Consider the following 57,671-nt stretch of genomic DNA (forward strand, 5'->3'; position numbering starts at 1 on the left):
CGGAACCGTCATTGAATATTGCACATTCAATGGAACGGGAATCAGCGGCGCCAATAGCGCGGACAGCTTTATCGATGTCAAAGGCGTCAACACTGTCGTTCGCTACAACCAAGGCTATCGGAACGGAAACGCCAATATCGCCGACGCGTTCCAGGTTCGGACCCACGGCACGTTATACCCGACGGGGACGAACAATTCATTTCATCACAATACGGTGAATCTGGACGACTCGGCCGGATATGTAGTATATGCGACCAGTGCGGCAACAGGGACGACAGCCCATGACGATGTCCGGATCGGCGGCGGCAACCTGTATAACAAGAATGTCAACAAATAATGAAGTAGTGAGTATGGACACAAGCTTCCCGTATAAGGGGAGCTTGTTTTCCTATCTATCCCAACGGTTTGAGTCCGCTCCATTCCAGACTCCGCTCGTAAAGCTTTTCCTGCTGCCGGTTATCGTAAGAAAACGGCCCTGTTTGCTTCGGCTCCTTTTTATGGAAGTATTGGCCCGATACCCCTTCAAGCGATGAATCGGCCGCTAATCTCAGCGACGGTTCCGCTCCTTTTTCCGGATTGGACATAAATAACTTTAAGAGAGGCCGGAAGAAGGAGGGTGCAAATCGCGCCGATTGAGGCGTGTAGATGACTCCGGGATGCACCGCATTAACGGTCACAGATGTGCCGGACAGCCGGCGAGCAAGCGTATAAGTGAACATGACGACAGCCAATTTCGAAGCGCCGTATGCTTTCATCGAATTGTATGGAACAGGTTCGGGCAATTGATCGATATTCAGGCTTTTGGCCTGCACTCTCGAGGCCACATTGACGATCCGGGCCGGCGCGCTTGCCTTGAGTGTGTCCAGCAAAAGATGGGTCAACAGAAACGGAGCGTAATAGTTCAAGGCAAAAGTCATTTCCATGCCTTCCGCATTTTTTTGATATTGTTGAAATAAGCCGCCGGCGTTGTTGATCAGCACATGCAATTGTTTGTGACGGCTTAGATATTGCTCTGCCAAAGATCGGATGCCATCGCCGGTTGACATATCCGCAAGCAACAATTCGACGTTCCGGTTTCCGCTTCGCTCTATAATATCCGCTTTTGCTTCTTCCCCTCGCTTTACATCTCTTGCTGCCATAACAACATGCGCCCCGGCCTTTGCCAATCCCAACGCCGTTTCCTTGCCGATTCCCGAATTGGCGCCTGTAATCAGGCACAACTTTCCGTTCATGTCCGTTGTCATGAATTTACAGCCATCCTTTCTCATCGGCAATATTGACGGCTTGCTGCCTCGATTCGGCTTCCAGCTTCTGAATCGCCGAGGATAAATAGTTCCGTACGGTCCCCTTCGTCAGGAAGAGGGCCTTGCTGATCTCGTCGGTCGACATGCCTTTCTTGGTCAATCGCAGCATTTCGGCCTCCCTTTCGCTGAGCGGGTTTTCCTCTTTCATGAAGAGGGCCGCCGCCAAATCCGTGCTAATGACCCGTTCGCCGTTCATCACTCGGCGGATCGATTCGATGAGGAAATCGATCGGTTCGTCTTTCAATAAATAGGCGTCGACTTGGGCATCGATCGATTTCTGCAAGTAACCGGGTCGGGCAAACGTGGTGACAATCACGATTTTGCAGGGCATGCCGGCGTTTCTGATCCGTTCGGCCAACTCCAGGCCGCTGACGAGCGGCATTTCGATATCCAGCACGCACACATCGGGCCGATGCCGCCGGATCGCTTCCCAGGCTTGATTCCCGTCCGGCGCCTCCGCGACCACCTCGATATCGGATTCGAATTTCAACAACGAGGCGAAGGCGCCGCGCAGCATTTGCTGATCTTCCGCTATGACGACTCGAATCATGATGCAGAATTCTCCTTTCCTTGCCGGCGAAGCGGAAGTTTCATGGCAATGGCCGTTCCTCCGCCCGGCGCATGATTTACCGCAAGAGTTCCGTGCAGTGCTTGCATCCGCTCGTTCATCGATGCAATTCCGTTTCCGCTTGCCTGCTCCGCCGGCCCGACTCCGTTATCCGTTATATCGATACAATAGCAACGGTCCACGGTCTCCAATTTGATCGTACATTGCGATGCCCGACTGTGCTTGACGATATTCGTCACCGCTTCCCGCACGGAGAGCGCGATCATCGTCTCCTCCACGCTGGATAACAGCGGAGGCTTCCCGTTCTCCACGATATCAAGTTCAATGCCCGCCGTATGCAGCAGCTTGCGGGATTGTTCCAGCTCACCGGCCAGGGAGGCGAACTTCATATCCGAAACCAGCTCCCTCACTTGCTTCAAGGCGATTCTCGACGTAGCCAGTATATCTTGCAGTTCCGCCTTGGCTTCCCGGGGATCCTTATCCACCCATTTCGCGGCGAGCTCGCTTTTTAACTTGATCATCGTCAAGGTTTGGCCGAGCGTATCGTGAAGATCCCTCGCAATCCGCTTTCTTTCCTCTTGTTGAATGAGCTGTTTATTTGCTGCGTCCAATTCGCCCTGCAAGTCTCTCGTTTTCACGTTGATATAAATGACGATAGGAAGCATCATTTGAACGATCATAATCGGGAGCAGAATCGGCAGTTCCCGTTGGAACAACAGATCCGCTCTTTGCCAAGAAACGAAGAGAAACATGATACCGATGGCCGCAATGCCAAGACCAATGTTCCACTTGGATTTGGATCTTCCGAGCAGGTCGGCAAAAATAAATCCAAAAAGCAGGATGTTCGGGCCGGCATGCACCGCAAGTATTGCCAATGCGGCCAACCCGAGTACAATGGCCGCCAGTTGCAGCCAATCCCGCCGCCAAAGCGCGATATAAAATGAAGCCATAAACAAGAGCAACAGCAGAAGGCTGCCCAGGAGCCCAAGAGCGGACCTTGCGCTGAGAACGAAATAGAATAAAAATACGACCGAGAAGACATCCAGGAGCAGATAGTATTTGATTTGATCTCTCGGGTAAATTTTGTGAATCATCCGCTACAGCCTCCGGATCGGCTATCTGGATTCGAACAGTCCTACCGCGCGCCTGCGGACCGATTCCATCGGCCCGAGTTTGAAGAAGCGAAGCCATACGGTTGCAAACCATAATTGGAATACGGACATGCCGAACCAGACCGCTATGATTGTCAAGGAATTAAGCTTTCCGCCGAGAGCGAAGCCCCAGCCGTAGAAAATGACGGAGCAGATCGCATTTTGGATGATATAACAGCTTAACGACATTTTCCCGGCATGTTCAAGCAGGCGCCAAAGCCCATTCCACTTCGTATATTGTACCATGTTTCCAATGATTGCTATATAGCCCAGGGACAGCAATGGAGCGAATAAATAGCGGACAGGCAAGTCGAATGCTCCGCCAGGAATGAAGACAAGCAGATTTAAAGGCAACCCTACATAAAGTCCGAGCTTCAAAAGCTTGCTGCGCCGTCTTCGGCCGTTCTCGTCCTGAGCGAACACCCCTGAGCGCATAAGACGGACGCCAAGCAGAAATAAAAACACATTCATCGGAATGACGAGGATCGTTTCCAATCGCAGCAAGAGGAAATGAGACAGCCGATATTGAATTTGCTGCAGCCAAGTGCCGTCTCGATATAGAGCGATAATATCGGCAAAGCTGCCCAATGAAATATTGGCATCAATCAGGCCAAGCAGCAGAATGCCTAGAATGAAGGTCGCATGAATGCTGCCGATCGCTTTCATCGTGACGGATATAACGCGGTCGCCGCCTTTAACGATGAAGGCGACAATGATGGCGGTCACCCCATAGCTCATTAAGATGTCATATTCCATGACCAGGGTAAAATGAAGCAAGCCTTCCAAGAACAAGATCAGAGACACCCATATATAGGTTCCCGGCCAAGCTTTTCCTTGGCGCATCGCTTGCCGGTATTTCATCTCCAGTCCGACGCCGAACATGATCGTGAGCAGCCCGAGCAGCTTCCCGTTCACAAGGAATAATACGATCATCCTGACGAGGTCGTTCGCTCCCCACCAACCGGAATGATCGAACGTTGTAATATAAGATAGATCTCCCAAATTCGCGAATATCCAAATGTTTGTCCCGAGCGTTCCCAGGATGGCGAATCCCCGTAAAATATCAAGCAGGCGGATTCTTTCTTTGCGTTGTTCCATAGCGTTCACTCTCTTCTTGTCATAATTAGCGTAATTCCATTGTAACGACGGGAAGACGGACAGAACATTCACATCTGTAAAGAGATGTTGATGACAGGTGTCATATGGCTGCATAAACGAGCGTTTGCTTTGACGGTACAACATCGCAATTCTAAAGAAATGAACGCTACGCCAAACTTATGGTTCGATTCGCAAGCGGAAGAGGAGGCGCAATTTTACACCTCGATCTTCGGAAATTCCGGAATCGGAAGGATAACTTACTATGGCAAGGACAATCGCGATGTGCGCAGGACGCCTGAGGGAACGGTTATGACTGAGGAGTTTCAACTGGAAGGACAGCAATTCGTCGCTTGAAACGGCGGTCCGCCTTTTACACCAAAATCGATATCGAAACGTTACGGAAGGCATACGAGGGAGAGCAATAAGATGCTTGCATAACGAACATAAGGCCATCCCGCATAGGAACCGAGAACGCTTGATAGCAACTGCAAAAATCCATTAATTTAGCGGGAAAAACCATTTTTGGAGCGTAGTACTGCAAAAATCCATTTATTCAGGATCGTTTCTCGCATTTTCCGTTCAATTGGGCAGAAATACTGGAGATTTGCAGCTGCGCGGCCGAAAATCGCCCGAATCCGCTTTTGTAAATGGAAAATTGCAGTTACATGAGTCAATTACATCATACCACTGGCGGCTGACGATCCGTCGGGCGGGCTAACGAAACGGATGCACGCTAATCGCCTGTAAATCACCTTGCTGCTCGTGTAACGAAACTGAAACACGCTAATGAGGGGAGAAAGGCCGTAAAACCGCCGATTTTCAATGAATAACGATGCGTACTTTCGTTAGGATGGGAACGTCTTCATTTTGAGCCGAATAAGGATTGCCAGTTTCGTTAGCGCCAAATGCGCAATAAAGCCAGTACCATCAACGGTGGCCACTTATGACATTGACTTACGTAACAGGGCGAACGCTGCTCAAATCTGTACGCAACCAAAAAAACGGTCGGGACGAGCGCCCCTGGCGGTTTTCCTTGTGAAATATTGGAATCATTTGCTATGATTGGCTTGACGGCAGCTTCTTTTCCTCTCTTGACAGGCCGTACGTTTAGTAGTAACCAAGGAGGCAAATCGATGAATGAACAAGGGCGAGTTCGCCTCAACCAAGTCAGTCCGATCAAAAACAAAGTAGGGAGCATTTTCATCCCGGTACGGAATCTAGAAAAGTCCCGCCGTTGGTATTGCCAAGTTCTAGGGCTGAAAGAAGCCGACTGCGAAATGATGAACGGCCATTTGTGCCCGCTGCCGATGGAGGGAACCGGGCTCGTTCTGGACACGATGCCGAAGTGGGGAGGCGATCGGCCGGATGGAGCCCCTCCCATCGAAACTCCCGCTTTTACGTTCCTGACGGTAGATTTGGAAGGTTCGCTTGCCTATATGAAACAACCGGGCGTGGAACTCGTAACGGAAATCGAACATGATCATTGGTTCGTTGTAAAGGATCCGGACGGCAACAAGTTGATGATTTGCCGCGAATAACGTCAGTCGGCGAAAGATTCTTTTTCGATAGTTGCTTGATGATATCTAATGTTTCCTCCCAGTTCTTATCCGAATGTTCATACATAGTCAAAATCGCAAAGTTGCTTTGTTTTAATTTCAAGACTGTGGCATTAGATCTCGGATATCATGACCAAACCCATCTGATTAAAGCTTTCAAGTCAGTCATTGGAATGACTCCCGATGAATTCCGCAAAAGAAGAGCATCCGGCGGCGAATCGTTGCCGGTAGAAGGAGTATAAGCAGCACCGCTTATTCCTTCCATGCGCGATAGATCTTTTCCGTATACTTGGTGACAGCCTCATCATAATCGGGATATGGATATCCAAGGCTCACTGCCGCGGATTTGGAATATGTTCTGAATAACTCGTAACAAGTGAATAAAGACTGCCACATATTCGGGTAACCGTTCCCGGAATAAGTGGATAGCAAGGCGTCCCAAGTTTCCTTGGGAAGATAACGATCGATAAATTTATAATTTTTCCCCACGCTGAAGGAAAAGCCTTGCTCTGCTCCGATCTGCCATGACATCATTCTTAGCAGATTAGGGCGGGCAATTTCGTTTAAATGGTCAATGGCAAAGAGGATTTCTTGTCTCGCCAATCCTTTGACGACGTAAGTGGAGACCATCCAAAATTCGTTGCAGCAATCGTCAAATGCTCTTGCGGTCGGCTTTTGAATCCAGTATTGGCGGTCGCTTGCGATGACTTCGGTTTTGACGAGAGCATCCTTATCCAGCAGGACTTCCACCAAGCCGTCGCTATTCGCAAAGTAATCTTCGGCTTCGTTTGCCGGAATCAGCGTCAAATCCAATTTATTGCCGTCTTCAAATAGAATGATATAAGAGAACCAATTCCCGAGTTCCGCCGGGAAGAGCTCCATATCCTCGGGCTTTTGCATAATCGCGCGCTTGCCGAACCGATCCAGCCAACGATCGTTTTCTTTAAAAGAATCCATATCGGTCACAAAATAAGAAATATCGTAATCCTGAAACGAATCGCGGGGGATATTTCGGTTCGTGCGCGATCCTTCCAACGTTGCCAGCCGAATTCTATCATCCTTCATAGCAAAATCAACAAACATGCGCATCATTTCTTGCTCGCTTCTCATTTCCAACGTCCTCCAGTCTTAGCCATTTTATTGTAACATTACAAATAGAACCGCTGCAAAGTAGTCCAAAGCTCGAACAGTATAGAGAAAGGGTCATCCCGCCAAGGATGGCCCTTTAAGATTTGCCACCGTTTGCTTCGGTGCTTCGGAATGACATACACACAATTATGTATACGCTTACAAATCGGTTAACGTTTTGTTATGGATGTTAAATCTAGGTTATATATTGGGAAAGTTTTATGTTTTATAATTTTTTTGAAAATATTGCAAATATGACGATAAGGGGGTAACGAAATGAAAAAGAGATGGCTGGGAACAAGTCTGACCGTTCTTCTCTCCCTAAGTATGCTGGCCGGTTGCGGCGGAACGGCGCCCGGGGCGTCCGAATCTCCGGAACCTTCGAATACGCCGGCGGCAAACGAGACGCCGAAGCAAGACAAACCGTTCGCGGGACAAAGCTTGTCGATTGTGACGGCGAACCATCCGTGGGGAGAAGCGATCGTGCCGCTCATTCCCGAATTTGAAGAGGCTACGGGGATGAAGGTGAAAGTCGAAAGCTACTTCGAAGACCAGCTTACCCAGAAGCTGACGGTGCAGTTTACAGCGAGTTCGGCAACGCCGGACGTATTCATGTACCGCCCTCTTCAGGAAGGCAGACTGTTCTTCAAGAACGGTTGGGTTTCACCCTTGGACGAATACGTCAATCGCAACGCGGATTACGACTTTGACGACATCTCGAAAGCGGCGTTAGGTACGACGACGGTCGCCGGCAAGATCGCCGGCATTCCCATTATTACGGAGCAGGAAGTGCTCTATTATCGGAAAGACTTATTGGAAAAAGCGAACATCCAAGTTCCGAAGACGATGGACGAACTGGTGGCCGCCGCGAAGCAGCTGCACGATCCGAAGAATGAAATGTACGGCTTCGTATCCAGAGGCCAGCGTTCGCCGCTTGTTACCCAACTCTCTTCCTTCATTTACTCGGAAGGCGGAGACTTTATGGACGGCGAGAAAGCGACGATCAATTCGCCCGCAGCGATCAAAGCGATGACAACATACGGGACTTTATTGAAGGATTACGGTCCCCCGGGCGTGTTGAATATGTCATGGCCGCAAGCGTTCGGGATTTTCGCGCAAGGCAAAGTGGCCTTCTTGACCGATGCGAACTCCTTATACACGAACTTGACCGATCCTGAGAAATCGACGGTTAGCGAGCATGTCGGCTTTGCGGCATTCCCTGCAGGCGATGCGGGCTCGAAACCGTATAACGTGACGGCATGGGGTTTGGCGATCAACGCCAATTCCAAGAACAAGGAAGCAGCCTGGGCATTCATCGAATGGGCGACCGGCAAAGAAATCGTATTGAAACAGCAGCAAAAAGGAAACCCGGGCGCCCGGGGCTCGGTGTGGAACGATCCGGAGGCGACCAAATCCTATCCTCCGCAGCTTGTCGAAGTAACGAAAGAAGCGATGGCGGGCGGCGTGGACCATGACCGTCCGGTCGTCATCAGCGTAGGGGAAGCGCGCGATGCGGTAGGCGAAATCGTCATGAAAATAATGACGGGCGAGCAAGATATTCAGGCTGCCGCGGACAAAGCGAATGAAACGCTGCAAGCGATAATCGACAAGGATTTCAAGAAGTAGAACATAGGATTGACGGTCAAAGGGTCATGCGGTTGGAATGGCCCTTTGATCGCATCGGAAAGGATGGGAGCGCATGGGTTATAATTGGTTGAACCGCAACTTGAAATGGATTTACATCATGCCTGCGTTGCTATTCGTACTGCTCATGATGCTGTTTCCGATTACCTATACGGTTTGGATAAGCTTTTACGAATGGAGCATGTCCGCGGTAACGCCGCCCCGTTTCGTCGGATTGGCGAACTATGTGGAATTGTTTGAGGACGAACGGTTTCTGGATTCGGTGATCAATACGTTTTATTTCACATTCGTCGCGCTCGTGATTGAAGTTGTGCTGGGCATCGCGATCGCCGTATTATTGAACCGGAATTTCACAGGCAAGAATGTGACCAAAACATTGTTCCTCCTGCCGATGGTGGCGACTCCGGTCGCCATGGGTCTCGTATGGATGCTTATATACGAGCCTTCCATTGGCGCAGCCAATTCATTATTGAAGGCGTTAGGCCTTCAGCCGCAGTTATGGCTGGCTTCCATGACGCAAGTCATACCGTCCCTGATCGTTGTCGACGTGTGGCAATGGACGCCCATGGTGGCGCTGATCCTCATGGCCGGCTTATCCACGTTGCCGGGCGATCCTTACGAAGCGGCCGCCGTTGACGGCGCTTCGTTCCGGCAGAAGTTCGTCCACATTACGCTGCCCTTGTTAAAACCGACGATTATTATCGCTGCGATGCTGCGGCTGATCGATGTGCTCAAAACATTCGATATCATCTACGCTACGACGCAAGGCGGCCCCAACTTCAAATCGGAGACGCTCAACATATACGGATACGTGCTTGGATTCCAATATTTTAAGCTGGGATCGGCTTCGGCGCTGCTCGTGATCTTTTTCATCATTGTATTGGCGTTCACGTTATTGCTGATCTGGTTGAGGAAGCGATTGGGGGTCGGGCAATGAAACCGAAAAAAAGCGCCAGCATCCTATTGTCCCTGCTGACCGTAATTGTGCTCGTTATTTTCGTTTTTCCATTCGTCTGGATGCTGCTCGCTTCCTTCAAGACGCAGGCGCAGATCATGTCGACAAGTCAAACGTTTATTTTTCAGCCCACCGCCAGCAATTACGTCAACGTATTTCAGCAGTACGATTTTTTAAAGTATATCCTGAACAGCATGATTGTGGCCGTCGGCTCTACGATCTTATCGCTGGCGCTCGGCTTGCCGGCAGCATACGCGATTGCCAAATACAAACTGCAGGGCTTCGGTCTCGTCATTTTGGTCGCGCGGATTGTTCCCGGAATCTCGTTTCTGATTCCGTGGTATATTCTCTTTTCCCAGATGCATCTGGTAGACAGCTTTACCTCGCTTATTCTCAGTCATATGCTGGTGGGGCTTCCGTTCATCGTCTGGATTATGATCTCTTTCTTTGAAGCGTTGCCTCACGAGGTGGAAGAGTCGGCGCTCATTGACGGATGCACGCCGCACGGCGTATTCAGGCGCATCGTGCTGCCGATGTCCGGCGCGGGTATTGTGACGTCGTCGCTGCTTTCCTTTATTTTCTCCTGGAACAATTTCATGTTCTCGATTATTCTGGCCGGGGATAAGACCAAGACGTTGCCGATTGCCGTTTTCAACTTTATGTCTTATGCTGAAATTAACTGGGGCGCGTTAATGGCTGCCGCTTGCATCATTACGCTTCCGGTGCTGGTTATCGCATTAATTGCGCAACGTTATGTCGTGGACGGTTTGGCGGCGGGAGCGGTGAAAGGATAAAGGAACGAAATATTGTAATTTTTTCGTAGCCTCTGCAATGGGGCTATTTTCATCTTGAACGACTCGACCGGGCATCGAGTGATCGGAAGCGCACAAAGGAGAGGGCGGCATGTTCAAGTCTAACATTTTCCGTAAAATTGTACTCATGATCTTTCTATTCCTCGTTCCGATCATCATTTTATACAGCATTTCGACGAGCATTAGTACGGAGGTAGTCAAGGAACAAATTCAAACTTCCAACTTGAATCAGTTGACGTTTCTATTGAAACAATTGGATACCAATATCGAGCAGTTGTCAATGTTTCCGATTTTGCTCAGCTACGACCCTTATATTCGGGAATTTATCGATCGAAGGCCGGAACGATTGTTTGACGCGCTCAATGCGGAATATCGCATGATAGAGAAGTTGAGCCTGCAAAGCGTATCGAACGCATGGCAGAACGATCTGGCCGTCATCTTGCCGCGGGAAGGCAAATCGATTTCGTCGAATGTGTTTCAGACCCATCTCAATCAGCAGACGGCAGGCCCGGTATATGTCCAATGGACCTATGCGAAGGAAGGCGCCGGCAAAAGCCAAAGAAATTATTTCGTCCGCGAGATTGGCGAACCGGCAACGGAGTCCTGGCGGCAATCGGCGAAAGCGATATTCCGTGTCAGATTCGACAGCCGCAATCTAACGATGATGCTGGACAGTTACAAGGACGGCAAGGATAACGATCCTTTCCTGTACCATCCTCAGGAGCAGCCGATTTTGAACAGCACATCTTCGGCGGACATGACGAACGAACTGATCTCGCAGCTTGGCGATGAGCAATTAAACGGCATGGAGTCCGGGCAGGAGCTTGTCGTGCTGGACGGCCATCAATACTTGGTAAGCTTTGTGAAATCGAAGCAATTGGATTGGTATCTGATCGACTATGTGCCGTACCAAAGTGTAATCGCACCCATTACCAAAAGCAGAAACTTTTTCTACATTATTCTCGGTCTGCTGCTTATATTAGTCGTTACGGCTTCGTTCTCGCTTTACCGGAATGTGCAGCGGCCGCTGCGCCAGCTTATTCTGAACTTCCAGCGGATGAAGCGGGGCGATTTCTCCGCGCGGATTCGTTATCGGGCGAGGAATGAATTCGACTTCCTTATTTTCCGTTTTAATGAGATGGCCGATCAGATTCAGATTTTGATCGAAAAGGTTTACGCGGAAAAAATTCAATCGCGCGAAGCGACGTTGAAGCAACTGCAATCGCAGATCAATCCGCACTTTTTATACAATTCGTTGTTTTTCATTATCAATTCGGCCATGATGGACGATCGGGAGTCGGTGGTGAAAATGTCGGAAAATTTGGCCGAGTTTTACCGGTATACGACCCGCGTGGAGAAGCAATGGGTGACGCTTGAGGAAGAGCTTGAACTGGTACGGCATTATTTAACGATTCAAAATTTGCGCATGGAACGGCTCGCCTTCGAAATGGACGTGCCGGAGAAGATGCTGGAGCTGCGAGTGCCGCGGCTGATTATACAACCCATCGTCGAGAACGCGATCGTTCACGGCATCGAGAAGACGCCCGGCGGCGGTCTCATTACGATTACAGGCAAACAGGAAGGGGATGCCAATTATATCTTTATTGAAGACGACGGCGCGGGCATGACGCAGGAACAGTTGGATCAACTGCACGCGAGACTGAAGCTTCCGATGTCTGAGGAGATCGGTTGCGGCACATGGAACGTACATCGGCGCTTGCTGTATCGGTTTAGAGGTGACTCCGGCCTCACCTTCGAACGGCTGCCGGAAGGAGGCATACGGGCAACGATTGCCTGGATGGGGAACAAGGGATTCGGAGAATAGGATAGAATCATCGTGACTGGGGGTTCTGAAGATGCAATTGCTAATTGTCGACGATGAATCGCATGTCGTAGATCGGCTATCCGCGACGATCGATTGGCCGTCGATCGGAATCGGCCAGGTGTATCGCGCCTATTCCGCGTATGAGGCGCTTTCGTTGCTGCAGCAATTCTCGATTGATATCGTCATTACGGATATTCAAATGCCGGGTATGACCGGATTGGAATTGATCGGCGAGATAAAACGAAGGTGGACAAGAACGAAATACATTTTGCTGTCGGGTTATTCGGATTTCGAATATGCGAAAGAAGCGATCCATCATCAAGTCGAGGATTATTTGCTGAAGCCCGTCAAGGAGCAGGAACTGCTGGCAACGGTAGGAAGGCTCAAGGACAAGCTGGTTCACGAATGGGAGCAGGTGCTCTCCGTTCGCAATTTGACGCGGACGCTGCGGGAGAACCTCCCTCTGCTCAAAGGAAATTTATTGAATGAACTGCTTCAAGGCAGGCCTATCGAAGAGGCGGTATTGCTTGACCGCATGCAAACGCTGGGGCTGCCCGATATGTCCCGCCGGCATTGCGCATTGATGCTGGTGCGGATGGAGGAGCCTTTTATCGACTATGATTTCTCCAGCGCGTCTCTGATCGAATATGCCATTTGCAACATGGCCGAGGAATTGTTCGAGGGCGCCTTCGAACTATGGCATGCCAAAGACGCCCACGATTATTTGGTTTTCGTCGTCGTCTGCAAGGAGGAAACGGCTGGGGAGGAGGGTTCGCTGCTGTTCGAACGGACCGCTTCCCATTTGCAAACGGTTGTGCGGGAGTTTCTGAAAGGCCATATCTCCGTATTGGTCAGCGGCTGGGGCAGTTTCCCTTCCGACCTGCCCGCCCTGTACAACAGCTGCATATCCGCATCCCGCAAACGCATCGGCAGCGAGCAGGATTTGTTCCTGCGCGTGGCGGAGGATCTCGTCAAGGTAGAAGTCGAATCTCTGCATAGCTTGTATGAACCGCCGACGCTGATCCATATTCTTGAAGCGGGGCGCTGGGACGAATTGGCCGGAAAGCTTGAACGGATCTTCGACGAGCTTGGGCGGAAGTGGTCGGATTCGCAGGAGCATTTGCTGGAAGTGTATTTTGCGATCAGTTCGGCTTATTCCTATATCGCTCACAAGAACGGCCAGTCTTTATCGCAATTGATCGGGGACGATTACGACAAGCTGGTTGCCGGGCGGCCGTTCCGGTCGATCCACCAATTGCGCGAATGGTCGATGCGCATCCTGGAACGGTTGAAGGGGGACTGCGACCGTGAAATGAAGGACAGCCGGACGAGGCTGATCCGGGACATCCATCGATTGATCGAGACAAATCTGTCGCAAGATGTAAGCCTGCAGACAATCGCCGAACATGTCCATATGCATCCGGTCTATATCTCCAAAATATATAAGTTGGAAACAGGCTTGAACCTCAGCGATTATATCGGACAAATCCGCATGGACAAAGCCGCATATTTGTTAAGCAATACGCAAGGGAAAATTTACGAAATCGCCGCAATGGTCGGCTATCAGCGGCCGCATTCTTTCAACCACGCCTTCAAGAAATACTATGGAATGACGCCGCAGGAATACCGGGATAGTCTTTCAACCAAGTGAGCTTAAATAGATAGGTTTACTTGATTTTTTGAACAATGACTTGGAAAAGGACGGTATAATGATGAGAGAGTTATTCGATTTGACAGGCAAAAGGGCCATAATTACGGGAGCGAGCCGAGGGTTGGGCAAAGGGATTGCTGCGGCGCTGCACGGAGCGGGCGCGGAGATCGCCATGCTCGACATATCGGACGATGCGCCGCTAGTAGCGGAGGAGTTAAGCCGGACGGGGGCGCGCGTTCATGCGATTCGATGCGATTTGCTGGATCGGGCCGATCTTGAGCGCGGTTTTGCAGAAGCGCTGCAAGCATTGGGCGGCAGGCTGGATATCCTCGTGAATAACGCCGGCATGCATGATCGCAGGCCATGTCTCGACTTGCCGGTGGAGAGTTGGGATCGGGTGCTGGAATTGAATCTAACCGCCGTCTATCAATTGTGCCGGTTCGCGGGCGCTCTTATGGTTCGGCAAGGAAGCGGGAAAATCATTAACATGGCTTCGATGCTCAGTTTCATCGGCGGTTATCATGCCTCCTCCTATGCGGTCAGCAAGGCGGGAATCGCCCAACTGACGAAGTCGTTGTCTAACGAGTGGGCGATTCACGGCATTCAAGTGAACGCGATCGCGCCCGGCTATATGGCGACGGAGATGAATACCGATTTGATGCAGGACGATGTCCGGCTCCCGCAAGTGAATTCCCGCATTCCCGCGGGCCGGTGGGGCAAGTCGGAGGATTTGGGCGGCATCGGCATTTTCCTCTCGTCGTCGGCCTCCGACTATGTTACAGGCGCGATCATACCGGTGGACGGGGGTTATTTGGCGAGGTAATCCGGGGAGAGGCGTTGCAGGGAAATTTGGGACAGGAGTGATCGATTGATGAAAATTCGCAGCGTCGAGTTGTTTAAAGTGCCGCCGCGCTGGCTGTTTCTCAAGATGGAAACGGACGAAGGCATCGTGGGATGGGGAGAACCTGTCGTGGAAGGCAAAGCCGATACGGTAAAGGCGGCCGTGGAAGAAATGAGCGAATATATGATCGGCAAGGATCCGATGCGGATCGAAGATCTTTTCCAGGTGCTGTATCGAGCGGCGTTTTACCGGGGAGGCCCGATCCTGTCGAGCGCAATATCGGGTATTGAACAAGCGTTATGGGATATTAAAGGCAAATATTATAACGCACCGATCTACGATTTGTTGGGCGGTGCGTGCCGCGATAAAATCCGCGTCTACAACTGGATCGGCGGCGACCGCCCGAGCGATGTGGGCGAGGCGGCCAAACGGCAAATCGCCGCCGGCTTCACGGCCGTGAAGATGAATGCGACGGAAGAAATGCACTATATCGATTCGTTCTCCAAAGTGGATCAGGCGATTGCCCGAATCGCCGCGGTGCGGGAGGCCGGCGGTCAAGATTTCGGGATCGGCATCGATTTTCACGGGCGCGTACATAAGTCGATGGCCAAGATTCTGGCCAAGGAATTGGAGCCGTTCCGTCCGATGTTTATCGAAGAACCGGTGCTGCCGGAGAATAACGAGGCATTGAAGGAAATCGCGCGCTATACTTCCTGTCCGATCGCGACCGGCGAACGGATGTACACGCGCTGGGGCTTCAAGCAGTTGCTGGCGGAAGGGATCGTGGATATTATTCAGCCGGACCTGTCCCACGCCGGCGGCATACTGGAGACGCGCAAAATTGCTGCGATGGCGGAAGCGTACGATATTTCCGTTGCGCCGCATTGCCCGCTCGGCCCGATTGCGCTGGCCGCTTGTTTGCAGCTTGACGCCTGCTCTCCGAACGCCATTATTCAAGAGCAGAGCTTGGGCATTCATTACAATCAAGGAAATGACATTCTCGACTATTTGGTTGACCCGTCCGTTTTCGAATATAAGGATGGCTATGTAAACAATTTGACGCTGCCCGGCCTCGGCATCGAGGTGAACGAGGCGAAAGTCCGCGAAATGGCTGCGATCGGCCATAATTGGCGGAATCCCGTATGGCGGCAGGAGGACGGCACGGTCGCGGAGTGGTAGGCAATGGCGTTGGCGTTGCATCGAAAAAGGCTGCGGATTCGAGTTCATTGGAAGTTGCCATGTGTGATTGGCCGGCAATCACCGTGTTGAAGACGAATTCCTGCAAAAACGGATGGATTTGCCCAACTAAACAGGAAATGAGGCAAAAAGCCTGCGATTGGAGTCAATTTCATCATACCGCTGCACCGCTGGCGATCCGTCGAGCGGGCTAACGAAACTAGAACACGCTAATAGCCTGTAAATGGACCCCATTGCTGGTGTAACGAAACTAGAACACGCTATTGAGGGGAGAAGGTTGGTAAACCGGCCGATTTCCAATGAATAACGATTTGTACTTTCTTTAGGGTGGGAACGTCTTCATTGCGAGCCCAATAAGGATTGGCAGTTTCGTTAGCGCCTAGGTCCGCGCGGATCGCCTTGGAAAACAGGAAGCTATCCCCTTCTATATCCGCAATAAAGCAGATTACATCATCGGAGGAGAAGGATGAAATTGACTTAAAATGCAATGCAATTACTCAATGTGGCGTTGCATCGAGAAAGTAGTATCCGGACCGTACGGCCGTTATTATGCGTCAAAATCGCTTATTCCCAGTTTAGGGGAACACTGGTTCCGTTAATCATTCGTCGGAGGGCTTGTTTTTGAGCTTTTGCCGCGAATAAAGGATCGTCTGTCCGCAAACGGTCCGAAATCGGACCGTTTGTCACAATTAAACGTATCCCGTGTCCGCGAATTTGGAGCAGGGCGGCAGACGATGTTATTGGTTTATATTCTTGCCCATGATTATTATTTGATGTAAAAGAAAAACAATAAGATACAAAAAAGACATAAGAAAAAAGGAAGGTACAATGACTCAGGAACTCACAGGATGGAACTTCGACAACAGTTACGCCCGTCTGCCGGAACTGTTCTTTTCCAAGGTCGACCCGACTCCCGTACATTTGCCGAGGCTGGTTGTTCTTAACGATCGATTGGCGGCGTCTCTCGGATTAAACCCCGAAGCGCTGCGCAGCGGGGACGGCGCAGCGATGCTTGCCGGCAATCGGATTCCCGCAGGCGCCGAGCCTCTTGCGCAAGCGTACGCAGGGCATCAATTCGGGCATTTCACGATGTTAGGGGACGGGCGTGCGCTGCTGCTCGGCGAGCAAATCACCCCTGCGGGCGAACGGTTCGATATTCAACTGAAAGGTTCGGGAAGAACGCCATATTCCCGACGAGGCGACGGCCGGGCGGCGCTTGGGCCGATGCTGCGCGAATACATTATTAGCGAAGCGATGCATGCCCTTGGCATTCCTACGACCCGCAGTCTGGCGGTGGCAACAACCGGCGAGTCGATTCTCCGCGAAACCGAGCTGCCCGGCGCGGTTCTGACCCGTGTAGCTGCCAGCCATCTGCGCGTCGGGACGTTTCAATACGTTGCAAAATGGGGGACGGTTCAGGATCTTCGGACCCTTGCTGATTATATACTGCAAAGGCATTTTCCGGATTTCGGCCCCATCGGGAACCGTTATCTCTTTTTGCTGCAAGAAACGGTCAAGCGCCAGGCTGCGCTCATTGCCCAATGGCAACTGGTCGGTTTCATTCACGGGGTGATGAACACCGACAATATGGCTCTTAGCGGAGAAACGATCGATTACGGGCCCTGCGCTTTCATGGATGCGTACGACCCGGCGACGGTGTTCAGTTCCATTGATACGCAAGGCCGTTACGCTTATGGAAATCAACCGTATATTGCCGCTTGGAATCTCGCGCGATTCGCCGAAACTTTGTTGCCGCTGCTGCATGACGACGAGGCGCAGTCTATCACAATGGCCGAGGATGCGCTATCGGATTTTGCCTCGTTGTTTCAGCGGAATTGGCTCGCAGGCATGAGGGCGAAGCTGGGGATTTTTAACGAAGAGCGGGAGGACGAATCCTTGATCGGAGACCTGCTCGGTATGATGCAGAAGTATCGTGCGGACTATACCAATACGTTTCTAGCCTTAACCTTTGACAAGATGGAGGACTCGGATTTATCTTGCGCTGCGGAATTCGCTTCATGGCATGAGCTCTGGCAGGCGAGGCTGAGTAGGCAGCAGGAATCGCAAGCCTCCTCGCATCAGTTGATGCTTGGCAGCAATCCCGCGCTCATCCCCCGCAACCACCGGGTGGAAGAGGCGCTGGAAGCCGCGGCGGAGCGAGGAGATTACAGCGTGATGGAACGGTTGCTTCATGTGCTTTCCAACCCGTACGCGCACTCTCCCGAACAGGCGGAATATTCCGCGCCGCCTGCGCCGTCGAACCGGCCTTACCGAACGTTTTGCGGCACCTGACATTTCCTCTTCGCAAGCGGCCCTCTCTTTTCAGGGGGGGGCGCATTTGCATTTATTCGACAAATAATTAGAGATCTCAACAAATTTAGGGCTAATCTACCTAATCGTCAAACCTATTTCAATATATACTAAAGGTAATTTTGTTTCAAAAAATTCAATATATTCTCGTATGATAATAGCAAACTCGTTGAAAGACGGGGACGCAAAGCTACAGGGGCTAACGGATTGTCCAATGCCAGCCAGCTGCCGAATACGATGGAAAACTCCGTCTGTTGGCGCATGTTCGTTTATGGATGGAGTTTTTTATTTTTTAAAAAAGGAGTAAGGCAAGGTGGTGATTACAGCAAAGATTTTAATAAAGACTTATAAAATTGGCCGGTAGGGAGGGAAACTATTGAAGGCGAAAATAATAGCAAATCGGATTTTTAAAATTTTGATGGCTTTTCTCATCATTTTCTCGTATCCAATGCTGCCTTTGCACAATCAAAATGCAAGTGCGGCTCCTGCGGATGGGAAGTGGCTGACTTACAAGTTGGATGAGTTTTCACCCAGTACGATTAATCAATTGTTTACTTTAAATGGTCGTGCGCAAGTTCCTGCCGGGGCCAATTTTATCCGATTGACGCCGACAGCGACAGAACAAAGCGGGGCAGTTTTTAACAATAAAGAAATTTGTCCTGTAAACAATTACTCATTCAGTACGGCTTTTTCATTTGAAATGAGGAATCCGAGTCCTGCAGGTGCAAGCGACGGGCTGACCTTTACCATTCAGACCGGTACAACCAGTCAAGACGCAGTTGGAGGCGGACTTGGGTTTTATGGCATTAAACCTAGTTTTACGGTTAAGTACGATACCTTCCAAAACCCTGGTTACGATCCTTCTGCAAACTACGTTGGACTCGCAGAAAATGGGCCGCTCGAAAATAAGGATGGCTGGTATACGGATTTGGATGAGTTTAATAGGGATCATGGCACCAATTTTAAATTATCTGACGGAAACCGGTATTATACATGGATCGACTATGATGGTTTAACTCAGAAAGTTCAGGTTCGTCTAGGTATTTTGCCGGATCGGGAAAGTTCTTCTTTAATATTGGATGTAGACGGTATCGATCTTGGTACGATTTTTGACGGGGGAACGTACCATGCCGGTTTTACCGCATCAACCGGATACCCAAATTACGAGAACCATGATATCCATAGCTGGTACTTTATCAATGACTACGCTCCTATTGAAACACTCGATCCGCAAAATGATTACAAACAAGCGCCGAGCAGTTTGGAGTTAACGACGGAAGCGGCCGATGAGCAGGGAGAGCATCAAGTAACGGTAACGCTGCTTGATCCGCTGGGCAATCCGGTTTCCGGCGCTTCGCTGGAAGCACTGACTGCAACTTCAGGCAATCTAACCGGGCCGAACGGAGAATCCGTAACCGAGTTATTATCCGATGCGAATGGGAAGATTCATGCCGTCTTAAAAAATGCCGATCGATCTCAGGACATTACGATCTCGGCGAAGACCGGTTGCGCTACGGCTTCCGACACGATTCCGGCTTCTAACGAACCGCCAATCGGTTCGGTCGTTGTCGCTGAAAAATCGGTATCTCCGGAGGGAGAAGTATTTGTCGGGGATGAACTGACCTATGAAGTGAAGGTTAAAAATGAAGGCGGTGACATTGCGGCAGATGCTGTCTTTGAAGATGTCATCCCTGCAGGAACAGAATATATCCCGGGCACCATGAAAATTGTCAGCGGGGCAAGCGCCGTCAATTTGACCGATGAGAACGACCAGGACGCCGGATATTTTGACGGTAATAAAGTCATCATCCGACTCGGCGACTTGCCGAACACGGCCAATTTGCCTGACGGAATCATCTTACAATTCAAAGTCAAAGCGTTGGCAAGCCATGTCGGCGAGCCGGTCGCCAATAAAGCGATTGTAAGCTATAAAAACTTACTAATTGGTGAAGATGCAACGGCCGAGTCCAATGAAGTGACAACACCGGTCGAATATAGAGTACCGCAATTAGAAGCTGAAAAAAAGGCTGCGCTGCTTGAAAAAGCGGAAGGAAACACGGATGACGAGCATCCGGAAGCGGGCGATACGATTCTGTATACGATTCAGGCACGGAATACGGCCGCGGGCAGCCTGATTGAAAACCTCGTGATCTCCGACGTCATTCCGGAAGGTCTGGAATACGTGCCGGGCACGTTGAATGTTGACGGTACGCCGGTAAGCGATGCACAGGACGGGGATAAAGGCCACTATGCGGACGGACAAGTCTTTGCCCAGTTCGGAGATGTCACCGATACGGTGTGGCATACGGTGACGTTCCAGGCGAAAGTGTTGGCCGGACAAGCGGGCAAAGATATCCGGAATGTAGCTGTGATAAGCGGCGATAATGTCGGCACCCCGAGTACGCCGGAAGAAGTGGTTGAGGTTTATCCGCGGGCCGTTGCACTGGAGTCGAATAAGTCGGCAACGCTGCATGCGAAAGCGGACGGCAATACGGATGCGGATCATCCGGAAGTCGGGGATACGCTGCTGTACACGATTCAGACGCGGAACACAGTCTCAGATAGCTTGGTGGCCAATCTGACGATTACGGACGTCATTCCGGAAGGTCTGGAATACGTCCCGGGCACGTTGACCGTAGACGGAACCTCGGCGAGCGATGCTCAGGACGGAGATAAAGGGCACTTTGCGGACGGTCAAGTCTTCGCCCAGTTCGGGGATGTCACGGATACCGCATGGCATACGGTGACGTTCCAGGCGAAAGTACTGCCTGGCCAAGCGGGCAAAGATATCCGGAATGTGGCCGTGGTGAGCGGCGACAATGTCGGCACTCCGAGCACGCCGGAAGAAGTGGTTGAGGTTTATCCGCGGTCCGTTGCGCTGGAGTCGAATAAGTCGGCATCGCTGCATGCGAAAGCGGGCGGCAATACGGATGCGGACCACCCGGAAGTGGGCGATACGCTGTTGTACACGATTCAGACGCGCAACAAGATAAGCGATAGTTTGGCGACCAATCTGACGATTACGGACGTCATTCCGGAAGGTCTGGAATACGTGCCAGGCACGTTGACCGTTGACGGAACCTCGGTCAGCGATGCTCAGGACGGGGATAAAGGCCACTATGCGGACGGACAAGTCTTTGCCCAGTTCGGAGATGTCACCGATACGGTGTGGCATACGGTGACGTTCCAGGCGAAAGTGTTGGCCGGACAAGCGGGCAAAGATATCCGGAATGTAGCTGTGGTAAGCGGCGATAATGTCGGCACTCCGAGCGAGCCGGAAGAAGTGGTTGAGGTTTATCCGCGGGCCGTTGCGCTGGAGTCGAATAAGTCGGCATCGCTGCATGCGAAAGCGGGCGGCAATACGGATGCGGACCACCCGGAAGTCGGGGATACGCTGCTGTACACGATTCAAACGCGCAACACAGTCTCAGATAGCTTGGTGACCAATCTGACGATTACGGACGTCATTCCGGAAGGTCTGGAATACGTGCCGGGCACGTTGACCGTAGACGGAACCTCGGCGAGCGATGCGCAGGATGGAGATCAGGGCTATTATTTGGCCGGTCAAGTGTTTGGCCAATTCGGCGATGTAACGGATACATCTTGGCATACGCTCGAGTTCAAAGCCATCATCAAATCCGGGCAGGCTGGGAGAGATATCCACAATGTAGCTTTGGTAAGGGCCGACAATATTGGAACTCCAAGCAGGCCGATATCGAAAGTAAAGGTATATCCGCGGCACCCGTTCATTGAAACGGAGAAGACGGCCGCCAATCTGGAATCAGGCAAGAGCACGTTTGAAGTCGGGGATACCGTTGCATATACGATCCGCGCAAGAACGGTGGTAAGTGATACCTATATCGCGAATTTGACGATTACGGACACGATACCCGAGGGATTGGAATATGTTCCCGGCAGCTTGAAGGTGGATGGCGTTTCTGTAACGGATGACGAAGGCGATGATCGCGGACATCACGTCACCGGCGTGGTGTACGGCGGATATGGCGACATCTGGGATATGGATTGGCATACGCTGGAATTCCATGCTGTCATCCAATCCGGACAAGCCGGTCAGACGATCAAAAATACCGGTACAGTTACCGGAGACAACATCGGCGAACCCGGAAGGCCGGCAGAAGTGATCGTCGTAGAGGAAGACGGGACGGTGGTCACACCGCCGCCTGTGGTCACACCGCCTGATGAGGTTACACCACCGTCCGGGGGGACGCCGCCCGTGACCGTTCCGCCCGTAACACCACCGGCCCCTGTGATCGAATCCAGAAAAACCTCAAGGGATATGGATGGCGGCAGCATTGAGGTCGGCGACACGATAGAGTATACGATTATGGCGCGCAACACCGTTTCCGGCAGCCGTGTTTCGAACATGGTCATTGCGGACGAATTGCCGGCAGGTTTGGCCTATATGCCAGGCACATTGAAAGTCGACGGCCATCCGGTAACGGATGAAGCGGATGGTGACAATGGTTATTATGCTACCGGTAGAGTCGTCGGAGAAATTGGCGATGTAACGGATACGAACTGGCATACGATTGTGTTCCAAGTTCGGGTCGAGCCGGGCCAAGCCGGCCATAAGATCAAGAACGTCGGTGAAGTCTCTGCGGATAATGTTAGTGTACCGGGAGAGCCCTACGAGGAGATCGTCGTTGCCGGAGAGACTGACAACGAGAACGAACAACCGGGCCAACCGGGCGAGTCGGGGGAGACAGAAACAGCCCAAACAGCTCCGACTGATCCGACTTCCGAGCAGCCTTGGGAATCTACAAGCATAGGGAAGGGCACGGAAAGAAGCATCAAGGACAATGGTCTTCATTACCTGCCCAAAACAGCGACCAATATGTATACTTATTTATTGGCAGGGGGCATGCTCCTGATTGCCGGCATGTGGCTGATCAGAAGAAAAAAGACCGATAAAAAGAATGCCTCGTAGCAAAAACGAAAAATGCAGCTCTCTCCTTCGGGAGACGGGCTGCATTTTGCATAGGATCGATTCCTGGCAAAACGAAACGGCCTCAGTCCAATGAAGGACCAAGGCCGTGTTGCATGATGATACTTTCATGCTGCTTTGTTCTAAGCCTTCGCGAGCCTTTTGCTTACAACAACCATCAATGCCGCCAAGCCGAGGAAATACATGCGCTAATCCATTACAGCGATGTACTCGGTACGGCCGGCGCCATATTCGGATTGGGTTACTACATTGTTGTCAGCCTTATTACCAGCGGCATGAGTTACCTTCATAACGATTCATTAGCAACGATGCCTGAGTGGCTTGTCCTTGCCTATAAGGCGACGGACACCCGCAATGGATACCCGTCATTTTCCGCTTATGATGCCGCCTTTTCCATCAACTGCTGAACCAAACCGAAGGTCCCATCCAGCCGCTTGGCGCGACGGCGACATATTTATACGTTCCGGCAGGTTGATTGCCCAAGTCCCTGGAGCCCTGATGAATATCATGTCCGGGTCGCCCGCCTTCTTCGCTGAAGGAATCGATAAGCACTTCGCCGCTCGTCGTTACTCTGTAAATATAAATAGACATGTATCCGCCGATATGCGAATCATAGGCCGCATAGTGGGCCGTAAGTTTACCGCCTTGGTGTATGTAGGTTCCCGTTTGTTGATCGGCGAACGCAGTCGAGGCAAAAACGAGTAGCATGACAAACACCAGTAAAACCACTTTCATTTTTTTCATTACCGAACTCCTCCTTAGAATGGGGTTAGTGAATAAAGCATGTAAGATGTATATGTAAAAAATTACCTATGATTCCTCGGATAACTTCTCATCATCACTTTACGTTCCCAAGATGAGGGCTTATATAAGCGGGGAAAGGAAGATCGCTCTATTCGGCCAGTGGTTGCGATCTTCTTGCTGCATTGATATCCATTGGATCGAATTTTGCTGATACAAGTTGTATAAATACAACCTCTACGAAGGCTGGGAGGCAGGGACTATGTGACCGATTCCAATCGCCGAGGAGGAAATTCCAATCAATGAAATAATTCGAAGAATGATATGCGGGGCCCGGAATGCGGATAAGGCCTTCAAAGTGAAATCGGAATTGAAACAGCGGCAGTTATCATATCTTTCAAGGCGTCCCTTCGAACGCCCTGAAACCGTCCTATGACCCGATCTAACGTTTGCCTCCGGGCATCTCTTGAATGCGGCAATTATGGAAGGCGGTCAGTTTCCACTCTCCGTTACGCTTCACGGCCACATTCGTATTAATCGAGCCTCTGTCGTTCGGGTCCTCGGAAGGATTGGCCAAACGCACCTCCCCGATTGCATGGACAATCGCCACGTCCGGCGTAATGAAGCGCGGCTGCAAGCCGGAAGCTGCTCTGGATTCCAACACCGAGCCTTTCAGCGGACCGTTGAATAACCATTCGTGCGTATTGGCGATCTGCTCCCTCCCTTTGAGATGCTGTCCCGCAAACGTCACATAATCCGCGTCCTCCGTAAAGCAGTCGCCGTATGCCGCGCCATCCCCCTTATTCCAGGAGTCGGTTAGCTTTGCAAATAATGCTTGGATAGCCTCCGCATCTTCTCGATTTGCCATTCGAATCGTTCCTCTCATCGTAAATTTTTTCTGACATGCTATCGCCCTATGGTATACTGGTAACTAAGAAATGCTTAACAAACAAATTTGCTTAACGAATATAATATGGAGGTTTCGCCATGTCAAGCAACAATGATCCTTCCGCATTATCCAACCCTACAACTTTACAACAAGCTTTACTTAACGAATTGCGCCAAAACAGCGCCCGAGCCGTTATGCTTCATCAACTCATCTCCGAGAAACTAGGCCTGAACGCCACCGACCATAAGTGTCTCGACTTCCTGATGCGCACCGGTCCCGTTACGGCCGGTCAATTGGCGCAGTTGACGGGTCTAACAACGGGAGCGGTGACAAGCGTAATCGATCGTTTGGAACAAGCCGGGTATGTAATGAGGGACAAGGATCCGAACGATCGAAGACGCGTCGTGGTCAAACCGGTTCCGGACGGTTCGGACCGGATCTCGCCCATGTTCGAATCCATCGCTCAATCGACGCTGGCGTTACTATCGCAATACAGCGAGCAGGAGACGCAGCTGCTTCTTGACTTTATTAGACATTGCAATGAAATCGCGTTGGCTGAGATGAACAAAATGAACCATGAATCTACATCGCGATGAGAATGACGGACAACACCGGCATAAGCAAAGCGTTGATCACTCCGCAATTTCCGAATGGTTAGTCGGATAGTACACTAAATGCAAGCCAAGCTTTTGGTGGCAGAGAAGGAGGTTGCGGAAGGTGCGGAGTTAGCGGACCATGACCAGGTTACAGCAAGAATGCGGAGGAAAGTGAATGCCTCCCCAAAAAAGTAGAGTAAGGTATACGCCGGCAGCAGTGGACGACATGGATGAAATTTTCTCGTATATATCCGAGGATAACCAGCAATACGCCGAGAAGATGTTAGACAAGTTGAACGGTGAAATTGGTGGACTTGATGATTTTACTAATTATCTGGTGTTCTACAGAATCGTTAATGACGAAGTGATCATTCATCGTCTCCTGCATAGCCGAAGAAACGATTTGCGGGAGCTGTTTTAAGGGAACAACCGCAAAAACCCGTAAGAAGCCACTTTTTTCAAAGTGTCCATCCTACGGGGCCGCAGTTCAAGGGGTTATATCATATTATTTTGTATAGTTGTCGAAATAACCTTGTATAAACACAATCGGTGTGCCTTTATCTCCGCTTCCCGAAGTTAAATCGGAGAGGGAACCGATAAGATCGGTAAGCTTTCTGGGTGTAGTGCCTTGCGCTTCCATCGATCCGACAAGATCGGAACCTTTATTGTTAATGTATTGGGATATAGCTTGTTTCAGGTCTTCGCCTCTTAAGTGCGCAAAGTTGTTATCCGCAAGATATTTCAACTTCACTTCATTAGGCGTACCGTCAAGTCCTGATGTGTATGCCGGCGATACAACGGGATCGGCAAGCTCCCAGATTTTCCCTACCGGGTCTTTAAATGCTCCGTCTCCGTAAATCATGACTTCAACATGTTTGCCGGTCTTTTCTTTGAGCAACTGTTGTATTGTATCAACGATAGGCTGGCAGTTGCGCGGGAACAGTTTCACACGATCTTCTGTCGATTTATTTGAGCCTAGCAGACCGTATGCTTCATTATATCCGCTGCCATGAATCGGTTCCGATAATATGTTATCGAGGGAATAGATTTTAACTCCGCCATTAGCCTTTAATATTTTCTTCGTTCTGAATCTTGTATGGATATCGCAAGTCAGAACACTTTTTGTGTAATCCAGAATGGTCTTTGGATGATTTGAGAATATAACTTCGCATGCAACCCCGTATTCTTCAACTAACGATTTATAATAATCAATATAATCAACACCGGTAAAAGGATGCTTTTTGTATCCGAAATGGTTGCGGAATTGTTGTTCCGTTAAAACATCGGTCCAAGGATTGATTCCTTTTTCATCAAGCATGTCTAGATCCACCAAGTGGTTGCCAACTTCATCGGATGGGTAGCTAAGCATTAAAACCATTTTTTTAACGCCTTTTGCGATACCGCGGAGACAGACTGCAAAACGATTGCGACTTAAGATCGGGAATATGACACCAACCGTGTCTTCTCCAAATTTTGAACGAATATCTTGAGCGATATGATCGATCGTAGCATAATTGCCTTGAGCCCGGGCAACGATGGACTCCGTGACAGTCACGATGTCTTTATCATGAATTGTAAATCCTTCCGCTTCTGCAGCCTTGAGAACACTATTTACGACAATTTCCTCGATGTTGTCCCCTTCATTTATGATTGGGCAACGAAGGCCCCTAACAACCGTTCCGACCGTTCTTTCCAATAGAATCGCTCCTTATAAGCATTAAAGTTCATACCCATTTTATATTACGGCGTGCCTACTTGTACTATACATCGGTTGAATGGTATAAGTAAAATGGATATATTGAATGATGGATATAAGAGGTGTTTATATGGTAAGTAAATTAGATTTATATAAAGTATTTTACAGGGTAGCAAAAAGCGAAAGTTTTTCAAACGCCGCCAAAGGCCTTTATATGACACAACCGGCTGTTAGCCAGGCGATCATGCAACTGGAACGAGAATTAGATATTCGTCTTTTTAATAGAACGCCTAAAGGGGTATCGTTAACCAATGAAGGGAGTCTTTTATTTGAATATGTAAATTCGGCGATTCATTTACTTGATGCCGGGGAAGAAAAAATGTTAGAATTTAAAAATTTAACGGCAGGGGAATTAAAGATCGGTGTGGGAGACACGATTTCCAGATATTTTTTACTTCCGTATTTAGAAGCTTTTCATAATCATTATCCGAATATAAAGCTAAAGATTGCTAACGGTACAACATTAGAGCTCTGTTCCCTGTTAAAATCGGGAGAGGTAGACATTGCAATTTGCAATTTTCCGCTTGATGACCCTGCATTAGAACGAAGACCGTGTATTGATATCCATGATATTTTTGTTTGTGGGGAGAAATACAAAAATCTATTATCTAAACCGGCAGGCCTTGATGAAGTGGCAAAATTGCCATTAATATTACTGGAAACCAAATCAAATTCCAGAAGGTACGTAGAGGAGTATATGATATCGAAAGGGATAAGGATTTCGCCGGAATTTGAATTAGGCTCGCATGATTTATTATTGGAGTTTGCCAGAATCAATTTAGGGATTGCCTGTGTGACGAAAGAATTTTCACAAGAGTATTTAAATAAAGGATTGCTGTTTGAAGTAGAACTAACGGAGGAAATTCCCAAGAGAAGCATAGGAGTATGTTTTTTGAAAAGTGTACCTCTATCCATAGCTTCAACAAAATTTGTCGAGATCATGGAAAGTAAAATTGGGATTTAATGAAAGGACATAACCATGAAAAAACGTTTTCTAGACATACTTGTCATTTTAGCGGGAGCATTCATTTTTGCTTTGGCTATCAATTTATTTGTTATTCCGAACGAGTTCGGCGAAGGCGGGGTTACGGGGATCACCATCATTCTTTACTACCTGTTCGAATGGTCTCCGGGGCTGGTCAGCTTGATTGTAAACTCGATTTTGTTGATTGTAGGCTATAAATTTTTGGATAAGAACACGACGGTATATACCATTATTGCGGTCGTATTCAATTCGCTGTTTTTGCATCTTACGAAGGATTGGCGTATCGCCTCTGACGAACTCATCATCAACGCCATATTCGGGGGAATATTTACGGGCGTCGGCATAGGCTTGATTATTCGGGTTGGCGGAACGACTGCGGGGACCACCATTCTAGCCAGAATCATGAATAAGTATCTCGATTGGAACGTCAGCTATGCGCTTTTGTTTTTTGATTTGATCGTCGCGTTTTCTTCTTATTTTATTATTGGCGCGCAAAGCCTGATGTTCACCATTGTCATGCTCTATATAGGAACCAAAGTGATGGATTTTATTATTGAAGGCGTGAACCCTAAAAAGGCCGTTACGATCGTATCCAAAGAGCATCATACCATTGCCGAACAAGTCAATGTCGTAATGGATCGCGGCGTTACCGTCTTCTACGGACACGGGCATTATACGAAAATGCCGAAAGAGATTCTTTACATTGTGATTAGCAAACAGGAAGTGAGTTTGCTTAAAAAAATTGTTAAATCGATCGATAAAGAGGCGTTCATTACCATTCATGACGTGCGCGATGTGTTTGGCGAAGGGTTCGTGGATATTGCGAAGTAAATCCCAGCATCGGATTCATTCGTCGTAATCCTGCCCGTTGTTGTTGATTTTCATTTTATCCTCCAATTCGAAAATCAGTTCATTGGCCATCCGTTTGTTTAACTGATAGGTTTTGTACTCGCCAAGGCCGGCGGCAAGCTCTTTGATCTTGGCAATTTGCGTATTTGTCGGCGGCTGCAGCTCAACCATCCGCTCGTAGTTTTGATATGCCGCTTTGACGGCTGTTTCCGGGGAAAGCAAATCGATGATCTCGTATAAGGCGACGGCTGCGTCATTAACCGATAGACCGTATCCCGAATCGGTCGATAGCATGAACCGGTCCGGATACCGCTCCATCAGCGGGATGAAGTCCTGCAGCGTATAGGTGCTTTCGGGATTATAAGCATTAAACCCTGGGAAAAAATCGATATACAAATTCGGATGTTTTGCCAATAGCGTCTCTAGATTATCGGGAGAGTTATAGGCGTTGGCATGCGCAAAAATAAACAGCGTATCCGGATGCCGCTCCATCGCTTCCTCCAGATGCCGGATCGGCGAACCGTTGGGCGGGTCGATGTGCAGCAGAATCGGAACGCGGTATTGGGCCGCCAAATCGTAAATTTGCGGCAGATTGCCGTCATTCGGATGCTCGGACTTCCACTTCAAATTGGAGACAATCGGCGAATAGGTAGACGCGGCGGCAACCTCTCCGATATTTAAGTAGCCTTGTTCCAGCTTCTCTTGAACGATGGAAAGCCCCTCGTCTTCATAGATGGGGAATCCGGCAAAGGAAGGATAGATTCGGGAAGGATCGTTGCGGTATAGATCCCAAGCGTATTGATCCGTGAACTGGGCGCTCGGCTCGGAGATATCGCCGAATAAGACGAGACGATCGATGCCGTACGCCCCCCATTTGTCCACGGCGCCGGAATTTCCCGCGTCATGATTGTGAATGTCGATCAACGTCAAGTCCTTATACAGCTCGGGCAGGCTCATGCCGGTGAGGTCCGTTTGCCGAATGGACCGAATCCATTCCGTTTCGTCCCGGGGCTCGTACGTTGCGATAGGCTCTACGGCAACCTCCTTGTTCGCACCGGGGACCCCGCATCCGGTTAAAACCAAAATAAACAGTTGCAGCGCGCAGATTGCGGATTGAATTTTTTTGCGAGACATATTCTCTCCTCCATAACCGGCATTATTTACCATATTATAGATTTAATATGACGCATAAAGGTTATAGATACAACTGTTTTTTTTGGCGTTTCCGTCAGCCTTTTTACTTCATGCGGTTCGTCGTTGCTTCGAAAAACTTCTTTCCCTCCGCAGATTCGCCGCGGAAATGATCCAATGAAACGCCCAACCGGGCGATATGCCCGTCGGCCGCCTGCTGCATCCATTCCAGCAACGCGGAAAGTTTGCAATTCCTGTTATAATCTCTGTCGATGGCATGGATAATTTGCCGCTGGACGATAAGGAGTTTCATCGATGGGAAGCGTTGGACGAATCGGTTTTTTGCCGAATCGATTCTGCATGGCGCTTCAGTTGTGGTAAACTATGTAACAAGAATATGCGGCCGCAGCCGGAGCGGGAGAGGATGATACGATTGTTTGCGCAGGAGCGGCATCGGTTGATTATCGACAGATTGAATGAAAACAAAACGATTCGCACATCGGAGCTGATCGAAGCGTTCGGCGTTTCGTTCGAAACGATTAGGCGCGATCTGGAATACTTGGAAAGCAAGGGGCTGCTCCAAAGGGTGCATGGCGGAGCGATTCTGAGAGAGCTCGATTACAGCCATGAAATTCCGCTGCCGATCCGCGAGTCCATCTACCGGGAGGAAAAATCGGAGATCGCCCGAATCGCGGCAAGATATGTCGAAGACGGAATGTCCGTCGCGCTTGACGTCAGCACGACCAACACGTGGATTGCAAAGGAACTGAAGGCGAGATGCAAACGGCTCACGATTATTACGAATTCGCTGGTCATCGCCAACGAATTGATTTCGATGCCCGATTATACGCTGATTCTTATCGGCGGCACGATTCGGCACGAGGAACAGAGCCTGGTCGGGGGCTTGGCGGAAGAATTCGCCGCCCGGTTTTATGCCGATTTGTTCCTGATGAGCTTGAGCGGCGTTACTTTGAAAGAGGGCATTACCGATAATGCGATCGGCGAGACGCAAATCAAGAAGATCATGCATACCAACGCGAAGCGTACGATTGCGCTGGCCGATAGCAGCAAGTTTGAACAGATATCCTTGATTCGTGTGTGCGGTTGCGAGGAAGTCGAGCGGTTTGTAACGGATTCCAGGATCGACCGTAAGCTGGTCGAACGATATAGGCAGGAAGGCATCGAGATCGTTTATGAGTGAGGAATGCAGCATCTAGCGGTTCTTGGCGGAAGCCGGGAACCTTTTTTTGTTGCCGTATGTAAGGGGAAGGGTTGTATTTTTCTGAGAATGATATTGTATTTGTGTGCATTTGTGTGGTAATATGTTGGGAGAAAGCGAGAGAGCTGGTGATTGATGATGTTTGCTGTATCTTTTGCCCTTGTTCTATGTTCCGGTTTGGCGCATGCGGTTTGGAATATGTTTGCCAAGCAAAGCACCGATAAACCGGTATTTTTATGGGCGATCTACATGCCGGCGGCAATTCTGCTGCTTCCCGTACTGATTAACGAATTATATGCCGCCGATTTGACGTTAACCGAATGGCTGACGATCGGTTCGTCGCTCGTGATGCAGGGCGTTTATTCGATGCTGCTTGCGCAGACTTATAAAGCGGGCGATTTATCGCAGGTGTACCCGATCATGAGGGGGACTCCTACGCTGCTGGCCCCGGCCGCCGGCGTCCTGCTGTTGGGCGAGTCGATGCCCGCATGGGGCTGGCTCGGCATTGCCTGCATGCTGATCGGCTTTGTTGTCATGGTCGGACGCAAGCCCGGCCAAATGCGGGACAAGCCGTCGATTCGCCCGGTCCTGCTTGCTTTAGGCGTCGGGCTCTGCATAACGTCGTATACGCTGATCGACAAGGTCAATCTGCAATACTTATCCCCTCTTGCGCTGCTTGAGGTCACGAATATCGGTTTCGTGCTCGGCTTGACCCCGGCGGTCTTTCGTCCGGGGCGGCTCATGGGCGTGATTCGCAAACATATGAACATCATTTGGATTGGAGCGATTTTATCTCCTGGTTCGTATTTGCTGTTCCTGTTCGCGGCCAGAAGCGCCAACGTTTCCGCGATCGCCCCGATGCGCGAGGTGGGAATCGTGTTCGGTACGCTGCTCGGTTTGCTCGTATTAAAAGAAGCGCAAGGCGTGCGAAGAATGACAGCTTCCGCCGTTGTTGTGACCGGAATTATAATCATTGCCTTCTCGGGCATTAAGTAATTGATCTTAGGATAGGAGGACTCGCCTTATGGCAAACAAAGTGGTTATCATCGGCATCGACGGGGCCGGCAACTTCATTAAGGATGCCGAAGTCCCGCATATGCATGCGCTTCTGCGGAAAGGGGCGTACACGTACGGGGCTCAAACGGTATTTCCCAGTATCAGCGCGGAATGCTGGGGTTCCCTTCTCTACGGAGTCGATCCCGGCAAACACGGATTAAACAACGAAAAAGCGAATGGACAAGCCGTTCCGTGCGATTTTCCGTACGCTTCCATCTTCAAGCTTGCCCGCATGCAATGGCCGGATGCGAAACTGGCCGCTTTTAGCTGCTGGGAACCGATCAATGCGGGGATTATTGAGCAATCGTCAGGCGTTCATTGCGTTTCCATGCCGGACCCGGAATTAGCCGAAGCCATCGTCTCGTATATTCGCGAGAACCCGGACTTTACCTTGATGTTTATCCAGTTCGACCTGCCGGATGCGGCCGGGCATCTCCACGGATTCGGCACCCCGGAGCAGATTCGGCAGATCGAGTCGACGGACCGGTATGTCCATATGATCGAAGAAGCGCTAAGGGACGGAGGATTGCTGGAAGAGACGCTGCTTATTCTTGTGTCCGACCATGGCGGCGGCGGAGCGATTTTGAAGGATCACGGCAGCGATCACCCGATGGATATGACGATCACATGGGGAGTTGCCGGTCCTGGGGTCAATCCCGGCGTTATCGGTACGCCGGTCAATATTATGGATACGGCGGCTGTTGCGGCTCATGCGTTGGGACTCCCTGCGCAGGGCTGCTGGGAAGGGAAAGTTCCCGCCGGAATTTTTAAAGCGTAACGTTGCCGCACCACTACAACTACCCCTTTGCGCGAATGCGGAAGGGGTAGTTGCGGTCTTGCCGCTGGCGCGCGGTTCACTGCTTCGGCTCGATACGCGCAAGCTCCTTGCGTACGATCGGCGCAACCTTGGTGCCGAGCAATTCGATGGCGCGCATAATCTCCCGATGGGGCATCGCGCCGACGTCAATATGCATGAAGAAGCGGTTTACCCCCAAATTTTGGCGCAATAGAACGATTTTCTCCGCGACATATTCCGGATCGCCTACATACAGAGCCCCGCGCAGGCTGCGTGCGGAATCGAACGTTTCCCGGGTATACGGCGGCCATCCGCGCTCCCGCCCGATCACGTTCATCTGGGCTTGCGTATAGGGAAAGAATAAATCCGCCGCTTGTTCCGAGGAATCTGCGATAAAACCGTGCGAATGCGTCGCAATCGGCAGTTTCGCGGGATCGTGCCCCGCCTTTGCGGCAGCCCTCTTATAGAGATCGACCAACGGAGCGAATCTCTCCGGCATGCCGCCGATAATAGCGAATGCGATCGGCAGCCCCAGTACGCCTGCGCGTACGGCGGATTCCGGATTGCCTCCGCTGGCGATCCATACCGGCAGCGGGTTCTGGACGGAACGGGGATAGACCCCGAGGTTGTTGATGGCGGGACGGTGTCCGCCTCGCCAGGAGACCTTCTCCGACGAGCGGATCGCTAACAGAAGTTCGAGCTTCTCTTCGAACAATTCGTCGTAATCGTCGAGTTTGTACCCGAATAACGGGAAAGATTCGATGAACGAGCCCCTGCCCGCCATGATCTCGGCGCGGCCGCTCGAGATGGCGTCGAGCGTGGAGAATGCCTGATATACGCGAACCGGATCGTCGGAGGACAATACGGTTACCGCGCTTGTGAGCCTTATCCGTTTGGTCATGGCTGCCGCCGCGGCCAATACGACCGCCGGCGCAGAGCCCGCGTAATCGGGGCGGTGATGCTCTCCGACCCCATACACATCCAGACCGACTTGATCGGCCAACACGATCTCCTCGACTGCCTGGCGCAGCCGCTCGGCATGGCTAACGGCCTTGCCTATCGGCGAATTAGGCGAAGCTTCCAAAAAGGTGCTGATTCCTATTTCCATATCGATCGTCTCATCGGCCATTTCCTACGCCTCCTTTTGTTATCATCATTTTACTATACATTTTAGTGTTTCTCAAGTTTAGTAAGTTATAATTCATTTGATAACCGAAAAAAACTTTGGCGGATAAGCGAATGCTGGAAAAGGCATCCTATATCTATTATAATAATAGTTTAAAGACAAATAAGGGGGGATCGGTATTGTATGGATCATATGATCTTTGAAGTTGGAACCGCGCTTCTGTTAGTCGCCATTGCTTCTGTCCTTGCTGGAAAGCTTAAGCTCTCCATCATTCCTTTCTTAATTATTCTTGGAATGTTAGTCGGTCCGCATGCGCCAACAATCGGAATATTTGACTTCAAGTTCATTGAAAGTCAAGAGATCATTGGATTTCTCGGAAGAATAGGGGTTCTATTCCTGCTTTTCTACCTCGGACTTGAATTCTCGGTTTCTAAATTGATCAAATCGGGTCGCAACATTGTATTTGGCGGAACGATTTACGTTTTGATGAATTTTTTAATCGGGTTGGCATATGGGTTTATCGTCAATTTTCCATTGTTTGAAACGTTGATTATCGCCGGCATGCTCTCCGTATCCTCGACGGCGATCGTAGCGAAAACTTTGGTGGAGCTAAGGCGGACGGGGAACTCCGAAACCGAATTGATTTTGGGCATGATTTTGTTCGACGACATCTTTCTTGCCGTATTCCTGTCGGTCATGTCCGGACTTCTTATGGGAGGCGCGACATCCATCGGCGGGGTTCTGCTCTCCGTTGGGATTTCGATCGGGTATATGCTCTTGTTCTTCGTGATTGCCAGAAAGGGCCCTCCTATCTTAAATAAATTGTTGAACATTACCTCCAACGAAATATTTATTATCGTCGTATTTTCCGCTTTATTTTTTATCGCCGGATTTTCGGAGAAGCTGCATGTCGCGGAGGCGATCGGCGCGCTCCTGTTCGGCCTGGCTTTATCGGAAACGGAACATAGCAAAAGAATCGAACAACTTGTCGTGCCGTTTCGGGATTTCTTCGGCGCCGTATTCTTCTTTAGCTTCGGACTGGGGATCGATCCGCTCACCCTCGGCGATGCGGCATGGATCGCGGTTGGCGCCGTCTGCTTAACGATCCTGGCGAACGTTCTATCGGGAATGATCGCGGGCCGAAAAGCCGGGCTGTCCCATAAAGCTTCTTTAAATATCGGGCTTACCATCATGGCGCGCGGCGAATTCAGCATCATCGTGGCAAATGTGGGTATCGCCGCGGGACTGATGCCGAAGCTGAAACCATTTTCCGCGTTGTATGTTCTCATCTTGGCCATTGTCGGACCGATGCTGGCGAAAGAGTCGAAGCATATTTACAGCGGCTTAAATAAAGTATTCAGGTGGAGCAAACCAAAGGAAAAGCTTAAAAATATGGAATAATTTTGAACGGAGGATTTTGAAAAATGGGTACGATTAGAGAATCCGATCTGCCTGGTATCGGTAGGAAATTCCAAGTTGAATCGAGATCGGGAGATAAACTGGTTATTGTCATTCACGACGATGGCAGACGGGAGCTTTATCATTTCGAAGATGACGATCCGGATGAGATTATTTCGCAAGTCACGCTGGAGGACGAGGAAGCGAGGCAAATCGCCGCGATCATTGGCGGCATGAACTATAAGCCGAAAGCGCTGGAAACGATCGAAGTGTCGCTGGAGGATTTAGTGATTGAATGGTGCAAGGTCGGGATGGGGTATGCATGTATTGAGAAATCCATCGCCGAATTGCAGGTACGCCAAAAAACGGGAGCCACCATTCTCGCCATTGCGGAGAAGCATGCCCACAAAATTAACCCCGGCCCGGACGATCGGCTGCCGGCGGAATCGACCCTTGTCATTGCGGGCGAAAGAAATCAGGTGAAGTTGTTGAAGGAGCTCCTGAAGAACGGATAATCGAATATCGTCGATGAGCGTCGCAAAGGGCTGTCCCGCTTGCGGCGCTCATTTTTTTATGCCGGCAGGTCCATTCCCGTTAATGTGGAGTCGGTCGGGTACTCGGCATGGCAAGGCAAGGGGTCAATCGCTTTTGCCTTCGCTGTAATCGGATGTGAAAATGACGATTGTATTGTGTAAAAGGATGAAGCCCTAAGAGTTTGAAATATAAATTTTATTTATTAAACTATGAAAAACAAAAAAACAACTCAGGGTGACCTAAGTGAGGTAATGTTAGCCAGACTATCACGTTCGCAGGTCTACTAATTTAATCGTTAATTCTACCTTTTTTGACATAAATTACTTTATGTTATTTGATTTTCCAGATATTAGGTGTTATACTTGGGCTATCAAGAGGGATAATTCTTCTTGATAAAATATATTTTCTGTATTTTTCGATTCAATCGCGACAGTTAGCGATGTTATGACTTTTGATGAGTTGGTTAATGCGATAGCTGTAGATAAAGGTATTCCTGTTAGTCAAGCGAGATCGGAAGTTCTGGAAAGTTATGCAAAGGTGCATGGTCTACAAAATGGTAGGGCAAACGTCACAGCTGCTGCAACGGCTGCAACATATAGAACGTTTTCAACAGTAATTGATGTTGGTTGGACTTATAAACCATCTTTAAGATTTTATTGTGAAACAAGTGAGTGGAACAGTATTATCGGAATTTTATCCCTCATTGACACAACATTGGTAAGAGCCCACAACGGTGTATAAAGGAGTTGAAAGAAAGCATGAAAAATACAAACGAAAAAATCTTTCTTTCTATTAGTATCATAATCGGTTTAATTATAGCCCTCTCCCCCGTAATCGTTACAGGTTCTTGGTATAATACAACTACAGTTATGGGTAATTTATTGGTTGCTGAGTTTGTTATAAGGACACTTGCCATTGTTATTGGTCTAAGTATCATATATAACGGTGTAAAACATTACTTTAGTTATAATAAGTAAACACCCTAGCATGAATAGAATTTTTCATAAAAAGAATAATTCATCCTCGAGCCCAGATTTGGCTTTCCCGTCGAGATCCTTAAACACGTTTCCAAGGACTGTTTACTCCGCAACGGGTCTCCAAGTAAAATCTTCGTTACAATTATATATCCTTAAAGGTATTTTGGAATACCAAGCATTTTCCTTACTCATGGTCAACCAATTTCACCTCAGCCAAAATAAAAAGCACCCAAAGGTGCTTTCAGCCTGTTAATAAACCTAAACAGGCTGGGCTTGGCCCCTCCCGCGAGCGGACTTTCATCAGCGAGATGATGCACGGATAGCTGGGCTCGTCGAAATAAAAAACCTGCATCCGCAGGGACACTTCATATACACTCGCCAGATTGATGCTTCGTTTGCCATACAGCACCCGACATTTTTCGTCTTTCCCTTAATCATAACATTGTTTTTACTCCCCCAATTCTGATCTTTTTTACAATAGGCTATGTCTCGCGAAGGCGGGATAGTATCGATGGGAGAGATGAAAACGGTTTATAAATGCATGGAAAATACATCCGGTACGAAGTATGATAGAATAGACAACTTTGAAGAGAGGATGAAAATGAATTTATGAAAAAATTTAGCAGATTAGGCCGGGCGGGGGCTCTGCTGCTTACGGTCCTGTGCGTTCTGGCGGCGCCTATCGATGTGCGCGGAACGGGAAATGCAGTATACGCGGCAGAATTTTCTTCCTTCCCGTATTTGTCTGCAGGGACCAAAGAGATTGATATCGGCCTGCGGACAACCTTTACGACCGGATATTCTATCATACGCGGCGTCGGCAATGTCGACGATATCAAGACTGCCGCAACGTATTCGATCGACGATCCTTCCGTCGCCTTGGTCGATTCCAACGGCGCCGTATATTCCGTAGCCCCGGGAGAGACGGTCTTGCGCGTCTCTTACGAGGGTCTGACGCTCGACATTCCGGTAACGGTATCGGAGAAAGTGCGTTGGAAGACGGATCCGCCGACGAGTCCGCAATCCACGCTGGACGTATATGCCGGCGTAGATCGGACAAGGCTCGAGACGCACCGGAACGCTTCGCTGTCATTGCTTAATTCGCTGCGCGGGGCGGTGAATGTACCGCTGTTCAAGTTGGACGAAAGTTTGAATAAGGCGGCGCAAGCCCATGCCAATTACACGACCGTACATAAGTCCATGACCCATATTGAGGGGAAGGATAAGGAAGGGTTCTCGGGTGCCATGCCTTCCATGCGCGCAGAAGCTTTCGGGTATCCCAACATTAGCGTGGCGGAGACGATCGCCCCGACCTTCGACGAGCCCGTCAAAGCGACACAAATGTTGATCGACGCGCCTCTTCACCGGATTACGCTCTTGTCGCCGAGTGTAGACGAGGTCGGCATCGGGGTAGCGGACGGCTATACCGTCATCAATCCCGGAACGAAAAAATTCGGGGAGACGATGAAAGATCGGGATATCGTTTACTATCCGTACAACGGCCAGAAAGACATACCGACATTTTGGCTGGCCAACGAATCGCCGAATCCGCTCGCCTATTACAATCAACAAGGGGCTCGGGTCGGTTATCCGATATCGATCAGCACCTCTTACGGCAATAAATTGATTCATAAATCGGCTGCCATTACCGAAGCTTCAGGCAAAGCGGTCGATTATTATTTAGTGAATGCCGATACCAAAGGGTCGGATGAAGCCATCTTGCTTATTCCGAAGCAACCTTTGCAAGGCAATACGACGTATACGGTCAGCGTCAGCTTCAGCGAGACGAACAGCTTTTACGAAGAGAAGGGCATTCCGGCCGTCGAGTTCACGAAATCGTGGAGTTTCACGACAGGCGCCGACGATCAGGCTGCGAACCGTTCCTCGGATCGAGCCGATTCTTCCACGGAACGCAAAGCGGGTACGGGAGCAGAGGCGGAAGCCGAAGCGCCTGTCCAAGAGCCGAAAGAATCCGCTCTCCCAAGCTTTAGCGATGTCCGCTCGCATTGGGCCCGCGACACGATCGAATGGGGCTATCAACTTGGCATCGTCAACGGCTATGAAGACGGAACGTTCAAACCGAACACGCTCGTGAGCGAAGCGGAATTTCTGGCGATGCTGTTCCCGCTGTACCCCGATACGACGTCCCAAATCGAGGAGGACGGTACAGTGCAAGGCGTATGGAGTCTGGGGCTTTGGAGCGATAAATATTATCGCTATGCGACGGCGCTTCATTTGGGGTTGAAGGAAAGCGCGGCGAACGCCAAGTCTCGGAATGCGCCGATCACCCGGGCCGAAGTTGCGCAAATGATCGCCGGATTAAACGGAAAGAACTATGCGAATGATGACGACGCAATCCGATTTTTGCTGGACGCCGGCTATTCGACCGGCAAAAAGGCGCCTACCGTGGAAGGCTATGCCGGGCAAGACCGGCTTACCCGTGCCGAAGCGCTCCAATTTTTACGTAATTTGAAGCTGCAAGGGATGGATGCCATTCAAAGCCGCCCGGATACGGCGGCTCCGTATGTGAAAGCGGAATAAATCGCATCCCGCGCCGTTTCCGTACCGAATATGAACCGTATGATGTACGAAATACAACAATTTCTTGCTGTTTCATCCCGAAACGATGCTGTTGTTGTATCATTTACAACATTTTTGTCTCAACTTGGGCCAAATGGCATTGATTACTGTGATTTGGTTGTACAAAGTGCAACATAGCAACCAATGTCCCATATGATCCCCTTCCAATGTTGTATTCCGTACAACTTCAGGAGTATCGGCCTGTTAAAGAGACGCGAAGGGCGCTTCATGAGAAGCGCCCTTCGATCTGTTTTACAGCAATGATGTCGCGTTCAGAGCGGCCGGAGCTGGTGCGAACTTCCGCTTCTGAATGTAGACCAGCCTGATCGACAAACAAATTCCTGCCGCCAGCAAGCCGACCGTAAGCCCGATCCAAAAGCCGGTCGCTCCGAGCCCGGTATAATGGGATAATAGATATCCGACCGGCAGGCAAATGAGCCAGTAGGCAATCAGCGTCATAATAAAGGCGATATTGACATCCTTATATCCTCGAAGCGCTGCCTGCGCCGTTGCTTGAAGAGCGTCGCAAATTTGGAAGAACAGCGCAAAGATCAAGAAATGTGCCGTTAACTCGATCACAGCCGCTTCATTCGAATACAATCCGGCCACTTGATAACGGAAGACGACGACCAGCAAACCGGTAACGAGCGAGATCGCGATCGATAAGCCTATTCCCAGCCAACTGTACGTTTTGGCGTCTTGATATCGCTTCGCCCCCACTTCGAATCCGACCAGAACGGTTAATGCCATGGAGACGCTCACCGGTATCATATAAAGGAAAGATACGATATTTAAGGCAGATTGATACGCCGCGACGGTGGCGATGCTGAACTTGCTGATGAGGATCGTCACGAACGCGAACATGCTGGACTCAAAAAAAGTCGAAAGGCCCATCGGCACGCCGATTTTTAGTATCTCTTTGCACTGCCGGACGGAAAACTCTTTCAAATTTGAAAAGATGCCAAAGTCGGAAAAAGGAGCTTGCGTTCGAATGATCCACGCAGTCACGGCCGCAATGAGCCAATACGTAATCGATGTGGCGTATCCGGCGCCGGCGCCGCCAAGTTCCGGAAATCCCCAATATCCGTAAATGAACGTAAAATTTAAAAAGAAATTGACCGGCAAAGAGCCGATCATAATGTACATGACGACGCGCGTAATGCCCATGGCGTAAATAAAGGACCGCAAAACGTTATACATGAACAGCGGGACGATCCCGAAGCTGAGCCCGACCAGATAGTCATGGGCCGTCGCTTGGACGGCTTGCGGCAAGCCCATCCGGTCCAAGATCGGATTCAGCAGCGCAATGCCGAGCAGGATGACTGCGAAGCCAATCATAACCGCCAAATAAAGCCCGTTCGTCACCGCCATGGTTACTTCCTTCGGTTTCTTCTCCCCGAACCGCTGCGCCGCGATCGGCGATACGGCCAGCAATATGCTGCTTAATCCGGTAAACACCGGACCCCAGATCGACGAGCCGATGGCGACCCCGGCCAAATCGGTAGAATTGTATTTTCCCGACAGAATCGTGTTGAAGAATATCATGGAGAACATCCCTAACTGCGTAATTAAGATCGGAATGATCATCACCAAAATTTGTTTGAGTTTGCCGCGTAATGTAAAGGTTTGATTCATATATGCTGCTCCCGGTTCATGGAAAGTATGGAGATGAGAATCGATTCCAATTATGCCATCGATCGCACATCGTTCCTATTATATCATCGATGGTAGAATATAGTGTCATGATGAACGCAAACTTTTTTGCATCCCTCGTTCGTCTATTCTATGAAAACGCCGATAGCTAACAAGAGGATTCAAGGTGGTGACGTAAATTGGAAAGAAACGTATTCGGTGGAGCCGTCCGATATGCCGGAAGATGCGTTTGCCGCCATTGTCATTGTATTTAACGAATACGATGTGGCGTCCGGCTATATGGGGACGGTGGAGTTTGTCATTCCAACGGAACGGCAGGCCGGGAAGGAATGTTACGTCCCGGTTTGCCATAACAGAAGAAGATCGCCTCATCCAACGGCAATGAATTCCGGCTGGTCGGCGATCTTCTCTTTTGTTGCCTGTTGGAAAACATCCAACAGAAATGGCGGATTCTATGCTCGATGGGGAAGTAGATTGGAAAACATCCAACCGAATCCCCCCGTCTCTTGCTTTTTGCGGCGTTTTTCCCGAATTCCATTGGACAGTTTCCAATGAAACGTTGTATTGCACAGTCGAAATGCGTAAACCGTTGGACAAATTCCAACGAACCTCATGCCGGCAACGACCGATCGCTAGCCAGTGGGGGCTGTTAAGCCTTCGTTTTCGATCCGAAGAACAGAGCTATGACAAGCCCTGCGGCGCAAGTGGCGACGCTAACCGCTATCGTCAACGGTTGGCCCGGCAAGCCTGGAAAGACGACGACGACCGATCCGACAATCATACCGATAATGACGGCATAGGTCATATGAGGGAAGCGGGACAGCAAATAACGAATCGCCTTGCTGCTTACGATAAAACCGATGATGACCCCTGCTCCGATGGTAGCGATCAGCGCGATATTCAGATCGGACAGCGCGTGAATGGCCGTCGAATATACCCCGAGCAGCAGCAGGATAAACGAGCCGCTGATGCCCGGCAGCAGCATCGCCATGCTGGCGAGCCAACCGGACAGGAACAAGCCGATGAAGATCGGGAATGTCAGGCTTGTAATCGGTGCCGCGGCTTCATCCGCAGGTATGAAAGCCATCGATGCGACGACTGCGGCGGCGATCAGCAAGACGACCAAGTGGCGTGCCGCAAAATTGCGCTTCGCGTCGGACTGTTTGACGATAAAAGGAAGTACGCCAACGATGAGTCCGATAAAGAAAAATTGGGTCGGCTCGTAGTGATGCTCCAGAAGATATTTGATCACTCGGCTTAACGCCAAAATGGCCGCCCCCATGCCCGCCGCTAAAGGTACGAGAAAACCGATATGGCGTTTCCACTCGCGGCTGAAAAAACCGCTGATTGCTTCCAGCAAACGGTCGTAAATGCCCAGCACAACAGCGATCGTCCCGCCGCTGACTCCCGGGATCAAGTCGCTGATCCCCATAATTAATCCTCGATAAATGTTCTTCCACTCCATGGTTTGTTCGTCCTCTCTTTTTATAAAAGTCGTCCTATCCGTAGGAATCTTGGCCTTATTCTCGAAGCTTCTTATAAATCAGCGCATCAAGCAGTTTATAAACGAAAAATAAAGCGATGAACCCGGCTCCGTACGCGACAAGAACCGATTCGACAAGCAGCATCGGCAAGGAAAAGGGGGGCGCGGCGTTTCCCGCCAACCCTAGTGCGATGAGGACGGCAATGGCGACGATTGTCCATCCGATTAAATAGTAATGCGCGTGAAGCTCGAAAATCGTTGTATGTTTCGATAATGAAAGAAATTCTTTGACTTTAAATTGGGAAATGGCTTCTTTGGCGGCTCCCCAAACGATCGCAATAACGAACGACATGCCATATCCGGCCGACAGCAAGAACAGATCGTCCGGATTCGGGTTGCGGTCGATGTAGAAGGTGATCCCGCATACAAGGATCGAAACGAGCAACGACCAACCGTACTTCATATCATTCAAGCCGAATATTTTTCGCGTCAGGTTCTGCATGCTTCAATCCTCCTCCTTAATAAATTGGTTTACCATTCGTGTCGTTTGCTTCCAGTCCCGCACGAATTGATCCAACAGCCGCTTGCCGGTTTCGGTAATGGAATAATACTTGCGTCTCCCGCCATGGCTTTCGTTGCCCCAGAAGGAGGAGACGGCGCTTTGCTTCTCCAATCGTTTCAGGGATAAATACAGCGTCGCTTCCTGAATTTCAAAAGCGCCTTCCGTTCGCGTCTTGATCGTTTTGGATATTTCGTAGCCGTAATTCTCCTTCTCGTTCAGGATGGATAAAATGAGGAGATCGATCGTGCCTTTCAACATCTCCGCGTTCATGGGAATAACCTCCGACTTGATTACCTAACTATATTAAGTACATAACTATCATAAGGTAAAGTATTTAAAATTGCAAGGCACTTGAGGTTGACAAGCACCGCTCTTTAGACAAGCCTCGACAGACTTTTCAAAAAAGTACTGGAATATTTTCCATTCTATGGTTACGATAAGAGGGGTTGGCGGGATTCCGTCAGACAACCGAGCCGGATGACCCGTTTTGCCATATCATTCCATTACAAGGATGTGTTGAACATTGGAAACGAATATTCAAGAAAAAAAATACGACCGTCTGCCATTGGAAATTTCAGGTTTAGGCGGATGGCTCATTCTGGTGCAGATTGGTTTATACCTTACGATTGTAGTGATTCTAGGGCAGCTGTTCCTGTACTCCTTTCCGATATTCGGTTCGGAAACGTGGGAATTGTTAACCTCTCCGGAGTCTGAGTATTACCATCCGCTGTGGGCGCCGATGATCGTGTTTGAAACCGTCTATAACATCGCTTTTGTATTGTTTTGCGGATTGATCCTATTTCATTTTTACGGCAAAAGAAAGATCGTACCGAGGCTGATGATCATCTTCTATGGCGCCAGCTTGGCCATAGGGATCGTCGATTTGATCCTCATGTACCAGATTCCTGCATTGCTGGAAATGGAAGACGGAAGCTCGCTGAGAGATACAATACGATCTGCGATCGTGTGCGCCGTTTGGATTCCTTACTTTATAAAATCGAGAAGGGTGCGGAACACGTTTATCCGATAGCGTGCGCTTAGTTGCAAAGACATTGCAAGCGAGATATAATGACCGTAGTCATTTTGTGACTTCGGTCATTTTTTGTGATGTGAGAGGTGAACCCATGCTAAGAGAAGCGCGGAAAAAACAACTGAAAGAACGCATTGCATATGAGGCTATCGAGCTGTTTAAACAAAAAGGCTACGACAACGTGACGGTAGAGGAGATTGCGTCCGTTTGCGGCATTGCCAAGGGAACGTTTTTTAACTATTTTCCGAAAAAAGAACATGTGCTGCTGCAATTGGCGGATTCCTATATGACGCTGATGGACGACATTGTTCAAAGACATCAAGAAGGCGCATTGAAGGAACGGGTATTGCGTATTTTCAACGAACTCTTCGACCTCTACTTGCAGCATGCCGGCTTGCTGCGCCTCACTTTGATCGAAACGATCAAAGCGGCGATCGAAGGGAAGGAAGATTCGGCGAACTTGGCGTTATTGCAAGAGACGCTTCGCGGAATGATTCAAGAAGCGATCGATGGCGGCTCCCTCCGCAGCCTATGGGATGCGGGGACGAGCGCCGCCGTGTTGGCGGGCGTATTTTTCAATACGCTCATGAACGGCGCTTCGCATTTGAACCGGATGGAAATGACGGAAGCTCTGCGGCGGCAGTTGGATGTCGTTTGGGGAGGCATTGCCGATGAATAAGTTGAAAAAAATAGCGAGAAGCAAAACATTTCTCTTCCTCGTCCTATTGATTGCGTTTATCTACTTGAACAATACCTCCTTCTTTGCGAAACCGCGGAACGGAGAACCGTTGCTTCTGGCTCACCGGGGACTGGCACAAACGTTCGCGATGGAGGGGATTGAGAACGATACCTGCACGGCCGAGCGCATATACGAGCCGGAGCATCCTTACTTGGAAAATACGATACCGTCCATGGAAGCGGCGTTTGCGGCCGGGGCGGATATCGTCGAACTGGATATTAAACCGACCAAAGACGGGCAGTTCGCCGTATTCCACGATTGGACGCTCGATTGCCGGACGAACGCGACGGGACAGGCGGGCGATTATACGATGGCCGAGTTGAAACAGCTCGATATCGGTTACGGGTATACGGCCGATCAAGGGAAGACGTATCCGTTCCGCGGCCGAGGGGTGGGGCTCATGCCGTCGCTTGACGAGGTGCTGGCCCGCTTCCCGGAGCAGTCGTTTTTAATTCATATCAAAAGCAACGATCCGGCGGAAGGAGAACAGCTTGCCCGCTATCTCGCCTCCTTGCCGGAAGAGCGGCTGCGCCAGCTGTCCGTTTACGGGGGAGACGAGCCGATCGCTTCCTTGCAAGCCAAGCTGCCGCAAATTCGCGCGATGTCCAAAGCGTCGATGAAGAGCTGCCTCATTCCTTACCTCGCCGTCGGATGGACGGGCTATGTTCCTTCCGCATGCGAGAATACGCAGCTGCATATTCCCGAGAAAATCGCTCCTTTGCTATGGGGGTGGCCCGACCGCTTCCTGAACCGCATGGACCGGGCCGATACCCGCGTCATCGTGGTGGGCGGGGACGGCAGCGATTTCTCCAGCGGGTTCGATACGCCGGAAGATCTCGGGCGTCTGCCGTCAGGCTATTCCGGCGGGATATGGACGAACCGGATCGATCGCATCGCCCCGCTGTACCGGGACGGAACATAACGGGAATTTAATCGATTTTATACTTCATTTTAACACTGACATAATGCTGTCAGCATTCCCTCTCTATAATGATGATATCTTCAATCAAACATAGTTGAGAGGAATGGAATGACATGAATTTGCATCACCGTAAAATGGGAATGACGGTGGCAGGGCTGCTGCTCACCATCCTGATGGCTTCGATGGATAATACGATCGTTGCGACGTCGATGGGGACGATCGTAGGCCAACTCGGGGGACTCGATAAATTCGTTTGGGTGACGTCCGCGTATATGGTGGCGGAAATGGCCGGCATGCCGATTTTCGGCAAGCTGTCCGATATGTACGGCCGCAAACGGTTTTACATCTTCGGCATCATCGTGTTTATGATAGGCTCCGTTCTGTGCGGCACGGCGAATACCATTGTCGAGCTTAGCCTGTACCGCGCGGTTCAGGGGATCGGGGGAGGCGCTCTGGTGCCGATTGTGTTCACGGTATTATTGGATGCGATTCCCGCGGACAAGAGGGGTAAGCTGATGGGGCTGTTCGGCGCCGTCTACGGCATGTCCAGCGTCTTCGGACCGCTGCTCGGAGCTTATATTACCGATCATATCGGATGGAAATGGATCTTCTATATTAATTTGCCGCTTGGATTGATCGCCTTATGTCTCGTTATGACCTCCTATCATGAATCGCTTGAGCGGAGCCGGCAAAAAATCGACTGGCTCGGCGCCATGACGCTCGTCGGCGCGGTCGTATGCCTTATGTTTGCCTTAGAGTTGGGGGGCAAATGGTATGCATGGAACTCGGTGCAAATTATAAGCATGCTTGCCGGATTTGTATTGCTCGCCGTCATTTTCTTGAGCGTTGAGGCCAGGGCCAAAGAGCCGATCATATCGTTTCGAATGTTCCGGAACCGGCTGTTTGCAACCAGTACGCTCATCGCGCTCTTAAGCGGAGCGGCATTTATCGTCGCATCGGTTTATATTCCGATCTATATGCAAGGCGTTCAAGGCGGCAATGCCACGAACTCCGGCCTCATGCTGCTGCCGATGATGCTCGGCACCGTCGTGACCGCGACCGGGGGCGGATTCGTCATGAACCGGCTGTCTTACCGTTCGATCCTGATTTCAACGCTTGTGCTGCTCGTAGCGGGTCTCGGCCTGCTTACGACGATATCGGCCGATTCGTCCCGGCTCGTCGTCACCTTATATATGATTTTGGTCGGGCTTGGCATCGGCGCCTCGTTCTCGGTGTTGACCAACGCCGCGGTTCATTCTTTGCCGGCCAGGGAGCGGGGGTCCGCCAACGCAACCTTGAATTTTCAACGTGCGCTCGGCATGACGGTGGGCATCACCGTATTCGGAATACTCCAGGACCATTCGATGACGCGCAAATTAACGGACTCCTTCGCGGGCGGCGGTACGGGGGATTTGCCTTCAGGCATCGATTTGAGCGATCCGTACGTACTGATGTCGCCGTCGACCCGCACTCTGCTTCCGCAGGATACATTGAGCGCGATTACGGCCGGATTGTCCTCCTCCATCTCGGATACGTTCGCATGGGGTCTCATCCCCGCGGTGCTGGCCGTAGCGGCGGCTTTCCTGATGGGCGGCGAGAAGTTCGATCCGAAGGCGGAGATGGAAGCGTACGCCGCTTCGCATTGACGCCGGTCTCCGGCACCAAACATAAAGTCTGGCCCTCCGGCGGCCGGGCTTTTTTTGTCAAGCGCTTGATAGCAACTGCAATAATCCGGTTATTCGAAGGCCAAGACCGCTTTTTGGGCACTAGTGTTGCATCGAGAAGTTGATAGCTTCGCAAACCCGCAATTGGAGTCTGCTTCATCATTCGCCGCCGTTGATGGTACTGGCTTTATTGCGCATATAGAAGGGGATGCCTCCCTCCATTTCGAAGGCGATCGCGCAGACCTGCGCTCCTTGTTTGGCGCTAACGAAACTTTTGGCTCGCTAACGAATCTAACGATCCTTATTGGGCTCCAATTGAAGATGTTCTCATCCTAACGAAAGTACATATCGCTATTCATTGGAAATCGTCGATTGTACCGCCTTTTTCCCCCCATTAGCGTGTTTGAGTTTCGTTAGACATTGCAACATGGAGATTTACAGGCGATTAGCGTGTATCAGTTTCGTTAGCCCGCTCGGGCGGATCGTCAGCCGCCAGCGGTATGATGAAGTGGACTCTGATCGCAGGCTTTACCTTTTTACCCCGCGGGAATCGCTTGCCAGCACGCTGTACAGCTTCCATAACCTCTGCGGCAAATGATCGTTCAGGACTGCATGCAGCAATCCAATCCCGCTCCGTATGTAATAAACCCTGGCTTTCTAGCATCTGAACGAGGGGGATTTTCACAGAGGGCCGACAATTGGGGCAGAAATAAATGGATTTCTGCATTTGCGCGGGCGAAACTCGCCCAAATCTCCTTTTGTAAATGGATTTTTGCAGTTACATAACCAACTGTCAAGACGATCTCCCCCGCCGGCGGTTTTAAAATGGGTATTGACTCTCACGTTACGTTATACTTTATAGTTAGCAATGAAGGGAGGCCACTGGCAATGAGAGTGAAAGAAGTAGCCGATTTAACGGGAATCAGCGTGCGCACGCTTCATCACTACGATGAGATCGGGCTATTGACCCCGGATGGCACGACCGAGGCGGGGTATCGTGTATACTCTGACGACAATCTCGAAACGCTGCAGCAAATTTTGTTTTTCAGAGAACTCGGTTTCCCTTTGAAAGAAATTAAAGAAATCATCAGTCGTCCTTCGTTCGACCGGTTGGAGGCGTTGACGATGCAGCGCCGGATGCTGCTGGAGAAGCGCATCCGCGTCGACCGCATGATCGCGACGATTGATAAGACCATTAAGCATGCGAAAGGAGAAATGGAAATGTCCAATAAAGAGAAGTTCGAAGGCTTCGATTTCAGCCATAACCCCTATGAACAGGAAGCGCGAGAAAGATGGGGAGACGAAGCCGTCGACAAGTCGAATGCCAAAATCGCAAGCATGTCCAAAGCCGAACAAGAAGCGATGGGCGAGGAGATGAATGCGATCTACCGCAAGCTGGCGTCCCTTACCCATATGCCGCCCGAATCGGCGGAAGCGCAAGCGGCCATTCAAGAATGGTACGACTTCCTGAACAATATGGGCATGGGCCAATATTCGCTTGAAGCGTTCAAAGGATTAGGCCAAATGTACGTCGACGACGTACGTTTTACGCAAAACATCGACAAGTTCAAGGAAGGCTTGGCCGTATTCATGCGCGACGCCATGGCCGTGTACGCGGACCGCAACTCCCAATAATCGAATCTCGATCAACGCCTACTCGCGTTGTTAAACAAGGCACCGGTTCATCTCGAACCAGGTGCCTTGTTGCCGTTGCGCCTTATCTATGAGAGCGACGCCGCTCTATCATCCGATAACGCTTGCATCTTTCTGAGCAGCTTGCTTGCGATAAGCGCGTGGAGTCTTGCCGGTCTCGCGCTTGAACATATTGCAAAATTGCACGTCGTTCGCAAACCCTGCGTAATGGGCGATATCCGACACGAGCAGGTTGGTTTCCAGCAACAGCGACTTGGCGTAATCGATACGCCTGTTGATCAAATACTGCAAAGGAGATCTGCCGTACTTTTCCTTAAATACATGGCGGAATCGGTCGTAGCTGTAACCCGACAGCTGCGCGAGCGATTCGACCGATATTTTTTGCCGGTAATGCTCATCCATATAATTGATCACATATTGCAACTGCAATTGGCTATCCGCTTGAAACGGCTGTTTTTTCACTCCGAGCAAGCGTTGGATTTTAATGACAAGCGTATCGAGCAGCAAATTCAGCATATCCAAGTAACCGTACTCCTGGTTGAAGAATTCATCCTTCATCTGCATCACGAGCCGTTGAATGGAATGATCGTCGTCATCGTGAAAGACGGCGTTCAAATGTTTCAGCGCCGGTTGATTGCTGTGGAACCCGATAAACAACACGTCTCCTCCGGACGTATGTTTCTCGTCATGTACGACCTGGGGTGAAATTAGAGCAAACATGTTTTTTTGAAAATGGTACTCGTCGTTGCCGATGCGCGTATTTCCTTGCCCTTGAAAGTAATAGATTAACTCGTAACATTCATGGCTATGTTTCGGAATATACTTATTGGTCAACCGTTTGGAGAAAAACAAGAAATCCAACTGGTTCATTGGAATCGCTCCCATTTTCGTTAATTAGCCGTTTCGTATAAAAAACATGACCGTTTTAGTCTAATTTTACAATTCACTTTCTGCTACTATTATAGCATGAAAAGCCAAATCGTAAAAAAAGGAGGGCTTCCAAAATTAAGTATATTGAAACGGTTTACAGAGGATACTAAGGAAGCGCAACCTTGCAAAGCTCGTTACTAGCAATTGACGTATTGACTGGGAGAAAGAGGGGGAAAACCAATGAAAAAAATGATTACGGGTATGATTCTACTCATGATGTTGATCGTCTCCGCTTGTTCGAACGCAAATCAGGCGGGAGACTCGAATACGAATGACGGCAGCCAGCCGGACCAAGGTTCCGCGAACTCGGGCAATTTGAAGGTCGTCTTGCTCGTTCCGGGAACGTTAGGGGATAAATCGTTCTTCGACGCCGCGAACGCCGGACTGACCAAAGTACATGATATGTTGGGCGCTGAGACGAAGGTGATCGAGATGGGCGCGGACGAAACGAAATGGGAGCCGACGTTCAACGATATCGCGAGCCAGAACTGGGATGTCATTATTTCCGGCGGATCGCAAATTACCGAATTGTTGAACGATGTCGCCTCGAGAAATCCGGACAAGAAGTTCATTAACTACGATACGGATATTGAGGATACGGCGGAGAACGTGCATGCCATTTCCTATGCGACGAATGAAGTTTCATTCCTTGCGGGAGCCGCAGCCGCTCTAATCTCGACTTCCGACATGCCGAACGCGAATCCGGATCAAACGATCGGTTTCGTAGGAGGGATGGACATTCCGGGAATCAATACGTTCCTCGTCGGCTATATCGAGGGGGCCAAATACGTCGATCCCGATATCAAGGTAGCCATTTCGTATGCGGGCAATTTCGTCAATCCTGCGAAAGGGAAGGAGCTTTCCCTGCTGCAATATAACGCGGGCGCGGATGTCATCTTCAGCGTCGCCGGCGGAACGGGACTGGGCGTATTCGATGCGGCGAAAGAAAAGCAAAAATATGCGATCGGCGTCGACTCCGACCAATCGGCTATGATCATGGACACGGATAGCGAGAAAGCGAATTTGATCGTCACTTCCGCCATCAAAAAAATCGACGAAGCGATCTTCAATGCGGTTGCGGAACTGCAAAAAGGTACGTTGGAAATGGGCAAATTCAAAGTGGTCGGCTTCAACGAGTCGGGCGTAGCATTGGCTGAGAATAACGTCTATAACAGCGTCGTATCGGAGGCCGTTCGGGCTGAAGTAGCGAAAATTAAGGAACAAATAGCGACAGGCCAAATCGAAATCAGCAATGCGCTGCACATGGATACGGCTCAAATCGATGCGCTTCGCAATTCTGTAAAACCTTAAACAGGAAGCCATAGAATTCAAGGGGAAGGGAATTCGATTCGAATTGAATTCCCTTTTGCCGTTATTAGGCGCAGATCCGAAAGGAGAATGGACAGATGCATACGAATTTGCTGGAAATGCGCAACATTATGAAGGTGTATCCGAACGGTGTTGTTGCGAATTCAAATGTAAACTTCTCTTTGGTGGAAGGAGAAATTCATGCGATTGTCGGCGAGAACGGCGCGGGCAAATCCACATTGATGAAGATGATGTTCGGCATGGAACAGCCGAGCGAAGGCGAGATTTTGCTTCGCGGGGAGAAGATGAACTTTCAATCGCCCCAAGAGGCTATCGATCGGGGAATCGGCATGGTGCACCAACATTTCATGCTCGTGCCGTCTTTTACCGTTGTCGAGAATATTATGCTTGGCATGGAGCCGACCAGAGGCCTCAGCATTCATTATAGCGAAGCGATCCGCATGACGCAGGAACTGTCGAAGAAATATAACTTGACCGTCGATCCGACCGCCAAAGTGGAAGATTTGTCGGTAGGCATGAAGCAGAAGGTTGAAATTTTGAAGGCGCTTATCCGCGGCGCGAAAATATTGATTTTGGACGAACCGACCGCGGTGTTGACGCCGCAGGAAACGCAAGAGCTGTTCCGGGAGCTGAAGGTGCTGAAGCGGGAAGGCCATACGATCGTCTTCATTTCCCATAAATTAAAAGAAGTGAAAGAAATTTGCGATCGCATCACCATTATTCGCAGCGGCCGAACCGAAGGCGTATTCCATACCGCGGATGTTACGGAACGGGAAATATCCAAATTGATGGTTGGCCGGGATGTCGTGCTGAAATATGAAAAAGAGCGGGTCGACGCAGGTCCGCCGATTCTTCAGGTGCGGGACTTGTTCTATTCCGACACGAACGGGAAGCCGATCCTTGCCGGGTTGGACTTCTCCATTCGAGCAGGCCAAATCGTCGGCATCGCAGGGGTCGAGGGCAACGGCCAAGGGGAACTGATTCGAGCGCTTACCGGAACGTTGGACGGAGCGAGAGGCTCGATTGCCGTTAACGGAAACGATATGCTCGGCGCGAATATTAAGACGATCCGCAACTTGGGCGTCTCCTATATCCCCGAAGACCGGATGCGGCAAGGCGCCGCCAAAGAAGCGAGCATTACCGACAATTTGATTTCTACCCGGTACCGTAAGAAAGAATGGAATAAAGGACTGTTCCTGAACGGCAACAAAATTGCCCAATTGGCCAAAGATTTGATCGAGCAGTTTCAAGTTCGCTGCAAAGGGCCGAGCCAGCCGATCGGGATGTTGTCCGGCGGCAATATGCAGAAGGTGATCGTTGCCAGGGAATGCTCTGAGGATCCGATTCTATTAATCGCGGAGCAGCCGACAAGGGGCGTGGACGTAGGCGCCGCGCAGCTCATTCATCAGAAATTGCTGGAGTTAAGGCAGAAGAACTGTGCGATCTTGTTGTTGTCGGCCGATTTAAACGAAGTATTGGAACTTAGCGACACCCTTCTTGTTATGTATAATGGCGAATTCGTTTCTTACTTCCCCAACCCGTCCGAAGTGGCGGAAGAGGAGCTGGGACTGTATATGCTCGGTCTCAAAAAACAAAGCAAAGATGAAGTTGGGAGGGCTTTCGAGGCATGAAGTCCAAACATTTTGAAATCGTTCGAACGATGGCCGTCATTGCCATCTCGCTCATTATCGCCTTTTTTATTATCGCATTGGTCAGCAAGCAGCCGTTTACGAGTATTTTTATCTTTTTGTACGAGCCGATCTCGTCGCTTTCTCATATCGGCAACGTGGTGGAAATGGCGATCCCCCTTATGTTTACGGGCCTTTCCGTCGTATTGCTGTTCCGGGTGAACCTGTTCAATCTCGGCGCGGAAGGACTCTTCTACATGGGGGGCGTCGTCGCTGCGGCGATCGCCATCCATTTCAGCTTAAGCTCATTTCTCCATCCCGTCGTAGCCATTGTGGCGGGTGGCCTGGCAGGGGCGATCCTGTCGGCGATTCCGGGCATATTGAAGGCAAAATGGGACGTTAACGTGTTGGTCACGTCGCTCATGTTCAACAGCATCCTGTTTGGCATCGGCTTATTCTTCCTGAACTACAAGCTACGGGATGTGAAGGCGTTCGCCAACGTATCTTACAAATTCGAACCGACCGCTTTGCTGGGCAATCTTGTACCGGGAACGCGGATTCATGCCGGACTGATCGTCGTGCTCCTCTGTATCGTTGCGGCGCACTTTTATATGTACAAGACCAGATGGGGATACGAGCTTCGGATGACCGGAGACAACCGCGAATTCGCCGAGTATTCCGGCATTAATACGGCCAAGATCATCATTATCGTCCACCTGATCGCCGGATTCCTGGCCGGGATGGGCGGATCCATCCAAGTGCTCGGCATGTATTCCCGGTTTCAGTGGACCGCGCTTCCCGGTTACGGATTGGACGGAGCGCTCGTGGCCATGCTGGCGAAGAACAATCCTTTATCGGTCATCGGCGGGGCCTTGTTCCTTGCCTATATCCGGATCGGGGCGGACCAAATGGCACGCATGTCGGATGTGCCGGCGGAGATGATTTCGATCGTACAAGCCGTCATCATCCTGTTAATTTCGGCGGAGCAATTTTTGAAATTTTGGAAAAACCGGATGTTGTTAAAGGAGGCGGGCAAACATGAATAACTTGCTGGATGTCATCTTCTCGACAGACTTTGCCTTTTCCGTTCTCCGCGTAACAACGCCCATTCTGTTCGCAGCGCTAGGTGCGCTAATCTCGAATCGGGCCGGCATCGTCAACATCGGTCTGGAAGGGATCATGCTTGTGGCCGCGCTGACAGGCGTCATTGCTAGCGCCTATACCGGGAGCGCCTGGATCGGGCTCCTTGCGGCCGTCATCGCGGGACTGATCATTACGTCGATACTGGCTTATTTCACCTTGCATTTTAAAACGAATATTATATTGGGCGGGATTGCGGTCAATATGTTCGCGTCGGGAGGAACGGTGTTCATTCTCTATTTAGTGAGCGGGGACAAAGGGGCTTCCACTTCGCTCAAAAGCGAGGTGCTGCCAAGCATTGCGATCCCGTTCATTAAAGATATCCCGGTACTTGGCCCGATTCTATCCGGCCATAACGTATTGACTTACGCAGCCTTGATCGCGACTGTCGGCGTCTACTATATGTTGAAGAAAACGCCGCTGGGCTTGCGTATCCGGTCGGTCGGGGAAAATTACCATGCCGCTCAATCGGTGGGCGTTCGCGTGAATCGGATTCAGTTTATCGCGCTATTGTACAGCGGATTTTTCGCGGCGCTGGGCGGAGCGTACATGTCGATGGGGTATCTCTCGATCTTCACGCGTGACATGACGGCCGGACGCGGATGGATCGGGATCGCGGCCGAAGCGGTAGGGCGCAGCACAACCGTGGGCACGTTTATCGCCTCGATGCTCTTCGGGGCTGCCGATGCGCTCGCCAATGCGCTGCAAATCTTGAAAATTCCGACCGAATTGATTGCCACGACGCCTTACGTCACTACCGTCATCGGATTAATCGTATATGCCGTCGCCGAATCGAGATGGAAGAAGCGCAAGAAAACGAAGCATTCTTTGAAGAAGGTGCAATAAGCGATGTTGGAGACGATCAAGAAATGGCCGAAAGTCGAGCTGCATTATCATCTGGACGGAGGATTGCGCCCGGATACGATCAAAGAGATCGCATCGCAATTGGGGATGCCGTTGCCGCCCGATGAAGAGGCGTGGCGGTCCGCTCTTCATGTTACGGACGAATGCCCGAGTTTAATCGAATATTTGAGCAAATTCCAATTGCCGGCCCTTTGCCTGCAAACTGCGGAGCATTTGAAGCGGGCCGCCTACGAGGCGGTAGAAGACGCGGCACAAGACAATATCAAATATATCGAGATTCGTTTCGCGCCCCAATTGCATACGGAGGGGGGCCTGTCGTTGGAAGATGTCGTTTCTTCCGTCGTGGAAGGAGCGAAGGCGGGCGAACGGGACTTTGGGACGATCGCCCGTATCATTCCGATCTGTTTGCGCAATCATGACGTTGCGCGCAATTGGCAGGTGCTGGAACTGACGAAGAAATGGATCGGCAAAGGCGTCGTCGGCATCGATTTGGCCGGGGACGAAGCGGGCTTTCCGCCGCAGCTTCACCGATCGGTCTTCGTCGCGGCGAAGCAAAGCGGGATTCCGATTACGATTCACGCCGGGGAAGCGGCAGGCGCGGACAGCATCCGCCAAGCCGTTACGGGATTGTTCGCGCAGCGCATCGGGCACGGCGTCCGCCTGGCCGAGGATCCGGAATTGCTCGAATTTGTGAAGGAGAAGAAGATTCCGCTGGAAATGTGCCTGACCAGCAACATCCAAACGAAAGCGGCGCCCTCCTGGGAGGATCATCCGATTCGGCAGTATGACGAACTAGGCATTATCGTTACCGTCAATACGGACAACACAACCGTGTCGAATACGACGTTGACCCAGGAATACGAACGTTTGATGCGGTATTGCCGCTTTTCATTTTCCGATTTGCAACGGATCGTCTTGAACGCTTTGGATGCTTCCTTTGCGGAGGCGGAGGTTAAGGAGAAACTGCGTGCCGAATTCAAAGCGGAGTTTGGCCGTTTCGGATCGGCGTAATGCCTTAGAACGAGATATGACATCATTTATTTTACAATACATTACAATACTTCGAGGTAGGTTATAGCTATGAATCGTGTAATCATTGATACGGACATCGGAAGCGACATTGACGATGCAATGGCCATTGCGCTTGCCATGAGATCGCCTGAAATAACGATTGAAGGGATTACCACGGTCTATGGCGATGCGCATTTGCGAGCCAGAATGGTCGCGAAAATGCTGCAATACGGCGGTCGGCAAGACGTTCCCGTCTTTGCAGGCATCGATCGGCCGCTGCTTCACAATCGTGAAGTATGGATGGCAGGGCACGAAGGCGTCGGATTGATCGAAGAATCCGAGGAACTTCTATATGAAGACAAACATGCGGTTGACTTTATCGTTGAAACGGTCATGGCCAATCCCGGCCAAATTACGCTCATTCCGATCGGGCCGTTAACGAATATCGCCGCCAGTATCGTGCGCGAGCCGCGTATCGCCCGGAACGTGAAGGAGATTATTCTTATGGGCGGCGTCGCGCGCCTTGGCGACAACGGGGCCGACATTCGTCATGTGGAGCATAATATCGTCTCCGACCCGGAATCGGCGTCGCTCGTATTCCGCAGCGGAGCTCCGATCGTGATGGTAGGATTGGACGTGACGCTGAAGGTTGTTATCTCGGAGCGCGAACGGCGGCAATTGCTGGAATCCGGCGATTCCCTCAACGTTGCGCTTGCCGGCATGATGGAACGTTGGTTTCAATATAACAATGAAGATTTCACATTTATGCATGATCCGTTGACGGTTGCGCTTGTCATTGACCGGAGCCTGGTGAAGACGAAGAAGATGAAAGTCAACGTCGAGTACGATCATCGCTTGAAAACCGGGCAAACGATTGCGGTGCAGGCGGAAGACGCCAACGTAGATATTTGCCTGGATGTCGATCCGGATCGGATGGTCAAACTGTTGATGGAACGATTGCTCAGAGGGGATTCCGAATGATGACGGGCAACGTTGTGGTCGTAGGCAGCCTGAATATGGATGTTGTCGTCAAAACGTCCCGTTTTCCGGTTGAAGGAGAGACAATTCTGGGCGAGGAGGTTCATTTTGTCCCGGGCGGCAAAGGGGCCAATCAAGCGGTAGCCGCCGCACGGCTCGGCGTTCGTACGACGATGCTCGGCGCGGTCGGCGAGGATGCGTTCGGCCAAACGTTGCTGCAATCCTTGCACGGCAGCGGCGTTGAGGTCGGGCATGTGAAGCAAGTTGGGGGCACGGCGACAGGCATCGCATCGATCATGCTGGCGCCTGCCGACAACTCCATTGTCGTCGTGCCGGGAGCGAACGGCACCGTGACCGCTGCGGATGTGCAAGCATCGGAGCATGTTATTGCGGAGGCCGATATCGTCTTGGTCCAATTGGAAATTCCGATGGAGGCGGTGGAATCC

The 57,671-nt window shown here is 50.4% G+C and carries 54 protein-coding genes, 1 pseudogene and 1 riboswitch (2 of these 56 cut by a window edge); of the genes and pseudogenes, 39 read left to right on the forward strand and 16 right to left on the reverse strand.

Annotated elements, in window-relative coordinates; all coding sequences use genetic code 11:
- Positions 1 to 337 carry the 3' portion of a DNRLRE domain-containing protein gene (locus LQ229_RS10925; RefSeq protein WP_230191711.1) on the forward strand. It extends 1,502 nt beyond the left edge of the window, so only the last 337 of its 1,839 coding nucleotides appear in the window; its start codon lies off the left edge, out of view; its stop codon occupies positions 335 to 337.
- Positions 338 to 392: 55 nt separating this feature from the next.
- Here LQ229_RS10925 and LQ229_RS10930 read toward each other — a convergent pair whose 3' ends face one another.
- From LQ229_RS10930 to LQ229_RS10945, 4 genes are read right to left on the reverse strand one after another with little or no spacing between them, the layout of a single operon-like run.
- Positions 393 to 1,244: an SDR family oxidoreductase gene (locus LQ229_RS10930; protein WP_230191712.1), complete on the reverse strand. Its 852-nt coding sequence runs from the start codon at positions 1,242 to 1,244 to the stop codon at positions 393 to 395.
- A 4-nt stretch (positions 1,245 to 1,248) separates the two neighbouring features.
- Positions 1,249 to 1,854 (reverse strand): response regulator transcription factor, encoded by a 606-nt coding sequence (locus LQ229_RS10935; RefSeq protein WP_230191713.1) that lies wholly within the window; start codon positions 1,852 to 1,854, stop codon positions 1,249 to 1,251.
- Positions 1,851 to 2,966, reverse strand: coding sequence for a sensor histidine kinase (locus tag LQ229_RS10940; protein ID WP_230191714.1), 1,116 nt, complete (start codon positions 2,964 to 2,966; stop codon positions 1,851 to 1,853). Before LQ229_RS10940 ends, LQ229_RS10935 begins: the two co-directional genes overlap by 4 nt.
- Before the next feature lie 21 nt (positions 2,967 to 2,987).
- On the reverse strand, positions 2,988 to 4,121 hold the full coding sequence (locus LQ229_RS10945; RefSeq protein WP_230191715.1) for a DUF418 domain-containing protein: 1,134 nt from the start codon (positions 4,119 to 4,121) through the stop codon (positions 2,988 to 2,990).
- A gap of 90 nt (positions 4,122 to 4,211) precedes the next feature.
- On the opposite strand from LQ229_RS10945, the gene LQ229_RS10950 reads away from it, so the two are divergent.
- The 3 genes from LQ229_RS10950 to LQ229_RS27290 all read left to right on the forward strand — a co-directional run bounded on the left by LQ229_RS10950 (position 4,212) and on the right by LQ229_RS27290 (position 5,919).
- Entirely contained in the window at positions 4,212 to 4,475 is a 264-nt protein-coding gene (locus LQ229_RS10950) for a VOC family protein (RefSeq protein ID WP_230191716.1), read from the forward strand.
- Positions 4,476 to 5,254: 779 nt separating this feature from the next.
- Positions 5,255 to 5,659 (forward strand): VOC family protein, encoded by a 405-nt coding sequence (locus LQ229_RS10955; protein ID WP_230191717.1) that lies wholly within the window; start codon positions 5,255 to 5,257, stop codon positions 5,657 to 5,659.
- 38 nt (positions 5,660 to 5,697) lie between these two features.
- Positions 5,698 to 5,919 carry a helix-turn-helix domain-containing protein gene (locus tag LQ229_RS27290; protein ID WP_356710406.1) on the forward strand — a complete coding sequence of 74 codons (222 nt, stop codon included), beginning with the start codon at positions 5,698 to 5,700 and terminating at the stop codon, positions 5,917 to 5,919.
- Between the two features lie 10 nt (positions 5,920 to 5,929).
- Here the strand turns inward: LQ229_RS27290 and ant(6) are convergent, their stop codons facing one another.
- Positions 5,930 to 6,787 (reverse strand): aminoglycoside 6-adenylyltransferase, encoded by an 858-nt coding sequence (gene ant(6), locus LQ229_RS10960; RefSeq protein WP_230191718.1) that lies wholly within the window; start codon positions 6,785 to 6,787, stop codon positions 5,930 to 5,932.
- Between the two features lie 294 nt (positions 6,788 to 7,081).
- Here ant(6) and LQ229_RS10965 point away from each other — a divergent pair, with 294 nt between their 5' ends.
- The 10 genes and pseudogenes from LQ229_RS10965 to LQ229_RS11010 form a co-directional block, all read left to right on the forward strand.
- The gene (locus LQ229_RS10965) at positions 7,082 to 8,431 is read left to right on the forward strand and encodes an extracellular solute-binding protein (protein WP_230191719.1); all 1,350 of its coding nucleotides are present in this window, start codon (positions 7,082 to 7,084) and stop codon (positions 8,429 to 8,431) included.
- A gap of 73 nt (positions 8,432 to 8,504) precedes the next feature.
- Positions 8,505 to 9,386 (forward strand): sugar ABC transporter permease, encoded by an 882-nt coding sequence (locus tag LQ229_RS10970; protein WP_230191720.1) that lies wholly within the window; start codon positions 8,505 to 8,507, stop codon positions 9,384 to 9,386.
- Positions 9,383 to 10,198, forward strand: coding sequence for a carbohydrate ABC transporter permease (locus LQ229_RS10975; protein ID WP_230191721.1), 816 nt, complete (start codon positions 9,383 to 9,385; stop codon positions 10,196 to 10,198). The genes LQ229_RS10970 and LQ229_RS10975 overlap by 4 nt, the downstream gene beginning before the upstream one ends.
- Before the next feature lie 109 nt (positions 10,199 to 10,307).
- Positions 10,308 to 12,041 carry a histidine kinase gene (locus LQ229_RS10980; protein WP_230191722.1) on the forward strand — a complete coding sequence of 578 codons (1,734 nt, stop codon included), beginning with the start codon at positions 10,308 to 10,310 and terminating at the stop codon, positions 12,039 to 12,041.
- A gap of 31 nt (positions 12,042 to 12,072) precedes the next feature.
- Positions 12,073 to 13,692, forward strand: coding sequence for a response regulator (locus tag LQ229_RS10985; protein ID WP_230191723.1), 1,620 nt, complete (start codon positions 12,073 to 12,075; stop codon positions 13,690 to 13,692).
- A 61-nt stretch (positions 13,693 to 13,753) separates the two neighbouring features.
- The gene (locus LQ229_RS10990; RefSeq protein ID WP_230191724.1) at positions 13,754 to 14,515 is read left to right on the forward strand and encodes an SDR family oxidoreductase; all 762 of its coding nucleotides are present in this window, start codon (positions 13,754 to 13,756) and stop codon (positions 14,513 to 14,515) included.
- Between the two features lie 48 nt (positions 14,516 to 14,563).
- On the forward strand, positions 14,564 to 15,712 hold the full coding sequence (gene dgoD, locus LQ229_RS10995; RefSeq protein WP_230191725.1) for a galactonate dehydratase: 1,149 nt from the start codon (positions 14,564 to 14,566) through the stop codon (positions 15,710 to 15,712).
- A gap of 846 nt (positions 15,713 to 16,558) precedes the next feature.
- Positions 16,559 to 18,022 (forward strand): protein adenylyltransferase SelO, encoded by a 1,464-nt coding sequence (locus LQ229_RS11000; RefSeq protein WP_230191726.1) that lies wholly within the window; start codon positions 16,559 to 16,561, stop codon positions 18,020 to 18,022.
- 167 nt (positions 18,023 to 18,189) lie between these two features.
- Positions 18,190 to 18,273, forward strand: a riboswitch (cyclic di-GMP riboswitch).
- Between the two features lie 185 nt (positions 18,274 to 18,458).
- Positions 18,459 to 22,988 (forward strand): isopeptide-forming domain-containing fimbrial protein, encoded by a 4,530-nt coding sequence (locus LQ229_RS11005; RefSeq protein ID WP_230191727.1) that lies wholly within the window; start codon positions 18,459 to 18,461, stop codon positions 22,986 to 22,988.
- Between the two features lie 203 nt (positions 22,989 to 23,191).
- A pseudogene (locus tag LQ229_RS11010) lies at positions 23,192 to 23,413 on the forward strand (hypothetical protein); the annotation flags it as partial.
- On the opposite strand, the gene LQ229_RS11015 reads toward LQ229_RS11010, so the two are convergent.
- Positions 23,403 to 23,750 (reverse strand): hypothetical protein, encoded by a 348-nt coding sequence (locus LQ229_RS11015; protein WP_230191728.1) that lies wholly within the window; start codon positions 23,748 to 23,750, stop codon positions 23,403 to 23,405. The pseudogene LQ229_RS11010 and the gene LQ229_RS11015 overlap by 11 nt on opposite strands.
- 439 nt (positions 23,751 to 24,189) lie before the next feature.
- Complete coding sequence (locus tag LQ229_RS11020; protein ID WP_230191729.1) at positions 24,190 to 24,615, reverse strand: SgcJ/EcaC family oxidoreductase; 426 nt, start codon at positions 24,613 to 24,615, stop codon at positions 24,190 to 24,192.
- Between the two features lie 119 nt (positions 24,616 to 24,734).
- Between LQ229_RS11020 and LQ229_RS11025 the strand changes: the two genes are divergently transcribed.
- Together LQ229_RS11025 and LQ229_RS11030 are read left to right on the forward strand one after the other, a co-directional pair.
- Positions 24,735 to 25,232, forward strand: coding sequence for a MarR family transcriptional regulator (locus LQ229_RS11025; protein ID WP_230191730.1), 498 nt, complete (start codon positions 24,735 to 24,737; stop codon positions 25,230 to 25,232).
- Positions 25,233 to 25,407: 175 nt separating this feature from the next.
- Positions 25,408 to 25,653 carry a type II toxin-antitoxin system RelE/ParE family toxin gene (locus LQ229_RS11030; protein WP_230191731.1) on the forward strand — a complete coding sequence of 82 codons (246 nt, stop codon included), beginning with the start codon at positions 25,408 to 25,410 and terminating at the stop codon, positions 25,651 to 25,653.
- An 84-nt stretch (positions 25,654 to 25,737) separates the two neighbouring features.
- Here the strand turns inward: LQ229_RS11030 and LQ229_RS11035 are convergent, their stop codons facing one another.
- Positions 25,738 to 26,928, reverse strand: a complete 1,191-nt coding sequence (locus tag LQ229_RS11035; RefSeq protein WP_230191732.1) for a coenzyme F420-0:L-glutamate ligase — start codon at positions 26,926 to 26,928, stop codon at positions 25,738 to 25,740.
- Between the two features lie 130 nt (positions 26,929 to 27,058).
- Between LQ229_RS11035 and LQ229_RS11040 the strand changes: the two genes are divergently transcribed.
- Positions 27,059 to 27,952 carry a LysR family transcriptional regulator gene (locus LQ229_RS11040; protein ID WP_216536840.1) on the forward strand — a complete coding sequence of 298 codons (894 nt, stop codon included), beginning with the start codon at positions 27,059 to 27,061 and terminating at the stop codon, positions 27,950 to 27,952.
- A 15-nt stretch (positions 27,953 to 27,967) separates the two neighbouring features.
- The gene (locus LQ229_RS11045) at positions 27,968 to 28,804 is read left to right on the forward strand and encodes a YitT family protein (RefSeq protein WP_216536841.1); all 837 of its coding nucleotides are present in this window, start codon (positions 27,968 to 27,970) and stop codon (positions 28,802 to 28,804) included.
- A gap of 15 nt (positions 28,805 to 28,819) precedes the next feature.
- Here the strand turns inward: LQ229_RS11045 and LQ229_RS11050 are convergent, their stop codons facing one another.
- Complete coding sequence (locus LQ229_RS11050) at positions 28,820 to 29,956, reverse strand: amidohydrolase family protein (protein ID WP_216536842.1); 1,137 nt, start codon at positions 29,954 to 29,956, stop codon at positions 28,820 to 28,822.
- A 103-nt stretch (positions 29,957 to 30,059) separates the two neighbouring features.
- Positions 30,060 to 30,266, reverse strand: coding sequence for a hypothetical protein (locus tag LQ229_RS11055; protein WP_216536843.1), 207 nt, complete (start codon positions 30,264 to 30,266; stop codon positions 30,060 to 30,062).
- 111 nt (positions 30,267 to 30,377) lie between these two features.
- Between LQ229_RS11055 and LQ229_RS11060 the strand changes: the two genes are divergently transcribed.
- The 3 genes from LQ229_RS11060 (at position 30,378) to LQ229_RS11070 (ending at position 33,006) form a co-directional block, all read left to right on the forward strand.
- A complete protein-coding gene (locus tag LQ229_RS11060; RefSeq protein ID WP_356710420.1) occupies positions 30,378 to 31,154 on the forward strand; it encodes a DeoR/GlpR family DNA-binding transcription regulator in 777 nt (258 codons plus the stop codon).
- A gap of 156 nt (positions 31,155 to 31,310) precedes the next feature.
- Positions 31,311 to 32,168: a DMT family transporter gene (locus LQ229_RS11065; RefSeq protein WP_230191733.1), complete on the forward strand. Its 858-nt coding sequence runs from the start codon at positions 31,311 to 31,313 to the stop codon at positions 32,166 to 32,168.
- A 28-nt stretch (positions 32,169 to 32,196) separates the two neighbouring features.
- Complete coding sequence (locus LQ229_RS11070; RefSeq protein ID WP_216536844.1) at positions 32,197 to 33,006, forward strand: alkaline phosphatase family protein; 810 nt, start codon at positions 32,197 to 32,199, stop codon at positions 33,004 to 33,006.
- A 76-nt stretch (positions 33,007 to 33,082) separates the two neighbouring features.
- On the opposite strand, the gene LQ229_RS11075 is transcribed toward LQ229_RS11070, so the two are convergent.
- Positions 33,083 to 34,153: an LLM class flavin-dependent oxidoreductase gene (locus LQ229_RS11075; RefSeq protein ID WP_230191734.1), complete on the reverse strand. Its 1,071-nt coding sequence runs from the start codon at positions 34,151 to 34,153 to the stop codon at positions 33,083 to 33,085.
- Positions 34,154 to 34,333: 180 nt separating this feature from the next.
- Between LQ229_RS11075 and LQ229_RS11080 the strand changes: the two genes are divergently transcribed.
- The 5 genes from LQ229_RS11080 to LQ229_RS11100 all read left to right on the forward strand — a co-directional run bounded on the left by LQ229_RS11080 (position 34,334) and on the right by LQ229_RS11100 (position 39,600).
- Positions 34,334 to 35,551 carry a cation:proton antiporter gene (locus LQ229_RS11080; protein ID WP_216536845.1) on the forward strand — a complete coding sequence of 406 codons (1,218 nt, stop codon included), beginning with the start codon at positions 34,334 to 34,336 and terminating at the stop codon, positions 35,549 to 35,551.
- A gap of 23 nt (positions 35,552 to 35,574) precedes the next feature.
- Positions 35,575 to 36,063: a cation:proton antiporter regulatory subunit gene (locus LQ229_RS11085; protein WP_216536846.1), complete on the forward strand. Its 489-nt coding sequence runs from the start codon at positions 35,575 to 35,577 to the stop codon at positions 36,061 to 36,063.
- A 463-nt stretch (positions 36,064 to 36,526) separates the two neighbouring features.
- Entirely contained in the window at positions 36,527 to 36,823 is a 297-nt protein-coding gene (locus tag LQ229_RS11090; protein WP_230191735.1) for a hypothetical protein, read from the forward strand.
- Between the two features lie 17 nt (positions 36,824 to 36,840).
- On the forward strand, positions 36,841 to 37,059 hold the full coding sequence (locus LQ229_RS11095) for a hypothetical protein (protein ID WP_230191736.1): 219 nt from the start codon (positions 36,841 to 36,843) through the stop codon (positions 37,057 to 37,059).
- Between the two features lie 609 nt (positions 37,060 to 37,668).
- Positions 37,669 to 39,600, forward strand: coding sequence for an S-layer homology domain-containing protein (locus LQ229_RS11100; RefSeq protein WP_230191737.1), 1,932 nt, complete (start codon positions 37,669 to 37,671; stop codon positions 39,598 to 39,600).
- A 291-nt stretch (positions 39,601 to 39,891) separates the two neighbouring features.
- Here LQ229_RS11100 and LQ229_RS11105 read toward each other — a convergent pair whose 3' ends face one another.
- The gene (locus LQ229_RS11105; protein WP_216536848.1) at positions 39,892 to 41,274 is read right to left on the reverse strand and encodes an MATE family efflux transporter; all 1,383 of its coding nucleotides are present in this window, start codon (positions 41,272 to 41,274) and stop codon (positions 39,892 to 39,894) included.
- A 150-nt stretch (positions 41,275 to 41,424) separates the two neighbouring features.
- Here LQ229_RS11105 and LQ229_RS11110 point away from each other — a divergent pair, with 150 nt between their 5' ends.
- Positions 41,425 to 41,847, forward strand: a complete 423-nt coding sequence (locus tag LQ229_RS11110) for an RsiV family protein (protein WP_216536849.1) — start codon at positions 41,425 to 41,427, stop codon at positions 41,845 to 41,847.
- A 94-nt stretch (positions 41,848 to 41,941) separates the two neighbouring features.
- Here LQ229_RS11110 and LQ229_RS11115 read toward each other — a convergent pair whose 3' ends face one another.
- Genes LQ229_RS11115 through LQ229_RS11125 form a run of 3 tightly spaced genes read right to left on the reverse strand, consistent with a single transcriptional unit; the run spans position 41,942 to position 43,607 of the window.
- On the reverse strand, positions 41,942 to 42,757 hold the full coding sequence (locus tag LQ229_RS11115; protein ID WP_216536850.1) for a DUF368 domain-containing protein: 816 nt from the start codon (positions 42,755 to 42,757) through the stop codon (positions 41,942 to 41,944).
- 55 nt (positions 42,758 to 42,812) lie between these two features.
- Positions 42,813 to 43,277, reverse strand: coding sequence for a hypothetical protein (locus LQ229_RS11120; protein ID WP_216536851.1), 465 nt, complete (start codon positions 43,275 to 43,277; stop codon positions 42,813 to 42,815).
- 3 nt (positions 43,278 to 43,280) lie between these two features.
- A complete protein-coding gene (locus LQ229_RS11125; RefSeq protein ID WP_216536852.1) occupies positions 43,281 to 43,607 on the reverse strand; it encodes a helix-turn-helix transcriptional regulator in 327 nt (108 codons plus the stop codon).
- 253 nt (positions 43,608 to 43,860) lie between these two features.
- Between LQ229_RS11125 and LQ229_RS11130 the strand changes: the two genes are divergently transcribed.
- From LQ229_RS11130 to LQ229_RS11150, 5 genes are all read left to right on the forward strand, one after another.
- Positions 43,861 to 44,367 (forward strand): DUF2569 domain-containing protein, encoded by a 507-nt coding sequence (locus LQ229_RS11130; protein WP_230191738.1) that lies wholly within the window; start codon positions 43,861 to 43,863, stop codon positions 44,365 to 44,367.
- Positions 44,368 to 44,461: 94 nt separating this feature from the next.
- A complete protein-coding gene (locus LQ229_RS11135; RefSeq protein WP_230191739.1) occupies positions 44,462 to 45,046 on the forward strand; it encodes a TetR/AcrR family transcriptional regulator in 585 nt (194 codons plus the stop codon).
- Entirely contained in the window at positions 45,039 to 46,028 is a 990-nt protein-coding gene (locus tag LQ229_RS11140; RefSeq protein WP_230191740.1) for a glycerophosphodiester phosphodiesterase family protein, read from the forward strand. Before LQ229_RS11135 ends, LQ229_RS11140 begins: the two co-directional genes overlap by 8 nt.
- 113 nt (positions 46,029 to 46,141) lie before the next feature.
- On the forward strand, positions 46,142 to 47,674 hold the full coding sequence (locus LQ229_RS11145) for an MDR family MFS transporter (RefSeq protein WP_230191741.1): 1,533 nt from the start codon (positions 46,142 to 46,144) through the stop codon (positions 47,672 to 47,674).
- Positions 47,675 to 48,574: 900 nt separating this feature from the next.
- Positions 48,575 to 49,327, forward strand: a complete 753-nt coding sequence (locus tag LQ229_RS11150) for a MerR family transcriptional regulator (RefSeq protein WP_216536965.1) — start codon at positions 48,575 to 48,577, stop codon at positions 49,325 to 49,327.
- 108 nt (positions 49,328 to 49,435) lie between these two features.
- Here LQ229_RS11150 and LQ229_RS11155 read toward each other — a convergent pair whose 3' ends face one another.
- Positions 49,436 to 50,215: an AraC family transcriptional regulator gene (locus LQ229_RS11155; RefSeq protein WP_216536857.1), complete on the reverse strand. Its 780-nt coding sequence runs from the start codon at positions 50,213 to 50,215 to the stop codon at positions 49,436 to 49,438.
- A gap of 240 nt (positions 50,216 to 50,455) precedes the next feature.
- Between LQ229_RS11155 and LQ229_RS11160 the strand changes: the two genes are divergently transcribed.
- The 7 genes from LQ229_RS11160 to rbsK all read left to right on the forward strand — a co-directional run.
- Positions 50,456 to 51,586: a BMP family ABC transporter substrate-binding protein gene (locus LQ229_RS11160; protein WP_230191742.1), complete on the forward strand. Its 1,131-nt coding sequence runs from the start codon at positions 50,456 to 50,458 to the stop codon at positions 51,584 to 51,586.
- 95 nt (positions 51,587 to 51,681) lie between these two features.
- Complete coding sequence (locus LQ229_RS11165; protein ID WP_230191743.1) at positions 51,682 to 53,235, forward strand: ABC transporter ATP-binding protein; 1,554 nt, start codon at positions 51,682 to 51,684, stop codon at positions 53,233 to 53,235.
- On the forward strand, positions 53,232 to 54,278 hold the full coding sequence (locus LQ229_RS11170; RefSeq protein ID WP_230191744.1) for an ABC transporter permease: 1,047 nt from the start codon (positions 53,232 to 53,234) through the stop codon (positions 54,276 to 54,278). The genes LQ229_RS11165 and LQ229_RS11170 overlap by 4 nt, the downstream gene beginning before the upstream one ends.
- Entirely contained in the window at positions 54,271 to 55,218 is a 948-nt protein-coding gene (locus tag LQ229_RS11175) for an ABC transporter permease (protein ID WP_230191745.1), read from the forward strand. The genes LQ229_RS11170 and LQ229_RS11175 overlap by 8 nt, the downstream gene beginning before the upstream one ends.
- Positions 55,219 to 55,221: 3 nt before the next feature.
- Complete coding sequence (gene add / locus LQ229_RS11180; protein ID WP_230191746.1) at positions 55,222 to 56,247, forward strand: adenosine deaminase; 1,026 nt, start codon at positions 55,222 to 55,224, stop codon at positions 56,245 to 56,247.
- Between the two features lie 69 nt (positions 56,248 to 56,316).
- Positions 56,317 to 57,228 carry a nucleoside hydrolase gene (locus LQ229_RS11185; RefSeq protein ID WP_230191747.1) on the forward strand — a complete coding sequence of 304 codons (912 nt, stop codon included), beginning with the start codon at positions 56,317 to 56,319 and terminating at the stop codon, positions 57,226 to 57,228.
- Positions 57,225 to 57,671, forward strand: partial view of a ribokinase gene (gene rbsK, locus LQ229_RS11190; protein ID WP_230191748.1) — the 5' end (the start) only. 489 nt of this gene lie beyond the right edge of the window; 447 of the gene's 936 nt are visible here — the first part of the coding sequence; it begins with the start codon at positions 57,225 to 57,227; the stop codon falls past the right edge of the window. Before LQ229_RS11185 ends, rbsK begins: the two co-directional genes overlap by 4 nt.

This window comes from Paenibacillus sp. CECT 9249, assembly GCF_918697855.1.
Lineage (GTDB): Bacteria > Bacillota > Bacilli > Paenibacillales > Paenibacillaceae > MSJ-34.

What these genes read in the sequence shown, in the direction of transcription:
- LQ229_RS10930 (WP_230191712.1), bottom strand. Translation starts at nt 1,244, where the DNA reads ATGACAACGGACATGAACGGAAAGTTGTGCCTGATTACAGGCGCCAAT.
- LQ229_RS10935 (WP_230191713.1), bottom strand. Translation starts at nt 1,854, where the DNA reads ATGATTCGAGTCGTCATAGCGGAAGATCAGCAAATGCTGCGCGGCGCC.
- LQ229_RS10940 (WP_230191714.1), bottom strand. Translation starts at nt 2,966, where the DNA reads ATGATTCACAAAATTTACCCGAGAGATCAAATCAAATACTATCTGCTC.
- LQ229_RS10945 (WP_230191715.1), bottom strand. Translation starts at nt 4,121, where the DNA reads ATGGAACAACGCAAAGAAAGAATCCGCCTGCTTGATATTTTACGGGGA.
- LQ229_RS10950 (WP_230191716.1), top strand. Translation starts at nt 4,212, where the DNA reads ATGACAGGTGTCATATGGCTGCATAAACGAGCGTTTGCTTTGACGGTA.
- LQ229_RS10955 (WP_230191717.1), top strand. Translation starts at nt 5,255, where the DNA reads ATGAATGAACAAGGGCGAGTTCGCCTCAACCAAGTCAGTCCGATCAAA.
- LQ229_RS27290 (WP_356710406.1), top strand. Translation starts at nt 5,698, where the DNA reads ATGATATCTAATGTTTCCTCCCAGTTCTTATCCGAATGTTCATACATA.
- LQ229_RS10965 (WP_230191719.1), top strand. Translation starts at nt 7,082, where the DNA reads ATGAAAAAGAGATGGCTGGGAACAAGTCTGACCGTTCTTCTCTCCCTA.
- LQ229_RS10970 (WP_230191720.1), top strand. Translation starts at nt 8,505, where the DNA reads ATGGGTTATAATTGGTTGAACCGCAACTTGAAATGGATTTACATCATG.
- LQ229_RS10975 (WP_230191721.1), top strand. Translation starts at nt 9,383, where the DNA reads ATGAAACCGAAAAAAAGCGCCAGCATCCTATTGTCCCTGCTGACCGTA.
- LQ229_RS10980 (WP_230191722.1), top strand. Translation starts at nt 10,308, where the DNA reads ATGTTCAAGTCTAACATTTTCCGTAAAATTGTACTCATGATCTTTCTA.
- LQ229_RS10985 (WP_230191723.1), top strand. Translation starts at nt 12,073, where the DNA reads ATGCAATTGCTAATTGTCGACGATGAATCGCATGTCGTAGATCGGCTA.
- LQ229_RS10990 (WP_230191724.1), top strand. Translation starts at nt 13,754, where the DNA reads ATGAGAGAGTTATTCGATTTGACAGGCAAAAGGGCCATAATTACGGGA.
- dgoD (WP_230191725.1), top strand. Translation starts at nt 14,564, where the DNA reads ATGAAAATTCGCAGCGTCGAGTTGTTTAAAGTGCCGCCGCGCTGGCTG.
- LQ229_RS11000 (WP_230191726.1), top strand. Translation starts at nt 16,559, where the DNA reads ATGACTCAGGAACTCACAGGATGGAACTTCGACAACAGTTACGCCCGT.
- LQ229_RS11005 (WP_230191727.1), top strand. Translation starts at nt 18,459, where the DNA reads ATGGCTTTTCTCATCATTTTCTCGTATCCAATGCTGCCTTTGCACAAT.
- LQ229_RS11015 (WP_230191728.1), bottom strand. Translation starts at nt 23,750, where the DNA reads ATGAAAAAAATGAAAGTGGTTTTACTGGTGTTTGTCATGCTACTCGTT.
- LQ229_RS11020 (WP_230191729.1), bottom strand. Translation starts at nt 24,615, where the DNA reads ATGGCAAATCGAGAAGATGCGGAGGCTATCCAAGCATTATTTGCAAAG.
- LQ229_RS11025 (WP_230191730.1), top strand. Translation starts at nt 24,735, where the DNA reads ATGTCAAGCAACAATGATCCTTCCGCATTATCCAACCCTACAACTTTA.
- LQ229_RS11030 (WP_230191731.1), top strand. Translation starts at nt 25,408, where the DNA reads ATGCCTCCCCAAAAAAGTAGAGTAAGGTATACGCCGGCAGCAGTGGAC.
- LQ229_RS11040 (WP_216536840.1), top strand. Translation starts at nt 27,059, where the DNA reads ATGGTAAGTAAATTAGATTTATATAAAGTATTTTACAGGGTAGCAAAA.
- LQ229_RS11045 (WP_216536841.1), top strand. Translation starts at nt 27,968, where the DNA reads ATGAAAAAACGTTTTCTAGACATACTTGTCATTTTAGCGGGAGCATTC.
- LQ229_RS11050 (WP_216536842.1), bottom strand. Translation starts at nt 29,956, where the DNA reads ATGTCTCGCAAAAAAATTCAATCCGCAATCTGCGCGCTGCAACTGTTT.
- LQ229_RS11055 (WP_216536843.1), bottom strand. Translation starts at nt 30,266, where the DNA reads ATGAAACTCCTTATCGTCCAGCGGCAAATTATCCATGCCATCGACAGA.
- LQ229_RS11060 (WP_356710420.1), top strand. Translation starts at nt 30,378, where the DNA reads ATGATACGATTGTTTGCGCAGGAGCGGCATCGGTTGATTATCGACAGA.
- LQ229_RS11065 (WP_230191733.1), top strand. Translation starts at nt 31,311, where the DNA reads ATGTTTGCTGTATCTTTTGCCCTTGTTCTATGTTCCGGTTTGGCGCAT.
- LQ229_RS11070 (WP_216536844.1), top strand. Translation starts at nt 32,197, where the DNA reads ATGGCAAACAAAGTGGTTATCATCGGCATCGACGGGGCCGGCAACTTC.
- LQ229_RS11075 (WP_230191734.1), bottom strand. Translation starts at nt 34,153, where the DNA reads ATGGCCGATGAGACGATCGATATGGAAATAGGAATCAGCACCTTTTTG.
- LQ229_RS11080 (WP_216536845.1), top strand. Translation starts at nt 34,334, where the DNA reads ATGGATCATATGATCTTTGAAGTTGGAACCGCGCTTCTGTTAGTCGCC.
- LQ229_RS11085 (WP_216536846.1), top strand. Translation starts at nt 35,575, where the DNA reads ATGGGTACGATTAGAGAATCCGATCTGCCTGGTATCGGTAGGAAATTC.
- LQ229_RS11090 (WP_230191735.1), top strand. Translation starts at nt 36,527, where the DNA reads ATGACTTTTGATGAGTTGGTTAATGCGATAGCTGTAGATAAAGGTATT.
- LQ229_RS11095 (WP_230191736.1), top strand. Translation starts at nt 36,841, where the DNA reads ATGAAAAATACAAACGAAAAAATCTTTCTTTCTATTAGTATCATAATC.
- LQ229_RS11100 (WP_230191737.1), top strand. Translation starts at nt 37,669, where the DNA reads ATGAAAAAATTTAGCAGATTAGGCCGGGCGGGGGCTCTGCTGCTTACG.
- LQ229_RS11105 (WP_216536848.1), bottom strand. Translation starts at nt 41,274, where the DNA reads ATGAATCAAACCTTTACATTACGCGGCAAACTCAAACAAATTTTGGTG.
- LQ229_RS11110 (WP_216536849.1), top strand. Translation starts at nt 41,425, where the DNA reads ATGAAAACGCCGATAGCTAACAAGAGGATTCAAGGTGGTGACGTAAAT.
- LQ229_RS11115 (WP_216536850.1), bottom strand. Translation starts at nt 42,757, where the DNA reads ATGGAGTGGAAGAACATTTATCGAGGATTAATTATGGGGATCAGCGAC.
- LQ229_RS11120 (WP_216536851.1), bottom strand. Translation starts at nt 43,277, where the DNA reads ATGCAGAACCTGACGCGAAAAATATTCGGCTTGAATGATATGAAGTAC.
- LQ229_RS11125 (WP_216536852.1), bottom strand. Translation starts at nt 43,607, where the DNA reads ATGAACGCGGAGATGTTGAAAGGCACGATCGATCTCCTCATTTTATCC.
- LQ229_RS11135 (WP_230191739.1), top strand. Translation starts at nt 44,462, where the DNA reads ATGCTAAGAGAAGCGCGGAAAAAACAACTGAAAGAACGCATTGCATAT.
- LQ229_RS11140 (WP_230191740.1), top strand. Translation starts at nt 45,039, where the DNA reads ATGAATAAGTTGAAAAAAATAGCGAGAAGCAAAACATTTCTCTTCCTC.
- LQ229_RS11145 (WP_230191741.1), top strand. Translation starts at nt 46,142, where the DNA reads ATGAATTTGCATCACCGTAAAATGGGAATGACGGTGGCAGGGCTGCTG.
- LQ229_RS11155 (WP_216536857.1), bottom strand. Translation starts at nt 50,215, where the DNA reads ATGAACCAGTTGGATTTCTTGTTTTTCTCCAAACGGTTGACCAATAAG.
- LQ229_RS11160 (WP_230191742.1), top strand. Translation starts at nt 50,456, where the DNA reads ATGAAAAAAATGATTACGGGTATGATTCTACTCATGATGTTGATCGTC.
- LQ229_RS11165 (WP_230191743.1), top strand. Translation starts at nt 51,682, where the DNA reads ATGCATACGAATTTGCTGGAAATGCGCAACATTATGAAGGTGTATCCG.
- LQ229_RS11170 (WP_230191744.1), top strand. Translation starts at nt 53,232, where the DNA reads ATGAAGTCCAAACATTTTGAAATCGTTCGAACGATGGCCGTCATTGCC.
- LQ229_RS11175 (WP_230191745.1), top strand. Translation starts at nt 54,271, where the DNA reads ATGAATAACTTGCTGGATGTCATCTTCTCGACAGACTTTGCCTTTTCC.
- add (WP_230191746.1), top strand. Translation starts at nt 55,222, where the DNA reads ATGTTGGAGACGATCAAGAAATGGCCGAAAGTCGAGCTGCATTATCAT.
- LQ229_RS11185 (WP_230191747.1), top strand. Translation starts at nt 56,317, where the DNA reads ATGAATCGTGTAATCATTGATACGGACATCGGAAGCGACATTGACGAT.